Origin of the sequence: Aquimarina atlantica (genome assembly GCF_000626715.1) — a bacterium.
GTDB lineage: Bacteria > Bacteroidota > Bacteroidia > Flavobacteriales > Flavobacteriaceae > Aquimarina > Aquimarina atlantica.
Genome location: NZ_AQRA01000001.1, coordinates 115,344 through 173,014, shown reverse-complemented (window position 1 = coordinate 173,014; position 57,671 = coordinate 115,344). Strand labels below are relative to the sequence as shown.

Below are 57,671 nucleotides of genomic sequence, written 5' to 3'. Positions count from 1 at the left end.
TACCTTCCTGGCTAAGTACAAATTTTCGCATAGATTCTATAAAATACAGCTGCGTATTTAATCGTGCTATTTCTTGAGAGTTTTTTGTATCTAAATCTGAAAATTGCTGCGCTTGAACTGCCACATCGCTACTGGTCAATCCTCTACTGGATTGATAAGTTGCTGCCTGATCATCTACTTGGGTCAAATCTCCTGAAATAAGTTCTAAACGCTCATTTATAAAATCTGCTGTTCTTGCCGAAGCTTGTTTTTTATTTTCTATAGTTGCCTTGTTATATTCTTCTACAAGGTTATTAATAATATCTTTTGCCTTTTCCTTTACCGGATCGTTTAATGATAATCTAACGATTGATGAACCTTTACCTGGTATAATAGACAACCTGTTCCTATAAGATTCTGCAACAAGTTTTACTGGTGTTATCACAATTTTTATGATCTTACCACTATTAGCGTCCATAGAATCTACACTTGGTGTAATAATAATATCCCCAACGCTGGTACTAATTGTTTTCCCAAAAGAGTGATCGCTTAGTTTTTGGTCTTTTCCATCTAAAAAGGAAAACGAAGTACCCGAATTAATTCGTACATGAAAAACCTTTGATTTTTTATGTACAATAGAATCATCTGATAAAAAATTGATTTCGATAAGTGATTTTGGGTAGTTCTCTACTTCCAAAATTCTTCCTTCACTAAAATATCGGACATTAAGTTTTAAATTATTAACGACATTAGTCAATAATGTTCTTGATCTAATAATCTGAATCTCATTTTCAATTTTATTCTGCCCATCATCCAATATCCCTAGATCTTTAAATGCTGACAACTCAGATTCACTCATACTTTCATCCTGAGAAATCGCAATAGTAGAAGAAACATTATACTGAGGAATTGTATATCTTACTTTAACATATGCTAAACCAACAAAAATAAAGACACTTAATACGAACCAATACCAACGTTTAAGGTATTTTAAAATTTGATCCCTAAGATTAAAACTAAATCCAGAAGACGAATCAAAATTAGTATTCTTTGCAGGAGCATTATTGGTATTAGAAATCATATACTTATTATCTTACAACTAGAGTTACTACCGATATAATTACACCAACAATACTAATAATGACACCAAGGGTGTTATTACGTGTTTTGGATTCTTTTATTCTTGAGTCATTTGGTTCAACATAAATAACATCGTTTTGTGCCAGATAATATACAGGGGATTCGAAAATTGATTTAGAAGTAAGATCTACACGATGGTACGTATTTACTCCTTCATTTTCTCTAATAACCATTAGGTTTTCTCTTCTTCCTTTAATAGTCATATCTCCTGCCAAACCAAGGGCTTCAATAATAGTAATTCTTTCGTTGGGTATTGTATAAGAACCAGGTTTTGATACTTCTCCCATAACGGTAATCTTAAAATTCTTAAGCCGTACACTTACTATAGGATCATTTATATAAATTTTTAGTTTTTCTTTAATCATTTCCTTAACCTCAATTCGAGTTAAGCCAGCAATTTTTAACTCCCCTAAAACAGGAAAATCAATATTTCCTTCTTCATTTATTAGATAAGTAGGTTCACCTGATCCGGCAGAACTTGCTGTATTTCCTCCTCCACCTTCTCCCAGTGATATAGAAGAACTTTGCATCAAATTAAATGGTCTTGCTGCATCCATATCTGCTGCAGAAACCTGTATACCAACGATATCATCTACTTTAAAAACAGAGGTAAAAGAATTTGTAGAAGAAATCTTCTCCAAATTTGCAGAATTTTGAAAATAAACCACATTTTCAGGTACTTTACAGGAAAAAACTGATACTAATACCACAAATAATAACAAAAATCTACATCGCATATTTTAATACTTTATAAGTAAGCCTTTTAATGAGTTACAAAAATATAACTTTATTTAGTTTAGCAATAAGATTTTGCTTTATCTATACTATTTTCCTTTCATGCGTTCTAGTAGAGCGCCATAAAGCATATAGGCAAGTTTATTCCCCTAAACAAGCCTATCTCTTCTTACTAAAAATGTTTTTGAAGGTATTTTTTCCCTTACTATATAATACCTACTATTTTGTTATATCAAGCTCTACACAAGAACTTCTTGCTTACCTTGAATACTTTTTTTATTAATTTTATCGATACTCTCGAAAGTAGAATTATTAGAGATAAATTCTGGAACTATCTCTTTTAATTTCCCTACAATTTGATGATCCTGACTTAATAAATTCATAATACAAAGGTCATCAATTTTATCTTTTACCAATACACAATCATTATCATCAAATCTACTTATCATTATTTTCTTGTGATACGTTGGTAACGTATTTTCTGTATCAGCCAGGAGTTCTTCATATAATTTCTCTCCAGGTCTAAGACCAGTTATCTTTATATCTATATCTTCTGGATATCTAAGACCAGATAATCGTATCATTTTCTTTGCGAGGTCAAAAATCTTTACAGACTCTCCCATATCAAAGATAAATATTTCGCCTCCATTACCCATTGTTCCTGCTTCTATAACCAATTGAGAAGCTTCTGGTATAGTCATAAAAAAGCGAGTTACATCTTTATGGGTAACTGTTAATGGCCCTCCCTTTTGGATTTGTTTTTTAAATAATGGAATAACAGATCCATTCGATCCCAGTACATTTCCGAATCTAGTGGTAATAAACTTAGTATTACTGGTTCGGTTAATACATTTTATATACATTTCTGCAACTCTCTTGGTTGCTCCCATTACATTTGTAGGGTTAACTGCCTTATCTGTAGATACAAAAACAAACTTATCTACACCAAACTCAGATGACAAATCTGCCAGTTTTCTCGTTCCAAGCACATTAATTTTAATTGCCTCGCAAGGATTATTCTCCATAAGAGGTACATGCTTATATGCTGCTGCATGAAAAACCATATTAGGTCTATATTTTTCAAATATAGTTTCTATTCTTTGATGGTCTCTTATATCAGCTACAATAGGCGTAAAATTAGTTACTCCTTTACTTAAAAGTTCCTGTTGTAAATCATATAACGGAGATTCTGCCTGATCAACTAAAACAAGGTGTCTGTAGCTATAGTATGAAGCTTGTCTTACTATTTCACTTCCTATTGATCCAGCTGCTCCTGTTATCAAAATCACTTTATCATTAAGTTCTTGGGTGATATTCTGATTATCCATATTAATAGGAGCTCTTTCTAGCAAGTCTTCTATTTGAATTTCTTTAATCTGAGAAACTTTTAGTTTACCATCAATCCAATCATTTACTGCAGGTATTATTTTAACAGTAACCTTTAGCTTAAGCAAGTTATCAGAAATTTCCGAAAGTCTTTTCTTACTTATATGCGGAATGGATACAACAATCTCTTTAATATTATTTTTAGTGATAAAGCTTTGATCTATCATTTCTGAAGGATAAACCTTAATCCCATTAATAGTTTTACCAATTTTTTGAGAATTATCGTCGATAAAACCAACTACAGACAAAGATCTATTAGAATCATTAGTTACTGCAGCAAGGGTTATTAATCCAGAATCTCCAGCTCCATAAATCAATATTCTTGAAGTCTCTCCTATTTTTGATTTTACATAATAGTAGCAATATTTAAAGACCAAACGACTTGTTGTAAGCGTTATAATGTTTAATAAATAATGCACACAAATTATAGATACAGGAATATTTAATAATTCTGGCATTAGTGCTAATCTACTCGATGCCATAAAGAACCCCATTAAACTAATTAAGATCGTTACGGCAAGAAACAGGTTATAAGCATCTCTCATTCCTGTATGTCTAACTACTCCTTTATAGGATCCTATCATTAAAAAGCTTAAGGTAGATAAACCTGCTATAATTGGTAATTGGTATAGTAAATTAGTGGTATCAAAATTTAAAGTGATTCCAAATCTAATTACATATGCCAAAAAGAAATTAAAGATCGTAATTAACACATCAATTGATAAAACAAGCCATTTAGATGCGTGTTTATGCGAATTATTTATAAGGTAGCTCTTTATCATCTCAATACATTTTTAATTACTGATACAATTCTATATAAATCATCTTCTTCAAGATTAGACCCGCTGGGTAAGCAAAGGCCGCGATCAAATAGGTCATCAGAAATTCCATTGAGGTAAGCATCACAATCTGCAAATACAGCTTGTTGATGCATGGGCTTCCATAACGGTCTTGATTCTATGTTTTCTTCTGCTAATGATAACCGTATTCCTTCTCTTAGTTTATAAGAACTGGTTTCTATACAGGTTAACCATCTATTAGAATGATATCCCGAAGGTTCTTCTAAAAATTTTATTTCAGATGAATCTTCAAGATTCTTTTTGTAAAATTCATAATTACTACGTCTATTGGCTATATGGGCATCTAAAACTTCCATCTGGCCTCTTCCTATACCGGCAGTAATATTACTCATCCTGTAATTATATCCTATTTCAGAATGTTCATAATGAGGTGCATTGTCTCTGGCTTGAGTCGCCAGGAAAATAGCCTTATTTTTATAGTCTTGCTTTTTTGAAACAAGTGCTCCACCACCAGATGTCGTAATAATCTTATTCCCATTAAATGAAAGGATTGCAATATCCCCAAAAGTCCCACAGTTAATTCCCTGATAAGAACTCCCTAAGGCTTCTGCACTATCTTCTAATATTGGGATTTTGTATTCTGAAGCAATCTTGTGAATAGCTTCTACATTATATGGCATTCCATATAAATGTACAGCAATAATTGCTTTAGGTTTTTTACCTTTTGCAATTCTATCTTTTATTGCTATTTCTAGTTGATCTGGACATAAATTCCAGGTGTTTCTTTCACTATCTATAAATATAGGTTTAGCACCAAGATATACTATTGGATTGGCCGAAGCAGCAAATGTCATACTTTGGCATAACACTTCATCACCAACTGTAACACCAAGTAGTTTTAACCCAAGGTGCAACGCAGCTGTACCAGAACTTAGTGCTGCAGCATAAACATCTTCACCTAGATAACTTTCGATATCACTCTCAAATCCATTAACGTTTGGACCCAAGGGTGCTACCCAGTTTGTGTCAAATGCTTCTTTTACAAATTTTTGCTCTGATCCACCCATATGCGGTGAAGAAAGCCATATTTTTTTTGAATCAATTATATTCATAATTTTCCCATTAATAATGAACAATAATTTCCTATCGACATAATAACTACACAATAAGCATAGTAATTAGTCAAATCTTTACGATGACAATCTAAAAAACGCTGGAAGAAGGGGGGTAGAACTTCCTTTTTTGAACTTACTCTAAATTTGTTTTCCAAAGCTAAAATAGTCTAGTTAAATCAATTAACAACTCAAAATCTAATTTTTTAGACAGAATACTTAAAAAAAACGTTCAATGACTCACGTTTACCTAAATATTGTCTTACAATACGGAAATCCCGTAAGAAAAGTATTATAGATACTCCATAAAACTACTTGTAATAAAAAACGAATTTAAATCTAAAATCATAATTTACCGCAAAATTAAACATAATGCACCACCAAAATTCACTTTTCATATTACTTTTTTGTAAACTATTTTTGGTAGTACAAGTATAGTTTAATAATAAGTTAATTTCATGGGGATAACACCTATTTATAAACAGGGGGATTTCCCCCGGTCATCACCATTTTTTGATAACAAAACCTATTATTTATGTATGAAATAAAAAATAACTTCATAATTATTTGATTTATAAAATTAAATACACAAAATTTATGCCCTTCAAAAGCAATGAGATATTTTCGTAATATTTCTTTGTATACCCCTTCTCCGAATTTTATAATTATACACCATATAAATGTTATTTAATTCTTTAGATTTTTTTATATTCCTGCCAGTCGTTTTCGTTCTTTACTGGTTTATTTTCTATAAAAAAATTCAGGTCCAGAATTTATTTATACTTATTGCCAGTTATATCTTTTATGGCTTATGGGATTGGAGGTTTCTATTTCTTATACTTGCAAGTACAGTTGTTGACTTTTTTATTGGTCAGACTATTTACACCAATGACTCTACTTCAAAAAGAAAAGCCTGGTTATGGGTAAGTGTAATTTTTAACATAGGTCTTTTAGGCTTCTTTAAATACTACAATTTTTTTATAGGGTCCTGGGTAGATTTTCTTTCTGTTTTTGGATACGAACTTAAAAGCACCTGGACATTACAGATTATTTTACCTGTGGGAATATCTTTTTATACGTTTCAGACCATGTCGTATTCATTAGATATTTATTACAAAAGATTAACTCCTACCAAGAATTTTATTGCATTTGCAACATTTGTTAGTTTTTTCCCTCAATTAGTTGCTGGACCTATAGAAAGAGCTTCTAATCTCTTATCACAAATCACCGCCAAAAGATTTTTTAATTACGTACAATGCACAGAAGGTCTAAAACTTATACTTTGGGGATTATTTAAAAAAGTAGTTATTGCAGATTCTATCGCTCCAATTGTAGATGATATCTTTCTTAATTACAACGATTATTCTGCTTCTACTTTAATCCTTGGTGTATCACTTTTTAGTTTTCAGGTTTATGGAGATTTTAGTGGGTATTCTGATATTGCTATAGGAACTGCCAAACTATTTGGAATAGAATTAATGTCTAATTTTAAGTTTCCAACATTTTCTAGAAATGTTGCCGAATATTGGCAGCGATGGCACGTTTCTTTATCCACCTGGTTTAGACATTACGTATACATTCCTCTTGGCGGAAGCAGAGTAAGTAAACTAAAATCGGTTAGAAATATTATTATTATTTTCTTAGTAAGTGGTTTTTGGCATGGTGCAAACTGGACTTTTATTGTATGGGGAGCAATTCATGCTGCTTTATACATTCCTGTTTTTTTAATGGGTCGAAATCGTATTTATATGAATACTGTAGTAGCAGAAAATCGCTGGTTTCCTTCATTAACAGAAATTTCACAAATTTTACTCACTTTTATATTGGTCACATTCTCTAGAGTATTCTTTAGATCTGAGTCTATTACAGATGCTTTTGGTTTTTTAGAACAGATATATGCGAATTTTTCTTACGAAACCTATCAACACCCATTAGGGTATCGCATGATAGATTATTTTATCTTACTAGGACTTTTTGTTTTATATGAATTTAGAATCAGAAGAGACGAGCGTGCTCCTTTTAAATTTAAATCTAAAATCGTGAGATTCGTTGCATATACTTTAGTAATTTTAGGAATGTTATTGTTCTTTGATGACAATATAGACAGATCATTTATTTATTTCCAATTCTAATTAAAAATAGATAATGACAATAAAAAAAGCATTACGATATAATTTAAAAGTCACATGAAAAAACTTATAGTCAAAAGTATCTTATATGTTTTTTTAATACTTATCGTATTAGAAGGGTTAGTACGTGTTTTTCATTTAGGAAAAGACACTCCTACCCGATTTCTCGACGAATATAAAGTAGAAAAATGGAAACCAAACCAAAATGGTTTTTCGGTTACCGGAAACAGAAGACAAAATTTTTCGGAATATCATATTAATACAACAGGATATAATTCTTATAGAGAATTTACACCTACAAAAGATAAAATAGAAGTAGCATTGGTTGGAGATTCGTTTATAGAAGGGTTTCATCAAAACTACTACAACTCTATTGGTAAAAAGATTGAAAATGTTATTCCCGAAATTGAAGTATATGAATATGGCTATGCCGGCTATGATTTTGCAGATCAACTACATCTGGTACATTCGTATGCATCGCAATTCGACCTTATTGATCACGTTATTTTAGGTATAAAATTCTCTAACGACCTAACCCGTGCAGAATATCAGGTTGTTAATAGTCGATTAGCTTTAGAATCCCCTATAAACAAAATGCTTAAAAAAAGTAAGTTAATAGTGTATTGCAAAAGTATTGGGATTTTAGACCCTCCTCAGGAACTCATGTATCGACTAATTAATATTTTTAAACCTAAGAAAAAGACAGTTGCGATAGATGAAGCCGAAACGTTGAGAATTAAAAAGGAAAATGAAGAAAAATATCTGGCCAACTTCAAAAGTTTGGTTTCTAAATACGGATATGATAAAAAACGATTTACACTTCTTTTAGACTCCAGGATAACAAGCCCTCTATTTTTATCGTATTTAGAAAAAAATGGATTTAATTACATTGATTTCTCAGCCTCTTTTGAAACTTCTGATCGCTCTACTACGCTGATCTATGACAGGCATTGGAACAATCATGGTAGAGATATCATAGCAAAGAATATTACACAATATTTGAGAGATATTAACTTTATAAAAAACTAATATCATTCTAGTGCTTTTATCGATTTATCATAAAAGTGATGTTCATAATTTTTTGCTACAAAGTAATCAGAAGGCTTTTCTTTGGCAAAACACTGAAATTCATTAATAAAATGACTTTGATCGTAATAACCATGATCTAATGCAGTGGATAAATATTCTGAATTCCTGTTTAACAGTATCTTTTTTACCGTGGCTTCAAACCGTATAATTCGTTGAATTTTCTTTGGCGTAATGCCAAATTGAGATTTAAAATTTCTTTCAAATTGTCGATAACTCAAATTAGTATAGGCAGCTAATTCTTTTAAAGAAATTGAATTATACTGTTTATATAAAGAATGCATGATAGTATCCCATTTTTCGTCTTGCTTATCATGGTAATCATATAAACATTTAAGTAAAAAAGATTCTATACACTTAATTTTATCATTAATAGTACGATACTCATTTAGCTTTTCTAAAAAATCCTTTCCCTTAGTTCCCCAAATATCCTCGACAGAAGCAAACTGATTATTTAGCTCTGTATATGGTATTGAAGAAAAATGACGAAAAGCCCCGCTTTTAAATCGAACAGATATAAAAGAAACATCACTAAACTCATTTATGTGTACTATTGAATTTCTAGGGCAAATAATATGTCCATGATCACATTTATGATTATTTATTAGTAATGGTTTATGAGTATGAAATAGCAATTCTAAACCAGTGCCCGGCAAAATAGCGGGTAGTTTAAATGCCTCCGAATGTTTTAGCACATAAATCCGGTCAACATATTTTGCCAAGCTTTTATTAGGTTTATATGACGTTTTATGGATTAACAATTAGAAGACTTCTATTATTGGTTCTGATGTAAGCATTGAGGATACCTGTGAGATAAACTCTTTAAAATGATTCGAAGAATTATGTGTATCAACTGCCTTCATATCCGTATATTCTTCATAAAAAATAAATTCTGTATCGACATCTATTTCCTGATATAAACGATAGGTCATACAATCTTCCTCTAAATTACTTTCCCGAACCATCTTTTTTGCATGTATCAAAAATTGTTCACTACTTTCTTTCTGTACACTTAATCGTGCTATAACTGTTTTTTTCATATCACAAATATATACCGACTTACAATGCCAGGATTGTAAAAAAACGACATCATTTAGGCAATATGTGAACTGGTTTCAAAAACAATTTTTTGCATCTTCGATTTCCCAATAATCAAATATGTATTTTCTTCTTCTAATACTTTTAACACTCTAACATCTGATACTTTTTCTATACTAGTATACAGAAAGTCAAATACAATTTTTCTTAAAAAATTATACTCGGCACTATTATAATCTATTATAGGGTATTGCTTATCATACTGTGCCTCTACTATAGGTAATACCTGATATTTTGACTCCTGTATGGTAACAGTACTCTTTTTTCGCTTTGCTTTATATTTTTTATATCGAACATAAGCTATTTTAAAAATAAGCTCTTTAAAACTTACTTTCAAATATTCGATAGTAGCACTGGCAGTAGCAGAAATAGATTTTTTAGGATAGATTATTTGGTGTTCAAAATTATAAATATGATTGCACCATTCTCGTTTGTAAGTAAGATCTCCCATCCCCATCTCATAAGACTTATGATTATTAGCAATACACCAATCTAATTTCTTATAAATCTCTACGCTCCCTAAACTAAATTTTCGGTAATCAATGTCATATGATGATATTGCACTAAATAGTTGTCCATGAAAATGATTATTAAGTGATATAACTATTGGGGTGTCATTATCATAAACAACAAACAATGATGCTTTTTTTTGATTGATCAAAGAAAAATATATGCTTTTATAGTGATCCCAACGAATAAGGCTTTGACTCACATCATTGCGCTCTTTAAATCTTCTGATCAACATTTTTTCTAAACAGTCCATCAATAGATTATACTTCTCCTCTCCTATAGCACCATAATATGTTTTATATGAAATCTGAAAACACGATTCGAGTCGTTTTACTCTTCTTCTTATTCCTTTTGCATTGCTCCTGAAACGATATTTTACATAAGCATCTGCACTTGCAAAACCATCTAGAAAAATAGCATAACCTTTAAAAAACTGATGAACTCTTTTTAGATTAAATACCTTTCTATTAAGCTCAGGTTTCAAATAATCAGCTATGAAAAAAACCGAATAGACTCTATCTGGGTTGTTTATTAGCTTCTCATCATAATCTGGATTGATCAGTCCTTCTTCACTTTCTAAATTACTAATCTTAGGAAATATTTTTGGTATCAATCCTTTTTCAAAAAGCTCAAAAAAATAATCTATCTGGACCTTTTTCATATACTTAATCTATAAAAAGGAAAAAAATAATCTTTTACATTCTCTTTATGAACAGGAGAATATTCTGGATTAGCAGAGAGGCATAACTCATCATAAACCTTTTCGTTAATAATTTTTCTACCGGTATGAAAAATTACATCTTCATCTTTTGGAAAAAGTGATTTTTTATGCCTGTATAATCCGTCACCATCTTTCATACCTCCTCCTAAAACATAATATGTAATCTTATTTTTGATCGCCCATTCTATAATTTTTACTCTAAGAAAATCATTGGGTCTATAACTAAAATACTCTGCATTTGTTCCTCCAAGAAATGCAAAAATAGTATCCTTATAACCAATAATAAGTTCAATAGAAATTGGGATACCCTCGTAATAGGCAATGGCAATAGAAAAATTATCTAAATTAGATAATATCAGGTTTTCAAAATACGTATTGGAGAAAAAATAAATACGATCTGCATTATTGCGGTTCATCGTATTCACATAGATATCATTAAAAATTTTAATGATATCTTTTGTTATTTCATGCTTATGAAATATTTTAAACACTAAATTGTGATTTACGGCCTTTCTGTAGTTATTCCTAACTTTGGGTAAAAATCCTACCCATTGATCGTCAAAATTTTCTAAAAGATGTCCTCTAACATTGGATAATGTATTGGTTAAACATCCCGAATATTTTTTGTGGTTTCCATTTAAACTAAATCGAATAAACTCTGTTACTACATTATGATCCATATACCATTGATCAACATTGTCCCAAAATTGAGCAATATCTTCTTCTGTAACAGTATCATTAAACAAAGGTCCACTATAGCCATATGGGCTTGTAACATCGAAATACGGGTGTTTCTGATCTTTTATTTTTATTTCTCTAAAAACAAAAGGCATTAGAATAAGAGGTTTGTTATCTTTTTCAAACAAAAAGTATTTTAGCGTATCAGAATCCTTCTCAAAATGTAACAAATGCTCAGCCGAATAATATACATTATTGTTCCATTTTTCTTGAAGGAGCGCCTTATATTCTATGATGTTTGAATTTTCATCCAGGTTTTTAATTAACAGTTTGTAATTTTGCTCCAATTGTAAAAATATTAGTTAGGTATGGTTGTTTATTAGTACTATATAGGTTTTTCTTTTAATTCAGTTTTTTTAAAAAAGTAATCATTCATTTTTTCAGATAACACTTGTGATAACCATATAATTCTACCACAATGTTCTACATGCCACACAGCCTTCCCATCAAACACATTTCCTGCTAATAATGGTCCGACAATATGTAAATTATCAGAAGCTTCTAATTGCTCATTAACCTCGAATCCTATCTTAGAATCATTAGGTTTGCAATATCCTTTCTTTATTAATTTCTTTAACAATTCTGGGATATTTTGTTTGGTTAGATTTGTACTCCCCACACAATTAATCACTATACCCACAGAATCTTCATAGGTTTTGTTTTTCCCAGATTTTGTATCTAAATATTCTAAAGAATATTCTCCCGCAGCTTCAATATTAATATCTCTAAATCGTCCTGCTATATGATCAAAACGATTTTCCTGTTTCAATTCATCAATGGTTTTAGAGTAATGAAAACCTGCACATCGTTGTCTTCTCCCTATTTCATTACCATAATAGCATGCAAACTTTTTTAGTTCTTCTGGGTTTAACTTATTTAATAAACTACCAAAAGCTTTTGATATAATATCTACTGTAGATGCTGCTCCCAAATGAATCTGATCGGCATAATCCAAATCTTTAAATGTTGCTTCTGCAATAATTTCTGCGGTTATATTTTTTTCTTTGGTTAATGCCTGTAAATTAAAAGGTGTATATTCTTTTTTTCGTTCTTCATCAATAACAGCATCTGGTAATAACCCCTGAGTAGAAAGAATAATGAATTTATTGATTTCAGACTTTATTTTTTCGACATCATTTAATTTATACAGTAACTCTAATCCACTCGCATTGGCTCCAACTATAAGCACATTAGTTTTCTTTCCTGATTGCTTTTCGAGAAAGCTGTCTATTTTCTCTAAAGTTGTCTTTAACTCAGAACCATAGGGATCATTTATAAAAAGTAAATTATCCTCTTCTACTATATCTTCTTCTTTCCAAAGGTGATTAACTGGTAGAGAACCAACAGATAAGATAACTTTTTCAGAAAAAACAGTGTCTTTGTTATCCAGAGACAATTCATATGTATTTTCTGATTTTTCTATATCGATCACTTCTGCATTGATATAATTAACATCAATAGCGCCTTTAATTTTAAATTCTTCTAGTCTATTCTTTACTTTTTCATTGATATACCATCCAAAAAAACGACGAGGAATAAAAAGATCTTCCCACTCATTATTTTTAATTTTATCTTCATGCTTGGTAATCCATTCTGAAGATAAGGTACCTCCATCTTTTTTTAGTTCATCTAATAACCAATTCTTATTGTTATTAAGCCATTTAATAAATTTTCCTAATTCTGGTTCTGGCAAAAAGTTTTTTAAAGATGTTATAAGATGAACCGAAAAACCAGATCTTGATCCATAAGGTATCCCTGAGTGAAACTCTCGATATTTATCAATTATATTGATATTGATCTTTCTTTTTGTCTTATGGTGTTCGATAAGATCCAAGAAATGTAAAATAGTGAAGGATGATGAAATTCCTGAACCAATAAAAGTGATTTCTGACGATTTTGGTTTGTTATTAAGCTTCAAGTCTGTGAGTTTTGTTTTTATAATTTTACCAGGATTACCAACAACTGTAGAATAATCAGGAACGTCTTTTAAAACTACTGCTCCTGCTCCAATGGTACACCATTTTCCTATTTTCACCTTTGGTATTACAACGGCACCAACTCCAACATGTGAACCTTCTCCTACCTCAACATGGCCACATAAAGCAGCTTTTGGTGAGATATGCGCAAAATTTCCAATAACATTATCATGATCTATGCTTGCCGCAGTATTTATAATTACATGTTCTCCTATAACCGTATTGGGTTGAATGATCGCTCCTGCAAAAACAACGGTACCTTCTCCTATTTTTGCAGTTGGAGCTATAATTGCTGAATGGTGTATCGCCTTTTCAAAATCACTTTTTAGAAAACCAGCTATTTCTGCTCTTTCTGCATTGATACCTACTGCCACAATTACAGGATATCCTTTATGCGGAAATTCTTTTAGATTTCTTCTTGCCCCAGAAGTTACATTCTTAGACGCATAATGGCGTCCAGAAGGTTTATCGTCAAAAGTTTCGGTTACTTCATAACCGTTCTCTTCTAATACTTCTCGTATGACTTGAGAATGCCCGCCAGCTCCATAAATCCTTATTTTTTTGGGGTCTTCAGTTATTTTCATTTTACTCATTACTAAATTTAAGTTGATTTGTTGGTTGTGTGAATTATATCGTTCTACAGAACTTTTATAAAAGTTTTTTTGTTAGTTATTTCCTTTCCAAGCAGGCATAATGGTATTTTGGTCAATGTTTACACCTTCTTTTTTAATTACTTTCTTTATGGTTAAAAATAAAATTTTAATATCTAAGATGAAACTTAGGTTTTCTACATACCATACATCATATTCAAATTTCTGACTCCAGGATATTGTATTTCTACCTTTTACCTGTGCCCATCCTGTTATACCTGGTCTTACATCATGTCTTTTCTTTTGCGTCTCATTATACAAAGGTAAATATTCGACCAAAAGAGGTCTTGGACCTATTAAACTCATATCTCCTTTTAAAACATTAATAAGTTGTAAAATCTCATCTAAGGAGTATTTTCTAATAAATGCTCCAGCTTTTGTTATACGAGAAACATTATGTACATCATCTTTATCTTCTGATTTTAAATCAGACATTGTTTTAAATTTAATGATTTTAAAAAGTCGACCATTTTTTCCCGGTCTTAACTGAAAAAAAAATGGCTTACCATTATTAACTACAATTAATATTAGAACCAGCACTAGTATAATGGGAGATAACATTACTATACCCAAAAAGGAAAGTACAAAATCTAATAATCGTTTTACATATGGGTTGTACATATACTTTTTATCGCTTTTATAAATTTAATTAACAACGCTTTATATACTTAAGCCTACCAATATTTTAAAATTACAATCTCTGTTCTTAGGACTTAGACAAATAGTTTTCTCCTTTAACAACAGTTCTTATTTCTTTCCCGGGAACTCCATAAACCAGTTTAAAATCACCTACATCGTTTAGTAGTAAAGAACCTGCTCCAATAATACTATGTTTCCCAATAGTTATACCTTGAATAATATTTGCACCCAGCGATATTGCAGTACATGTACCTATACTAACATTTCCTCCAACAGTAACTCCCGGTGCTAAACTAGAAAAGTCTTGTATATCGCTATCATGATCAAAATTAGCATCGGTATTCATAATACAAAAATCTCCAATCCTTGCATGCGCATTTATAGTAACAGAAGCCAATATTATACTCCCTTTACCTATTATGGCACTTGGACTAATTATTGCTGACGGATGAATTACTGTAACAAATTCAAAATCTGGAGATATTTTTTTTATTCTCTCTTGCATTAAAAACCTGGTCCAGTTATCTCCTATTGCAATAATTCCTTTATTAATCCCTTTTTCTACAAGGTTTTGAATATAATCTTCTGTACCTAGGATTTCATAACCAAGTAACTTTTCGCCTTTTGGTTTAAACGTATCTATAAGACCATGAATTTGATAATTTGCATTCAACTCAATAGTTTCTATAATCACCTTAGCGTGACCCGAAGCGCCGATTATCAAAACTTTATCCATCTATGTTTTTTTACAAATTATTCCTTAGTATATCTACAAAAGTACTTTATATACTTATAATTCTGATTCTATGGTTCTTATTAAATCCCCAACATTATTCATATTCATTAAATCCATTAGTTTAAATTTAATACCAAAAGATTTTTCAACTTCAGAAATAATCATCATATGTGTTACAGATTCCCACCCATCAACATCATCTGCTGTAGTCTCATCAGCAAGCTGAAAATTATCATGTTCTAATACAGATATAAAAGCTTCTTTTACTTTTGATAAAATCTCTTCTTTACTCATTATTGATTATTTAATTTATGTCAAAATATGTTCTTAATTCTTTTCTATTAATTTTTCCGTTGATACTATGCGGAAATTCTTTTATAAATCGTACATGTCCCGGAATCATATAATCAGGCATTTTCGTCTTCATATAATTGAATATCTTTTCAGTATCAAATTCTTCGGATTCTATAGCTAAACCTAGTTCTGCATTACCTAAAGCATTGGTAATATCTAAAGCAACCATATTCACTTTTCTCTCTGATTTTGCTTTGGCATGAAACTCTACTTCTGCAAGCTCTACCCGATATCCTCTAATTTTTACCTGAAAATCTGCTCTGCCAACATATAAAAAATCCCCTTCTTCATCTTTAAAACAAAGATCTCCGGTTTTATAGTAACGTTGTTTTTTTCCATTTTCTTCTCTCACAAAAAAGCTTTGAGCATTTCGCTCTTCATTTTTCCAATATCCGGGAGTTATCTGTGGACCTCCCAGGCATAATTCTCCTGTTACATTTACAGGCACTTCTTCATTATCCTCATTTACGACAAGGTATAATGTATCTTCTTGTGGTGTCCCTATAGCTATTATTCCATTATGGGCTTTTTGGTGAGTTTCTTTATGATATGGATAAAAACCACTATAAACAGTAAATTCTGTAGGGCCATAATAATTAAATATTTTGCAATTAGGAAGACATTCGCTCCATTCTTTAGCAATATCACTATGCAATGCTCCTCCTCCAAAACTACAATATCGTACATCGGGGGCATTAATTTCGAGGAAATACGGCCTTAGATAATTTATAATCGAAGGCACCATAGTAAGAACCGTAAGTTTTTGTTCCTTAATAAGTTTAAAAATATAAAAGTACTTAATTGCTCCTTTTGGTATTGTATAAATACAAGAACCTGATAAAAAAGGAAATAAGTAAGTTACTACAGAAAAATCAAAAGTAAGTTCGAACATTTGTAAGCATCGATCTGAAGGAACCAAATTAAATTCTGGTTCGGCATCAATGGCATTTACTAATGCATTAACATTATCAAAGGTAATAGGAACTCCTTTAGGAAGCCCTGTAGTACCAGACGTAAATAATATATATGCTAATTGATCTCCAGAAACCTCCTTAGGCTTCAGATTAATATTTGCGGCATCTAATGCTCCCGAAGCAATAACTTTATAATTCTTATAAATTGAGGTTTCAGAAGAATCGATAACGTATCGTGTTTCTGTTAATTCAAAAACTTTACTATTACGCTCAATTGGTGTTGATGGGTTTACAGGAACGTATGCCTTTCCTTCGAGCCAAAGTGCAAGAATACTAGCATAGGTCTGAAGGTCATCATTAGTAACCAAACCAATTAGTTTTTCAGTATCTTCTACAGTATTAGCTATGGCATTTCTTATTTTAGATATTTCAATAGCAAAATCATGATATGTATAAAATGTATGATTTATACATAAAGCATTATGATCAGAATGATTTTCTATTGATTCTTGTAGTGTTTTTACAAATTTCATCTTTTTGATTTAATAAAAATGCCCATCTCTATTTAACATATTCGAATTTTCAAAATCGAGCTTAGTCTCATCGTGTGCTAATCCTTTTTTTGTTACTCTATGGGTAAAAATAGTTCTATATCGTTTTGTTATATTGTTAGATAATTTGGTATCGTCTGTAAAAATGAATTTCGTTTTCTTTTGGATAAAATTCTCTATTAAAGCATCGATACACAGATCATAATTCTCCTCTTCTTTTACCAAAAAGTATTTAACATTAAATTCATTATAATTTATTACATAAGATAAAAAACCAATAATTTCATTTTCTTTTATGATTTTAAGATTATGAATATAAATATTATTACTGGTTCCTGTTTGTAATGATGTATACGGATGTTTTGTTGCAATTGGTGTTTGCATATACTGCATCGCATTAATCTGCCAGTTTACATACTCCTTTGTTTTAAGGATCAGGTCATTTTTACAAAGCGGATCTATAAACTCCCAGGTTTCATCATCCAACTGGTTGATATAATCATAAGAAAGTATTTTAGTTCTTTTTCTAGCTTTGGGTCTATTTAGCAATCTAATACATGATGCTACCGTATTATCGATTCTATCCAGAATAAACTTTATTGATTTTAAAAACCTAAACCTTCCTATAAGTATAGATGCATCGAGGCTAAAAAAGATGGTATGCCTTAATCTTGATGCAATTACAGTAAAGGGTTGTTTTTCGTAAAACGTAGTTACATTTTCTGCATACGATTTTATGAGTATTTGTTTGCCTGTTAAATTAACAGCTTCGTTATATATATATGTTCCCAGAACTGTATCTTTATAATCCTTATGCACCCACCACGAGATCATCCAATATACTTTTGAGGGTTCTGTGTTTCCATTATTAAGCAGATCGGGAAACATAAAAACAAAAGAGATCATTTTTTCACCTTCATAACCAATAACTCCACAATAGTCTTCCTCATCTATTCTCGAATTCGAAACTAACCATAATGCTTTGCTTTTTGGTAATGGGGTAAGATTTCCTTTCCAATAGGTATTTTTTTCTATACCTTCTCTAAGCATTTTTTTGGTTAGGGTTACTATGTTTAAATTTTTATTCATCTATTCTTCCTAAGAAATATAACTAGTTTGTACCGTCAAAATATTCTGATGTCAGATCATTTGATAGGTTTACATCTTCTTTTTGTATTACTTTTTTTAATGTTAATCCTATTATTTTTAAATCTAACAAAAAACTATAGTTTTCTACATACCACACATCATATTCGAACTTTTTTTTCCAGGTAATAGAATTTCTTCCATTAACCTGGGCCCATCCTGTAATACCCGGTCTTACATTATGTCTTGTTTTTTGAACATCATTATACACAGGTAAATATTCTATTATCAAAGGACGAGGTCCTATCAGGGACATTTCTCCTAGTAATACATTAATCAATTGTGGAATTTCGTCTAAAGAAGTTTTTCTTACAAATGCTCCTACTTTGGTTATTCTATCCTTATCTGGTAATAAATTTCCTTGTGCATCTTTTCTATCGTTCATAGTCTTAAACTTTATGATGCTAAAAATTTTTTCATTTTTACCCGGCCTTCTTTGAACGAAAAAAGGTTTACCCCAATTTGCAGCAGCCAGAAAAAGAATCAATAGTATAAATACAGGTGAAATAAAGATCAGTAATAGTAGCGATACACTAAAATCAAGACTTCTTTTTATAAAAAATTTATACACCTTTTTAAAGTTTAAACGGCCATAAAAGGGACTCTATTATTTAATCCAACAAATGTATAAACCATTTGTTAAAAAGTGAAATAAAAGAATTACTATCTCCTTTACAATCATTAATATTAACAACCAAATGATATGATCCTAAAAATGCATCCAGGACGATCATACTCTACTAAAAATTGGGGGAATAAACAGACAAATATTATTTATACTACCAGGGAATGTAGCTAATAATTTGTCTATGATTCTATCTCTAAAAATCGAGAGTAAATATACAATCAATATTTCGGTTTTCACCTCATTAAATTAACTTTTTTTAACAAGGAATTGTTATTAAAAAATCATGCGTAAAAACAATTACAAACTCATATTTAAAAAGTATATCTGTTACCCTTAATTACAACGCACGATACTCTTCCAACAGTGCTTCCCAAACTACTTTTCGTTCATATCGACTAGTAATCGATTCTCTTGCATTGGCCGCTAAAGTGTCTCGTTGCGTCTTATCCTCTACCAGCATTTTTAGATTCTTAAATAACAGTTCTGCATCTTTTACCGGGATGATCTTACCATTTATACCATCTGTTATAATCTCGTTACAGCCATTAATATCGGTAACAACACTAGCTAACCCCATAGATGCTGCTTGCATTACTACGTTAGGAAATCCTTCGCGATAGCTGGGAAATGCCAATACATCAGAAATTGCAAAATAAGGTCGTACATCATTCTGCCACCCCACCGTAATGATATTTGGGTTGGTATTGATTTCTTCTTCGGCATCCGGAGATAACGGATCCAAATCTTTTTCATAGGTACCTACCAATAGTAATTTGGCAGTAGTAGATGTTGTATTCAATTTCTTAAACGCATCAATGAGCTCATGTATACCTTTATCTTTTACCAGCCGGCCAACATATATAATTACCGTATCTGTAGGTTTAATACCCAGGCTTTCAGATAATTTAAGGTTTTCTTCTTCAGTATAAAGCTCCGGATCAAAAAACGAAGTATCTATCCCGTTAGAACTCCCATTGGCAATAACTTTTAATTTTTTGGGTGACGTATATTTATTCGTTATAATAATATCATTTAGCCCTGATGAATTGGGATAAATTTTTGTAGCACAAGCATAGGTTGCTTTTTCTACTGTATCCAACAGTACTCTCTTTGCTCCAGTAGCTTCTAGTAATGGTAATCCTGCGATAGTATGTAAACGATGCGGAACTCCCGCCAGCTTTGCAGCCAACATAGATAATGTTCCTGCCTTAGGGGTATGGCTGTGTACTATTTGTGGTTTTTCTTTTTTAAAAACTTTATATAATTTGTATACTGCTTTTAAATCTTTGATCGGAGTAATCTTACGAGTCATCTCTACAGGGATCACACGTACTCCTTCATTCTGTGACACTACATCTAATTGCCCCTCTCCTTTTCCTGATACTCCAATCATATCATAATATTGAGACATAAACTTTAGTTGCCCTTGTAATAATTTCCCTAATGATATAGGTACAGTAGTAACCCTAATTATTTTTTGCATTTTTTCCCCAGACTTAATAACGTATAACCAGTAAACTCATTACCAATTTTTGATATTTAAAAATAGTAATGAGATGATTTTAAAATATTTTCGGATACAAATATAGTTATATGCGAGTGTTTGAAAACTTTAAATCATGGTTTCTTTTATTTTTTAATCACCAGAAAAAATAACTAGTAAAAATCTTACTATTTTCTACGGAAAATCAACAAAAAAAGTGAGGTTTGCCCCAGTAAAACCAAGTATTTTCGTTTTTTGAAGAAAATTTAACATTTACAAATAAAATTTACACAATTAATTTCCCAATCTTACGTTAGTGCACATAATAACTAACTCAAAAAATAACAACAAACTCAAAAAAAATGGTAAATAACTTAAATCAGAATAAATAATTAACCCAAATAAATATCCCCCCAAATGAAAAAGTTACCTTATTACCTACTTATTTTTATGAGCTGTATTGCTATTTCCTGTAGCAAAGAAAGTGTTGATGATGTTGCTCCTGTAGTTGGAGAAGAAACTCCTGATGAAACACCTCCTACACCAGATGCACCACCCAATGTAGTAACAACACCATGTGATTTTGATTTATCTACTGTTGCTGCTAATTCTACAATTATATTTAATTGTGTTTTAGATCTTAAAGGAGAAACGATTACATTACCTGCAAATGTTAAGTTTGAATTTGACGGTGGTGATGTTAAAAATGGAAAACTAATTTTTGCTGGTGGTACTATTGCTGGTGAACTTTTAAGTTCTAGTATAGAAATCGAAGGAGATGTAAAACTTAAAGAACCTACCTTTAAATTTTTCGCTTCACGATGGGAAGGTATTGTTGAAGGGCGTACTACTGCTGAAAAGGCCTTAAAAAATACTGGTGAATTAGAACGATTACTAAATTTTACCAAATCGCTAGGTGCTACCACTTTTGAGATTGGAAAATTTGATGCGTATTTTGATATTACTTCAGTAACCAGTACGACTACCAATCAAAATTTTTATCCTTCGCGAGAAGCTATAAATATTCCATCAGATTTTCATTTAAAGATGTTACCAAATACTGATGATCCAAATAGTCCAAAAACTATTTTAAGGGTTTTTCCTACAGATAGATTAAAAGGTGGTTTTATTTTAGCTTTTAGAGAAGTATCAAATGCTAAAGTAAGTGGAGGTATTTTAGATGGCAAACGTGATGAACAAATCTATAGCGATGGCTTTGACACAAAAGAAAGGGGAACACATTTATTTGCATGTCATTCTGCCAACAATTGTGTAATAGATGGAGTAAAATTTATTGACGGTTCTTTTGGAGCCGTAAACATTGCTTCGATAGGATTTACTTTTCAGCCACACTATGATCCTACACATGATATCACTATCAAGAATTGTACTTTTGATAATAACCGAAGAATGAGCATGTCTATTACTGACGGATATAACATTTTTGTTGAAAACAATACCTTCTTAAATACAGGTTTAGATTCGCAACACATAAATGGTGGTGTTGTTGGGTATGCAATTAATATTGAAGCAACCCGTACAAGAGACGCTAGTGGAAACCTTATTCTTTATGAAAAAGCGCATAAAATTTTTATCCGTAATAATAAAGAACGTGGAAGTAGAGTTGGTGGATTTACAATTTCTATTGGTGAAGAAGTTACCATAGAAGGTAACGACATGGAAAATAAGATTGTATATTCTGCAACTTCTAATTCTAAAATTAGAAATAATACCTTTGTAGCTACCGAAAAATCAAAAACTACCCCGGCAATACTTGCGGCAGGTACAGGAGAAACAGTGTTTAACAACGAGATTTCTGGAAATAATATATCTGGGTATGGCGTTGCTATTGCTGCATACTATGGCGAGGTTGATATATTTGGTAATCAAATTATAAATAACAGTAGTGGTATACAGCTTAAGGAAATTGAGAAAAAAACCAATATCTACGGAAACCTTATTAAAAGTTCATCGGCTTCTAGTAGAGGTATAAGTATACAATCTACATATGCAAATAATGTTTCTATACACTCACATAATACCGCTACCAGTTATATTGATGTAAAAGCAAACCACTTATATTTTGTTGCTGTTAATCAAGAAGCAGGTCAAGAAAACTACGGTATTAATGTACATGATAATACGTTTACATCTTCTGCCTCTGTAGTGTTTTCAAAAAGTAAAGGCGTTACTTATAACAACAATACAACCAATGGACCTGTATTGCTGGTAGATGCATCTAAGGTTGATTTGTCATCAAATGACATTTCTTCTGCCGATTATCATGGTATTGCATTAAGTGGAGTAAACACTGCGATAAAAACTAGTCTAAATAAAATTAGTTTTCCGGCAGGTACACGCTTTGAATGTATAAATATTGATGCTGCAACAAATCCAAGTGAAGTTACTTTAGATAGAAACGATTGTAACTAATATTCTGGATAAAATATAATATAAGAAAAGCCACCTATGAGGGTGGCTTTTTTATATTTAGTTTTTAAATATTGGTTTTAAAATCTCTGCCAATACCTTATTTCCTTTCTCACTCAAATGACCATTGGCCACAAAATAGTTACTTAATTCATCGGGGAATTCAACAACGTGAAAGTGTATTTTATCAGAGTCATTTCGATATTCCGTAATCCCATTAAGATGCATTCTCCCTAAGTTATTAATAACCACTATATCTATAACCTGATCAAATTTTTGATCTTCTATTTTCTTTATTATCCAATCCAATTTTTTTTCATCAAAATCCAGCTCTTTCTTTTTCCCTTTAGCAGCTCCGTAGTACTTAAACGTATTAAAAATTTTAAACATCAAAAGACTCTTACAAAACCTCTTAACTTTACTTGGCAGGGATAAATTATTTCCGAAACTATTATATTTTGCTTTATGAAATACAATTGAATCTCCTTCTCTATACGGGTAATTTCTGCCCGGATCGTTTTTGGGGTTTCTTTTTCCAATATTGACTACTTCTCCAGGGGTCATTACAAAAACAATCTTACTACAATCCAGTTTTTCGCTTTTTAATAAATGCTCTAACAGAACTATTCCCTGAATAGGAGTCCACACTCCTCCTGATCCAGCATTATTAATGGTTATATCGAGTTCTTGCTCTATGATTTCAGAAAATCGATCTTCTTTATTCATGCCAAAACCTTCTACAAAAGAATTACCAACAACAAGAACACCATCATCATTAAACTCATCATCTCTAAAACCATGTGAATTGATTTCGTTTACAATACCTCCCCAGGGATAATGCATCATTTGTTTAGCATTTTTTTGTCTGGTAACTCCATATAACGAATCCATATCATAATAAAGAGGAGGATCATTAAACCCAGTAAAAGATAAAAATGTATCCGTTCCATTATAAAATAATCCTATGACTAGATTAAAAGCTTCTAAGATTATAACATATACTACTATTTTCTTTATGTATTTCATCCTTAAAATTGAAAATAAATAAATTCTGCTTGTATCTCTCTATTTAATGATCCTATAATTGCCAGTACCATAAGAATCCACATGATAAAATGAATTTTCATTTGCTTATATCTCATAAAATCTAATACCAGTAGTATGATAATAAGTATGATATCAGAAAACATGATAAAACTCAATGCATCTATCTTAAACGAATCGATTCTCATGATGTAATTAACTGCATCCTGAATAGAATCTGCTCTAAAAAATATCCAGGCTAGCGTAACCACAGCAAAAGTGAACAGTACTTGTCCAAAATTTTTGGCGAATGATAACATTGTTATTTGCGCAGTACCATCTTCTAAATGTCTTCGATTTGTTCCCATTACAAATGAAGGTATAAATAATAACGCATGAATTCCTCCCCAAGCAATAAAAGTCCAGTTTGCTCCATGCCAAAATCCGCTTACCAAAAAGATGGCAAAAACATTTCTAATTCCTTTTAACTTACCAACCTTAGAGCCTCCAAGCGGGATATAGAGATAATCTCTAAACCAGGTAGATAATGAGATGTGCCATTTTCGCCAAAACTCGCCTATACTTCTTGAAAAATAGGGGAAATTAAAATTGGTCATTAAATCAAAACCAAACAATCTTGCCGTACCAATAGCAATATCAGAATACCCACTAAAATCACAATAGATCTGAAACGCAAAGAATATAGCTCCCATGATCAACGTACCACCAGAAAAATCTGTGTAATTAGAAAATATGTCATTTACTATAGGAGCAAAAGAATCGGCTATAACCACTTTTTTAAACATTCCCCATACGATAAGCTCTATCCCTTTTATACTTTGAAGTTTATCGAATTTTCGTTTTTTCAGCATCTGTGGTAGTAAATTAGATGCTCTTTCTATTGGTCCTGCCACCAATTGAGGAAAAAATGACACAAAAGCTGCAAAGGCAACAAAATCCTTTGTTGGCTTCAATTTTTGGCGATAGATATCGATAGAATATGACATCGTTTGAAATGTATAAAAAGAAATACCAACTGGTAAAATTACTTTTAACGTCCAGGTATTTTCAATTTGATATCCAACAGAAGCTAAAAGATCTACCCAGGATTCAATAAAAAAGTTATAGTACTTAAAGAAACCAAGGAGTCCTAAATTAAATAACATACTCACCAGCAACCATCTTTTTCTAGTTGATTTTATAGTAGAATTGTCAATAGTAAGTCCAATAAAATAATCTACTACTGTACTTAATGCAATCAACGATAAAAACCGATAATCCCACCATCCGTAAAATACATAACTGGCCACCAGTATCAGAAAATTCTGAAGTTTTAGTTTTTTATGTACTACAAACCAGTATAAAACAAATACAAGGGGTAAGAACAAGAAAAATTCTAAAGAGTTAAAAAGCATATCTTATATCTATCGATTCTTAGTTTTTTTTATACAGAGCATTGTTTAATATTTCTGAGAACACTTGCGCTCCTTTATCAGACAAGTGAACATCGTCTTTCCAATATTCTATTTGATTATTATCTCTAAACAGATCAGAAAAATCATGATATTCGATATTCATAGTTTTAAATATCTCTATCATCTTTTTATTATCATTTTTACACTCATCACTATAAAAAGGAGAGGTAATCAACACCAACCTTTTATTGTTGTTTTCACAAAACGTCTTTATTTGATTAAGGTAAGACTCATATAAAGGGTTTAATATATACGAATCCAGACATTCCTTTCTTTTTGGTTTTTTCAAAAAATTCTTAAAGATTTCTCTCTGAGTCTCATTTACATAAATCGGATCATACCCATGATATTTTGTGTGATCATATTTTGGCATAAAGAAATTCTTAAAAAGCCCTAATACTTTTCCATTATAAGCTTTGCTCCAATAGAAGTTTTGTATAGGATCATAACTAAACACCTTATCGACTTCTTGCTTTATAATATCACTTCTGTGATATCGTATTCGCAAAGGCCCTATATCATCTCCAGAATAGTTAGTTTTAAATATGTTTTTCGAATCTACATTAACAACAACAAGTTGTTTTTTATCCTTTGGTAACATCTTTATTAATGTTGCACAAAAAGCTATCGATCTCGCGTCAGATCCCATATTAAAACCGGGAAGAGATAGTTTTTCTGGGTTTATATGATGATTTGTTCTAGAGTTACCAAATGTTAAAATATCTACAGAATCTTTTACAATTAGAAAATGATTTAGTTTACCCACTGCTTGTCCTGATAAAATCTTATCACTCACCGTATTGAGAGCATAGTAGATAATTTTATCTGTTATATACGAAATCACTAATATATATACGATAAGTTTTAATGCAGATCCGAAATTAAGTTTATCCATATCGTTAGAATTGAAAGTATATAAAATTATTTGATGTTGAATAAAACAGATTAAGCAGCATTATAATTACAGTAGCAAAGGTTACCAATCTAAATATGCTTAATTTTCCTCCTAATATTTCTAAATCTACTTTTTTAAGTCGAATATAAAGATCAAAACCAATCCCCAGCAATAGCATTAAAACAGATATAGCTACATTATTAAAATCACCAATAAATGGCATCAAAAACTCAAAACTTAGTATCTTTTTGATAATTGTTAACGAAGAATCCAGATCTGGTGCTCTAAAAAACACCCATGATAATAAAACCACGATGAATGTGTATATGTATCCAAAAAATCCAAAATTCTGATTTTTTTTCAATGAGAAAACGAACTTCTCTAATCCTAATGCAAGTCCGTGAATACCTCCCCATATCACAAAATTCCAGGAGCTACCATGCCATAGTCCCCCTAACAACATGGTTAACATCAAATTTCTATACGTGATTTTAATGCCTTTTCTGTTTCCGCCTAGTGATATGTAGAGATAATCTCTTAACCAAAAGGATAATGACATATGCCATTTTCGCCAAAACTCGGTAATACTTTTAGAGAAATACGGTAGGTTAAAATTCTGATGAAATTTAAATCCTAATAATTTTGCGCTTCCGATAGCAATATCAGAATACCCCGAAAAATCATAATATATTTGGAAAGCATAGAAAAACGTAGCAAGCACCAGTGTACTTGAATTATGAATCTCTGGGTTATAATAAACTGCATCTACATAAGTCCCTAAATTATCTGCAATAACAATTTTTCTAAACAAACCAACCAGGATTTGAAAAATCCCTTCATTAAACCATTTATGCTTAAACTCTCTTTTAGTTTCTATCTGGGGAAGCAAATTTGAAGCTCTCTCGATTGGGCCTGCAACTAATTGAGGGAAAAAACTTATATAAGTTAAGAAAGAGATAATATCTTTTGTTGGTTTAAATTGATCACGATATATATCAATTGTATAACTTAATGTCTGAAAGGTATAAAAACTAATCCCCACCGGAAGAATAATATTTAACGTCAAATCATCTACTTCCCAACCAAAACCAAACATCAAATCAGAAAAAGAATCGGCAAAAAAGTTATAATATTTAAATACTCCCAAAAGCCCTAGATTAGAGCAAAGACTTACCAGAAGCCATTTTTTTCTTCCTGCATTAGTTTTTGACGCCTCAATATTTAATCCCGAAAAATAGTCTACAAATGAACTAAATAAAATTAGTGACAAAAACCTCCAGTCCCACCATGCATAAAATATATAGCTCGATACCAGTAGTAAGATATTTTGATACTTATAGTTATTCTTCATTATCCAATACAGGATGAATACAACTGGAAAAAACAGAAGAAATTCTAATGAGTTAAAAAGCATATATAGTAATTCTAATATTCATAAATAATCTATGTCTTTAAGTGTATTGTTTAGTCATACAACTTTTAATTATTATCCCATTTCATTCTCTTAATTTTATCGGCCAAAAGTTTTGTAAATAGTTCTGCTCCATCATTATTTAAATGTGAAGTATCATGAAATAATTCATATTGAGATACAAACTGTTTTGAATTAAAAAAATCAACAAAAGGAATATTTTCTTTTTTAGCAATTTCCTGTATCATAGTAAAGGAAATATTTTTCGAGTTGTCTACATATTGTAAAGTTGGTGAGGTAACAAAAATCAGATTCACTTTTTTATTTTTTGCAGTAGCTATCATATCTCTAAGTACTTTTACAAAATTTTGATCTATTTTTTTATCTTCTTCGTTATGTATTACTTGATCTATATTATTAGAAGGTTTTACTTTTCCAAATAATGGGCGATAGCCTTTATAATCAATTTGAGGTGACGCATAATACCTAATTGCATGAACGATCGTAGAGTTGGTTTGATATGACTTAAAAAACAATTTAAAGTCAATTAGCTTAGATTGTAATCCTAATATTGGTTTAAGCTCTCTTCTATGATTGGCATAATAAGGATGTAAATCGTTAAGCCTGTCATATGCTTCTTTTGATGTATACAAAAAGTCCTCATCGATATTTAGGATAATCAAATCTGGTGTGGTCCTTTTCAGGATCATTTTTTGTAGTGCTGCGTGATACAATAATTGTTGTCCTTCTGCACCTGCATTATAACTCGAGGTATTTAATTCTTTTTCAAAAACTTCAGGCACATAATGTCTATGTGCATGAGAACTTCCTAGTACCAGGACTTTGGCATTTGTCTCGTTTATTGCATGCATAGATCTGGCATATTTACCTGTTTCCTGGCTAAAAAACAATTGTTTTGAGATAGCTCCCAATACAAAATCTGTAACCAGTAATATGACAATAAACTTTACTAGTTTTATAAGTGCTAATTTATATTCTTTTTTAATCATTTCTTAAAATTGAAAATAAATAAATTGACTCTTACCAAATACTCCAAAATACAAGATCATAAATACTACAACTGCGTATCCTGTATGTCTTACTATTTCATATTTATTTTTAGAAATAGAGAAAAGCGTATTAAAATATTCTTTTTTGGTTTCTACAAAAAGAAGAATACCAATAGCCAGAATAGCATATAAAAGAGCGGCAATATCGTCTCCACTACCAATATATAATCTCCCCGGAGCAGTAAAAATTGTTTTTATAATATAAAAAGCGTTATCTATAGAATTAGCTCTGAAAAATATCCAGGAAAAATTGATCAAGACAAATGTTAGCAGCACATTAATGATTCCTTTTCTATTTTTTCTGTACACTAAAACTTCTGCTATTAAATACAAACCGTTTAATGCTCCCCAAGCAATAAAAGTCCAATTTGCACCATGCCATAAACCGCTAATTAAAAAAGTAACGAAGAGGTTATAAAGCCACCGCATCTTCCCTACTCTGTTTCCTCCCAGAGGTATATATAAATAATCTCTAAACCATGTAGATAACGATATATGCCACCTGGTCCAAAATTCGCTTACAGAAGCCGAAAAATAAGGGCGTCTAAAGTTTGTCATGAGGTCAAACCCAAAAAGTTTTGAGGTTCCTATTGCTATTAATGAATATCCTGCAAAATCACCATATATTTGAAATGCAAATAAGACAGTTGCAACAATAAAGCTTAAACCATCATGGTTTTCTATATTATTATATACTGCATCTACATAAATAGCTGCCCTATCTGCGACCACTAATTTTAAGAAAAATCCCCAAATCATAAGTTTAATTCCCGTAGAAAAATTCTGATAGGTAAACTTTCTTTTTTTCAAAAACTGCGGAACCAGATTGGTGGCTCTTTCTATTGGTCCAGCGACTAACTGAGGAAAAAATGATACAAAAGCCGCAAAAGCAATAAAATCATTAGTAGGCTTTAGCTTTTTTCTATAGATATCTATAGAATATGATAAGGTTTGAAAAGTATAAAATGAAATTCCAACAGGTAAAATTACTTTTAATGTCCAGGTGTTTTGAAATTCATATCCGACAGAAGTCAAAAGGTCTACCCATGATTCTACAAAGAAGTTATAGTATTTAAAAAAACCTAACAATCCCAAATTAAATAACACACTTACCCAGAGCCATCTCTTTTGCATTAATTTATCTTTAGATTGATAGATTCGAAACCCAACAAAATAATCTGTTAACGTACTTAGTGCTATTAAAGACAAGAATCTCCAATCCCACCACCCATAGAAGACATAGCTTGCTATTAACAATAGAATATTCTGAAACTTAAGATTTTTATACACTATAAACCAATAGAGTACAAACACAATACATAGAAAAAGAAAAAACGCTAAAGAGTTAAAAAGCATAGTTTCTACTGATTTTGAATTTTATCTTTAATATTATTTTTGATCAACCTAAACTTACCGCTCTTTTCTACAGGAATTGCGTCGACATATCTTAATTCTATTTCAATTTTGGCTCCGACTCGATCTCTTAAGTTTTTTAAAAATACTTCTTCATATTTTGTATCAAATACGGTTTCGTCCTTTTCTATCAGAACTAAAAGCCGTTCGATTGCATCTTGTTGGATTTGAAATTTTATAATCCCTTTTACTCCTTTAAGAGCATTTGATATATTTCCCAGATTTATTTTTCCTATTTCTTCAGAATAAATATAATCTGAAATACGACCAAGAACTTCTTTAACCAACGGGTTGTTATTTCCGCAAGTGCATGTTCCAGTACCAAGTTCTATCTGGTCTCCTATATCATATCGAATAAGAGGTGTGCCATGAGTATTAAAAGATGTTACTATTAACCGCCCTTTTTCACTTGGGTTATTTTCTTCATCTAGCACTTCAAAAACGCCACTCTGTAATTCTAAGTGTAATTTCTTATTCTTACACTCAAAAATAAATGGTGCTCCTTCTGAGGAAGCATATTGATTATATAAGTTTGTTTTAAAATATCCTTCTAAAACCTCTCGAATATCATCGGTTATAGTTTCTGCGGTAGGAAATATCGCTTTAATAGTATTCTCGGGAAAATCAATATTTTTAGCTAGTCCATATTTTGCAATTTCATACATTGTAGAAGGAAACCCAACCATGTATAAAGGCTTATATTGTATTAAATTCTTAAGATAGTATGCTAAATATTTACCGTGAATATGGAAAGTTGAATAATATCTTACATTATAAATATGATCTGTTTTCCAAAATCTCTTTTTATTAATATCCTTTTCACTTAAAAGATTTTTACCACTAAACCAAGCGGTCTTTTTTCCTAATTTATAACCAAAACTACCTCTAAAATTATCTAACAAAGCAAATCGTTCCTGAACATCATCATGGGTATAAAGTACTTCTAGGGATTTCCCTGTAGTCCCTCCTGTTTTAGATATAATCCCTTCGTTTTTTTGAATTGTATAAATACCAGAATAATTACTTCGTAATGTTTCTTTATTAATTATAGGAAGTTTAGCAATATTGGTAATATCCTCTGAAGCAGTAATGCCTCCTAATGTCTTGTTATAATATTCAGAATGCTTTTTTGCATATGCAACAAACTCACTATATCTATTTGCCTGTATGACATTAAGCTGATCAACAGATAGATTTCTATTTTTTAAATAGTGGTTTATAAAATGTTTGTATTTACCAGAATATCTTTTTCTGTATGCCAAAACATTATATAATGATACAATCCAATTTTGTATAAAATGAGGGGATTTTGCATAGATCTTTTCTTGTAAATTTCCCATATCACTTATGTGTTTGTTTCAGATAAAAATCCTGAAATATTTCAGTGTTTTTTTGAATATCGTACCCCTTATTTTTTACCATTTCATAGTTATTAGTCTTCTCTTCTGACACCTTTTCTAAAATTTTATCTGCCCAGACTTCTGGTGAGATCGTAATCGGTAAAAATTCTATATCCTTGGTTAGATGTACTTCTCTTGTAATTCGATCAGAAGCAAAAACTTTAAGCCCCGCTGCCTGCGCTTCTATCAAAGTAACAGGAAGGCCTTCATAAAAAGAAGGAAAGACAAATATATCTAACATTTGATATAACTGGGGTATATCTGTTCGTACGCCTAAAAAACGTATTTTATCATCAATAGATAAACTTTTAGCTTCTTCTTCAATCTTAGTACGTAAAGGTCCGTCGCCAATAAAAACCAATACACTATCTTCTTTCTTTTGAACCAATTGATTAAAAATCTTCAAAATGTAAGAATGATTTTTTTGACTTGTAAACCTTCCTACATGTCCTATGATCAATTTATTTTCCAGATCATGTTCCTTTTTATAGGTATCACTTACAATTGAATCATAGGCAAATGCTTTGGCATCAATTGCATTATTCATTATTGTAAAAGCTGTTTTTTCTTTGAACAGCCATTTCCCCGCTTTTTCTCCGCAAGAGAAACTATGAGTAGAATAGTTATGTATTTTTTTCTTTAATTGAAATTTGACCAGTTTTTTAAATGTCTCCTTAAGGCTTTCGCTATTTGATAATACATCTTTTAGTCTTATGGGTTCAATAGCAATATGTGCATGAGCAATTCTACAAGGTATATTGAACTCTTTTGCTACTTTAAGAGGAAAGCAACTAAATGTATTTAAATGCGAATGTACTATTGTATATTCTTTATGTTCTTTAAAAAAAATTCGTAGTTCTTTATAATATGCACCAGGAAAAAAAGGACTAATAGGATTCATTCTATATATTTTTCCTCCCAGGCTTTCTATTTCGTCATCAAAAGCAGCTCTTTCTTTTCTGTGAACCAAAAAATCAAATTGAACTTTGTTTCTATCGATACTACGATAATAGTTCATGATCATAGATTCTGCTCCTCCACGATTCATAACAGTAAAGACTTGTAAAACTCTGGTGGTAGCCATTAAAATTCGTTTTTGGTTTTATATCTAATATAAAGGTTAAGCAAAACCCCAAACGGAATCGCTAAAAATGTGATTAGTTTTTTTGGAGATTCTTTTAAAAAAGAGCCGTTTTTTATAAACATAGAACTCGAAACGTAGTGAATTGCATTTTTAAATTTGTCTTTAAAGTTTTTTGCCAATTGCATTCTACTTTTTCTTGAAAAAGCGAAACCTCTGGGATGTCTTCGATATTGCTTTAGCATATTCATACTAGAACCATCGGCCATATATTCTACAACACAAAAAACTTCATTTACCGGTAGTAGTTTATAATCTTGATCAATGAGTTGATACAGATACCCTAGTGGTACAAACCGTTCACCTTCAAAAATAGGATATGATGGGTATTTTTTTACGACTTCAGTTCTATACACTAATTTTTTATCTCCCTTTACTCCATGAACATTATATATATCATACAATGTAGTTTCTTTTATATTTTCGGGTATTTTGGTTCCTATGATAGCACCACTTTCATCTGCATCTAACCCTACCAGACCAGCATATTCTGGTTTATCCTTAATAGTTTCCCATGAGTTAAGGATTTTTTCAATAGCATTCTCTGCCATACAATCATCACTATCGATACAAAGGTTAAGAGTAGTTTCGATAAGTCGATATGCAGCATTATGTCCGCCATGCATTCCCAGGTTTTCCTGGTAATGATATATGATATCTATTTTATTTTCTTTAATCCAGGATGCTACCAGTTCTTCTGTAGTATCTGTAGAACCATCGTCTATAATAAGCCATACAAAATCTTGATTTGATTGTTTAATCAGGCTTTCGTAACATTTATGCAAACAATATGCTCGATTATATGTCGGTGTAAATACTGTAATAGTTTTCATGTGTGGTTAAAATTAGTTTTTGTTATCCCCAATATAAATAGTACATAAAATAAGTAAACGAAAAATACACCAACATTACTTTCCCCATCATAAAATGATGGTCTTTAAAAAATTTCTGTTTCAGGAAAGGATAAATAATGATGACCGCCATCATAAACCATGATAAATAGGCAAATCTATTCGAGTAATTAGCTTTAATAACCAAAACCCAAAATCCATTACAAATCAAATAGGTGTTTAAGAGTTGATAAAATAGTTTATCTTCAAATTGTTTTTTATAAATAAAATACCACCCGGCTGCTATCGGAAAAGAACTATGAAATAAGAAATCCCATCGAAAACCTGTGCTAGAAAAAGTACCTTCTGCGGCCTTAGATGTTAAATATCCTGATAACCTATCATCTGCAAATCCCATACTACTAAAAAGCGATATCCAAACTCCTCCCATAGCTAAGGATAATGGAATACACAAAAGCCATCCTTTGAGATACACTTTTGGGTTATTGTAAAAATATGTGGCAATAAATGCTAATACTGGTAAAAACAAAGTTTTATGAAAAGCAATAGCACAAAGAAAAAATACAGACATCACCACTTTGTTTCTATGATAACTTACTCCCCATAAAAAAAGAGAACAAGCCGCGCCATTTCTCATACCATTTACCCCATAGGTCCAAAATGAATAAGAAACGATAAACATCATAAAAGCATAGTACCAATATTCATTAAAGAGTTGTTTAGAAATTCTGTATAAAGGAAATATGTATATAAAAGCACAAATGGTAAAGAATGTATGAGCAGAAACCACATAAGCTAAGGTTTTCATGAAAATATGCCATGAATAATCTGCTCCAAACATAATCTCTCCCCCATTTTGATAATGCTGAAATGATCGCATATAATTAATCATATCACCAAACAAATAGGTAATAGGTCTTTGTCCAATATATAGGATGATATAAGTAAGCAGAAGATACCCTGTGATATTAATAAAAATCAAATTCTTTTTATCGTCCATTTTCAAAACCCTGGTATGGAGTAGTGTAAATAGCACTAAAAAGAGTGATAGATTAATATAAATCTTGTAATATATCCCTATTGGAATCCAATCAAACATTGTACATTACTTCTTTTTATTTAAGAATATTAACTTACATAAATTCTCTGTAAACTTTTTCCCTGCAAATTTATCTATATGGTGACCATCATAAGTCTCATACACCATATCCATTTTATTAAAATCAAAATATGGGACTTGATTACTTTTTGATATAGAGTCTATTGTAGTATCAAATTTTGGGTAATATTTTTCTTCATATCCCAAATATTCTTTACTTATAGGCATCCTTACCAAATATACATCTCCGTAATGGTCTAATTTTTTTATTAAAGTTACTAAGCTTTGTATTCGTACATCAGATACTTCAAAATCTTCCTGGTCTTTTAAGTATAAAGCGATCTGATTCTTTTTCCAATCTTCAAAAACTTGCTTATTCTTTGGTAGATTGGTTTCTTCTAACCAACCATCTTTATGTAAAGTAGAGCTTTTTCTAAACATTCCTTTGAAATGAAAAAAAGAAAAATTCTTTACCAAGTATTCATAATTTGGATTCATACTAACAAAGTTCATATTATGAGGAGGTTGATCAATCTCTCGAAATTCTCCTTCCTCATTATTATAATCCTTGTGTGAGGTTAACATATCCGGAGTAATAGAAATAATAAAAATACCATTAGTCGACGTGGTATCTAATTTTTTAAAGATGCTTTTGTTATATGGTGGTCCGATAAGAGCTTGAGCAATCGTAAAGCTATAGTTTAAAATCGGGAGATCATATCCTTTATCCTTAAAATATGCATTGATAACACTTGGTTGGATTCCTTGCAGGCTTCGAGAATCTCCTATAATCATCGATTTGGTCTTTGGCGTTGTAAATTTTTCATAAAAATAATCTACATTACCTCCAGAATTAACCAGAACAATACTAACTATCCCCAAACATATGATAAAGAAAAGACCTAACTTAAGTAAAAGTAATTTCATGATTATTTAAAATTGAAAATATATAAATGTATCCGAACTTCTCCCGAAAAACAAGATAAGTAAAAAGATGAATATGTATGATGACCATCGAAGGTAAACATTATAATTGCTTATTTCGAAATCATGTTTCTTCTCGCGGTTAACCCATTCTACCAGCATAAAAAAACCAATCAAAGCGACTATCATTAAAGTATTAGCATTAATATAACTCGCCGGGTACTCTATAATACTTGATGAAAAAACACCCTTGAAGTAATCCAATGCCATCGCAACGCTATCCACCCTAAAAATCACATCTGTCATCATTACCAAAACAAATAGTGCCATCATTTTATAGATTTCTTTAAAAGATGGAAACCATTTTCCCTTTGCCATGATATCGGATGTATTCATTGTACCAGAATATACCAAAGGAATGAAATAAATTCCATGAAGTAATCCAAAAACAATAAATGTCCAATTAGCTCCATGCCAGAACCCTACCAAAATAAAAGTAGCTACAATCGATATCACCAATCCTCTTTTCTGAAGTTTTCTAAGCGTAAATGATAATGGTGTAAAAACATAATCCATCATCCATGTAGTCAAAGAAATATGCCATTTTTTCCAAAAACCACTAATATTGGTTGAGAAAAACGGAGTTGCAAAATTACGTGTTAATTGTAACCCAAATAATTTAGATATTCCTATTGCCATATTTGAATACCCCGAAAAATCTGCATATATCTGTATTGCATAGAAAAATGCACCTAATACCAATACACTTCCTGGTTTATCCTGGTAATTATTAAAAATTGGATTTGCAATTGCAGCGCAATTTTCTGCTACCACTACTTTGGTAAATAATCCCCATAATATTTGTCTAAACCCGTCAACAGAGGTAGCATAGGAAAGCTCTCTTTTCTTTTTAATTTGTGGAATAAAGCTTCCTGCTCTTTCTATAGGTCCTGACAAAATTTTTGGAAAAAATGCTATAAAAACAGAAAAATCAAGCAAATCGTTACTAGGTTCGATCTCTTCATTATACACGTCTAATAGATATCCCAATGTTTGAAAGGTAAAAAAACTAATCCCCAAAGGTAATAGGATAGAAAGTGTATTATATTCTAAATCAGTACCAAAAACATTTATTATTTTATAAAATCCTTCGTAGAAAAAATTAAAATATTTAAAATATACCAGTAGACCGATATTAAACACTAACCCTATATTTAAAAGCATTTTTTGTTTACTTTCTTTTAGAGTATTATGAATTTTTAATCCCAAATAGTAATTAATAAGAATACTTGCTATTAACAAAAAGAGAAATCTCCAATCTGCCCAGGCATAAAAAAATATGCTGGCCATTAGCAAAAGTATATTTTGAGCTACTGCTGTTTTTTTAAAAAACAGCCAGTATAGCACTAATACAGGAATTAAAAAAACGACGAAATCAAATGAGTTAAAAATCACGTTTTCTAAATTAAATTTTACCTTGAATTACTGAGACAAGAGATCCCAAATTCTTTAATTTATTTAAATCCCTAAGTTTGAATTTAATATCAAATTGTTCTTCAATTTTTGTGATGATCATCATATGAGATAGTGAATCCCAACCATCAACATCTTGTGCAGTCAATTCATCATTGGTCTCAAAATTACTGTGTCCTAATACAGATACGAGTGCTTCACTTATTTTTTCTTTAATCTCTGTGGTTTCCATAAATATGGCTTTATGTATTTAGAATTATGTTTAATTAAAATATTGTTGTCAATTCTTTTCTGTCAATTTTTCCGTTAACATTAAGAGGAAAAGTTTCCATAAATTTTATCTGCGAAGGTATCATATATGCAGGCATTTTTGCTTTCATATATTCAGAAAGTTCTGTAAGGTCAAATTTTTCTGACTCTATTACCAACCCTATTTCGGTACTTCCTACTCCATTAGTGTATGCAACAGCTACTGCATTGATTTTATGTAATCCTTCTTTCGCATAGAGTTCGACTTCAGAAAGTTCTACACGATATCCACCTTGTACTTTTGCCTGAAAATCTATTCTTCCCAAAAACATGATATCTCCATCAGCGTCTATATATGATAAATCTCCTGTTTTATAAAATCTAGTTTTTTTACCGTTATATTCGGTATAGAAAAATGCTTCTTCATTTTTCTCGGGATTCATCCAGTATCCCGGTGTTAATAAAGAGCCTGCCAGGCATAGTTCTCCTTTTTTACCCGTTTCAAGAATCTCATTAGATTCATTTATGATTATGGTTTCAACGCCCTTCCATGGTTTTCCGATAGATACTACTCCATTATGTGTTTTCTTAGCGTCTTTATCATATGTATACCCTGTACAAAGCATTGTGCTTTCTGTTGGGCCATACACATTCATTATTTTAGTATTTGGTAAGCGTTGCGCCCATTCTTCTGTTACATCTACTGGTAAGCCTTCTCCGCAAAACAAGCTATATTTTAAATAAGGAGAATCTATCTCATCAAAATACGGTCTTAAATAGTGTAAGATTGAAGGAACCATTAAGGCATATGATAATCTTTCGTCTTGTATTAACTCGAAAATATAACTGAACTTAATCTCATCTTTTGGAATGGTATATACCCTTGCTCCTTTAAGTACCGGAAGCATAAACGACATTACAGATACATCAAATGTTAAACCGAACATCTGTAAACATCTATCATTTTCATCTATTTGAATACCAAAATCAAAAAATGCATCGCAAAATGCTATAAGATTAGAAAATGTAATGGGAACGCCTTTAGGAACCCCTGTAGTTCCCGAAGTAAATAAGATATAGGCTATTGATTCATCTAATACTTGTTTCGGCTCTAAATCATCAGTATTTCCTTTTGCCATGGTCGAGGAAATAGTATTATAGTCTGGATATACAACTACATCAGAAGAATCTACTATTGTTTTTATGTTAGTCTGTTTGATGATATTATCATTTCGTTCTTCTGGGCTCTCTGGATCAAGAGGAACATATGATTTTCCTTCAAACCATATTGCAAAAATTGCTGCATACGTTTGTATATCATCATTTGCAATTAATCCAATATTTACTTCATCATCAGAAATTTTTTCCTGTATTATTTTTCTTATACCTGAAATAGACTCAGCTAAATCCTTATACGTATATTCTTGCCCATTGATAACAAAAGCAATACGATCCAGGTTTCTAGTAATGGAATGGCTAAGTGCTTGCTGCAAATTCATTTTTTACTATTTGTTTAACTAAATAATTCTTTTAATTTTTTTCTATCTGTTTTTCCATTAGTGTTTAATGGAAAATTATCTATAAATCTAATCTGAGTTGGGATCATGTAATGGGGTAATTTCGTTTTTAACTCCTCTAATAACTGATCTGTTTCAAATTTTTGAGATTCAATTACCAATCCTATTTCTGTAGTATTCATAGCATTATCAAATGCTATAGCAACCACATTCATCTTATCTAAACTTGCTTTTGAATGAAATTCAATTTCAGATAATTCGACTCTAAATCCTTGGATTTTTGCTTGAAAATCTACTCTTCCTAAATATAAAATATCACCTTCTTCATCTACAGTACATAAATCTCCTGTTCGATAGAACCTTGTTTCTTTTCCTTTATAATCTTTAAAGAAAAAAGCTTCTTTATTTTTCTCTTCATTTTTCCAATATCCAGAAGTAAGTTGAACACCACTTAAACATAATTCTCCTTTTTCACCGGTCTTTACTTCATTATTATCATCATCTACAATAATTGTTGTAGTATTAAACATATCTTTTCCGATAGTCAAAACACCATTATGTGATTTATTCCCCTCTTTTCTTTTATAGGTATAATCTGTACAAAATATGGTGCACTCTGTTGGGCCATAAACATTTGCTATTGTTGCATTTGGCAAGCATTTACTCCATTCTTCTGTAACATCAAGAGGTAAAGCTTCTCCACAAAACAAACTGTATTTCATATCCGGACAATCTATTTCATCAAAATACGGCCTTAGGTAATGCAATATTGAAGGAACCATTAAGGCGAAGGTTAACTTATAGTCTTCCATAAGTTCAAAAATATAGCTATACTTAATCTCGTCTTTAGGAATAGTGTAGATACATGCTCCTTTAAGTATTGGTGCCAAATATGAAAACACTGATAAATCAAATGTCAATTCAAACATTTGCAAGCATCTGTCTTCGTTAGTTAATTCATAGCCAAGTTTCCAAAATGCTTCTGTAAAACCTGATAGGTTATTAAATGTTATAGGAACTCCTTTTGGAGTACCCGTAGTTCCTGATGTAAAGAATATATATGCAAGATTTTCTTCTGATATATGATCTACTGGACATAAGTTAATCTCTGAAGCAGGTATCTTTTTTGTGAGTATTGTATTATAATCATTAAAAATTTTGTCTGTTGAAGAATCTAAAATGGTTTTTATACCGGCCTGTTCAATTACAGTATGATTTCTATTAACCGGAAATTCTGGATTTAACGGGACATATGCTTTTCCTTCCATCCACAATGCAATTATAGATGCATACGTTTCAATATCATCATTGGTTACTAATCCGATAATAACGTCTGTTTTTTCTACCGAAGTCTGAATTGCCTGTCTGATATCAGAAACTACCTGAGCAAAATCCTTGTAGCTATAATATTTGTTTCTAATACAGAAAGCATTATGATCATAATTATCTTCAATAGATTTTTGTATGTTAGAAATTAGGTTCATTCGGTTTTGTGTTTAAATTCATCTACTATTTAGCACTACTATAGTTATACTCGTTTTCCGTCTTTTTTTATAATTCGTGCAGGGTTTCCTACAACAACGCAGTTTTCAGGAACATCTTTTACCACTACAGCCCCGGCTCCTATTACGCTATTATTTCCGATTGTAATATCCCCAATAATGATTGCTCCTGTATTTACAGAAACATTATCTCCTATAGTTGGTCTTTTTCCTTCTATTTCTCCTACCGTCACCAAATGGTTTACATAAAAATTTTCTCCAATAGAATCGGCATTTAAAATTGTACAATAAGGATGTCCTGTAAGTACACCACCACCTAATTTAGTAGTAATATCAATTGTGAAATTAGATTGCTTTCTACAATAGATATTAAGTACGTGAGAAAAAATACTTCGGTTTCTAAAGTAAAACAAGGTTCTAAAATCTGGAGAGTTTGTTAAAAACGTAAGTAGTAAAGAATATTTTCCTTTTTGTATTCCTTTTGCCTCGGCCCATCTTTTTATGTCTTGATCAATACTACTTTGGTTCTTACTAAATTTATACATTATTAAATGTGGTAAGAGTAGTATTTTATATAAAAAAGAAAATAAAGATCTCATCTTAGTTGTACTTAAGTTAAATAATTCTTCTTCTATTGATTTACTGATAAAATAGAATCTGCAAGTGCTTTGGTAAACAATTCTCCTCCTTTTTTATCAATATGGTGTCCATCATAATTGCTAAATTCTTTTAGTTTCGGATGTCTTGTGAAATTAAAATATCTAATATTATTTGATGTAGCGACCGAGTCTATGAAATTATCGAATTCTGGGTAAAACTTATTTTCTATTTCTAAAATATCCAAATCTATTGGACTTCTTACAAAAAAGACATCCCCATGTTTTTTTAAATCTTTTATTAAATCATAGAAACTTTGTTTCCTTACCTTAGATAATTTGTAATAATCCAGAAACTCTGTAATCATATCTTTTTGAACCTTTTTTCTTGCGTTAAAAGAAAATTCATCTTTGCTTAATTTCTTTCTTTCCATCCACCCATCTTTATGAAGTAGATAATTCGTTTTAAACACATGTCTAAAGCTAAAAAGGTTAAGGTTGCGAAGTATATACTCATAATTAGGGTTTACATCAACATAGATCATATTATGAGGAGGTTGATCTTGTTCTCTAAACTCACCTAAATCATCATTATAATCATCACCAGAGCAAAACATCCATGGTGTTAGACTTAGTATATATACTCCATTCTTAGTCTCTTTGTCTAATTTACGTAAAATACTCTTCCTATATGGAGGTCCCATAGGGGTTTGAGCGATAGTAAACGCATAATTATACATCGGTAATTCATAATCTTTATCACTTGATTTTATGGCTTCATTAAGGATTTCTGGTTGTATCCCTTGCATTGCCCTACTATCACCTAAAATCATAGATTTAGCTTTAGGTGTTGTAAACTTGTTATAAAAGTGATCTATATTTCCTCCATACTTTAGAAGTATCGCCGTTAGTATCACAAAACAAACAAACAAAAACAAACTTACTTTTTTTATATACTTTTTCATAGCGACTAAAATTGGAAGTAAATAAATGAAGTTGAAGACTTACCAAAGAACAAAATGATTAAAAACACAGCCATATATGATCCCCATCTCACATAAACTGGCCTATTACCAATAGCCAATCCATGTTGTTCTTTTCTATTGATCCATTCGACTACTAATAAAATAACAATAACGGCTATCGAAATTTTATCCAAATTACCCCATGTATTTCCTTGAAAACTAAAAATTCTTTTGATATATAAAAATGCATCTTCTATAGAATCGGCTCTAAAAAACACTCTAATAAAACAAGTCACAATAAAAGTTTCAAAAATGGCATATCCTTGCCTAAAAGAAGGTAAAAAACTATTTGCTGCTACAATCTCCAGATTGCGGCGGTTTCTCTTGGATAACATTAAAGGAACATAATACAATGCATTAAGAAACCCCCAAAATATAAATGTCCAATTTGCCCCATGCCAAAATCCACTAATAAGATAAATGATAAAAACATTACGGATCTTTTTATTGAGTCCTACTCTACTTCCTCCTAACGGAAAATATACATAGTCTTTAAACCAGTTGGTAAGAGACATATGCCATCTTCTGTAAAACTCTGCTATATCTCTCGCAAAATATGGGAAAGCAAAATTTTGTTTCAAATCAAAACCAAACAATCTTGCGCTTCCGATAGCAATATCCGAATACCCAGAAAAATCACCATATAACTGAAAAGCAAAGAAAATCATACCTACAAATAGTTCTCCGGAAGAACTCATAGAAGGATCTGCAAAAGCCTGATCTACAAAAACTGCACAGTTATCGGCAACAACAACCTTTTTAAAAAATCCCCATAGCATTTGTCGCATTCCATCTGCAGCTTTATCATACTCAAAAGTTCTTTTCTTTTGAAACTGCGGCAGCAAGTTAGTCGCTCTCTCTATTGGTCCGGCAACTAACTGAGGGAAGAAACTTACATATGCAAAAAATTGAACAATTGAATTTGATGGTTCAATTTTACCTCTATATACATCTATTGTGTAGCTAAGCGTTTGAAAGGTATAAAAACTAATACCAACCGGTAAAATAATATGTAACGTTGTGTAATCTGCATGAAATCCAACAAGATTAAAAAGATCAACCAGAGAATCTGCAAAAAAGTTGAAGTACTTAAAAAAGCCTAGTAACCCAATATTCATAACAAGACTAATCCCAACAAAAGCCTTTTTTGTATTTTTCTTCTCAGAAGCCTTTATTTTTTTTGCTACCCAAAAATCTATTAACGAACTGGCAGCAATTAAAAACAAAAAACGCCAATCCCAACAACCGTAAAAGAAATAACTTATTATTAACAAATAAGTATTCTGAATTTTTAATGACTTTTTTGAAAGAAGCCAGTATATCGAAAAAACGATCGGTAAGAAAATTAAAAATACAACCGAGTTAAATATCATTTTTAAAAATTAATTATATTGTTTTTTTAAATTTTTATTACGTTAATTGGGGTATAATTTTCTTTTTATTATTTATAAGTTTAATAATTCATTAAACATGTTATTCCATAATTTCATTACATTTTCTACACTATAATTTGAAGCATTTTGTCGTGCGCTTTTGCCCATCTCTTCTAACTTAACTCTATTTTTCATAAGCTCAATTAATTGATTCGCAAATTCTACATTATTATATATGGGGATCAATACTCCGTTCTCAGTATTTACTATATTTCTAGGTCCATTAGGACAATCAAAAGAAATGATAGGTAAACCACAAGCTTGAGCTTCTAATAATACCAAAGGAAAACATTCATTATGCGATGACATTGCAAAAATAGAAGATGCCAGCATTTTTCCTTTTACATCACTTGTTACTCCTTTCAGCATCAAATGATCTTGTAAATTTTTAGCATCTATTTTGTCTTGTAACATTTTTACATAACCCGGTTCTCCATCACCATAAATATGAAGCTCCCATTCTGGATACTTTTTGCTAACAATTTCCCATATATCAATTAGCATATCATATCCTTTTACTGATGCTATTCTACCAGCAGTAATCACAATATTATTAGATATGGTCGAAACTTTTTCTGGATAAAAAGTAAGAGGATTAGGAATAACAACCGTATTATCTGAGGCATAATAAGCAGCCTCATCCTGATTAAGAATAACCAATTTATCGTATTTAGTCTCTACATAGTCTGCAAACTTCAGGAAATATTTTTTTTGAAGGTTTCTGGGGTTTTTCCTGTTCTCGAGTTCAATAAATTTAGAATAATGAAACTCTTTTACCTTAGGAATGCCCTTATTAATAAAAGGTATAAAATAGGTATCTGTACTATGACTGCAGACTACGACAATATCTGGGTTTATTTTTTTAATTACAGATTTAGTCTTTTTGATATGCTTAGGAAGCTTTCTTAAATTAACCGGATGGAAATAGGATTTGTTTCTTTGATAATTAATTCCCAGATCTTTAAAAATAATTTTATCATTAAACTCATAACAAGGTTTTTTATCCTTTTGTTCTGTAGTAATGATATAAATTTTATTATGAGGCATTGAAGCAAGGTAGTTTGCTTTGATAGAAAGCACTCTCTCAATACCACCGTGTAAATACACCTGATCAATAATAAATACTATTTTCATTTAGATGTATTATTAGTTAAACTTGTAAATAACACATCCCATTCTGCTGTAATTTTTTCTGGTAAATACCGTTTTACAGCTTTTCGAGCATTTTTGCCCATCAAAGTCCTGGATTCTGGATTCTCTACTAGAGATAAGATGCTTCTTGATAAGCCATCAATATCTCCATTCTCTACCAATAATCCATTTTTTTTATCAGAAATAATATCGGATGGACCGTATGGGCAATCAAACGAAACACAAGGAACTCCATAAGCCATAGCTTCTGTTAATACCATTCCAAACCCTTCATATCTAGACGACATCACATATATAGAAGCCTCTTGGTATTTCTCTGCTATATTTCGTACCGGAGCATAAAAATTAACCGTTTCTAATATTCCTAAATTGCGTGCAAGCTCATCTAATCTTTCTTCTTTACTTATCGTCCCGTAAATATCAAGAGTCCAATCCGGATATTTTTCTACTACGGGTTTCCAGCTTTTTAGTAGCCTGTCATATCCTTTCTGAAAACTTTGTTTCCCTACGGCAATAGCTTTTTTGTTTTGTAAAGTACTTTGTTCATTTGGATAGAATGATAATGGATTAGGAATTACCTTAAGGTTTTTAAGATTCCATTCTTTCAGGTTGCCTTTTGTTAAAACAATAAAATGGTCATAGAATTTACCCCCAAAATTCATGAATCCAAACTTTATCGAAGCCTTTATTTTGTGTGATAAAGACGGGGTTCCTTTTTGTATCTCTACATTTTTAGAAACATGTCTTTCGTATATCATTGGGCAAGGTTTGCCAAGAAAAACAGGCACTAAAAATCCTTTAAGTCCATCATCACATACTGCAATAACATCTGGGTTTAATTTTTTAATTACACTCCTTAACTTAGTAATATACTTATATATATACACCAATGGATTACCGCTAACCGTTATATTATGATATGTTAGTTTTGAACTAAAATCATAGAACAGTTTATCTTCGTCCTGATTTAAAGTCACAATATGTATATCATAGTTATATCGATCAGCTAGCATACTGGCTTTTATAGAAAGTACTCTTTCTAATCCTCCAGGGCCATCTACTCGGTTAACAATATATATAAGTTTCATATACAGTTAAAAATTTATTTGTTTAACTGATTTCTTACCTTTTCTTTTAAGGCATTGGCTAAATCATGATGTTTTTCAAGATTCTTTACCAAAGTAGTATTATCTATTTTACCATCTAAAGGAAAGTTTGCAGTATACTCACCTGTTTTACTATCGATATCAATTCTATTAAATAGTTCTAAAATACCATCAAATCGACAAGAATCTACAAAACTGTCAAATCCATTAACGAAGATTACAGGAGTCCCCATAGCAAGACAAGGTAAAGCACAATGAATCCTTGAAGTGATCACTAGCTTTGCCTTAGCATATTTATGTAAGAGTTCTTCTGCCATACTAAATTTCTCTTCATCAGAATATGTATTAGACGGAGGTTCTTGATTAATAAATTCTGCAGAAGCCAGTACTTCTTCACTAATAAAATTCTTTAAGTGTTTATTCTTTTTCCCTAATTGAAATGCAGTACCGTTAAGGATATTTTTTACAGTAATTTTAGCATTATAGAATATTTTCTCGGGTCTTGGATAGCTATAAAGAGGATCTACAATATAAATGGTATCATCTCTTTCTGAATCATCAACTTTGTATGAGTCTAAAGTTAGCGTTAGACAACCTGTAAAATGAGCATCTATCCCTTTTGCTTTTAAAGTATCTGCAGTAAACTGATCTCTGCATCCAATAGGTTCATGTTTTTTTAAATACGCAATTCCTTTTTCGCTCAACATATGTGGAGCTGCAGTATTATTCATATGAAAAGACACAAATACTGGATCTATATTTTCTGATGGAACCCAATTATGAATATTATGAGTGAACCATCCATTCATTACCAGTTTAACAGGATCTCCTTTGTAGTCAGCTAATTTTTCTCTATTTAAAAAAACATCAACTTGCGGTAAAAACTGTTTCGCAGCAAGGCTCTGAATATTGTCTCCAACATTAAAAAACCGCTTATTTTCATCATATTTAAGTAGTCCGTATTTCATTAGTCAATATTTTTTAGTGCATTATTTTTTTATACAATCTTCTTAACCAGGGAAATTTATTTCGTATAATAAACTTGATCCTATGTTTTATTTTATTGGGATTATTAATTTTCTGTTCTAAGAGATCATCTATTTTGCCTTCTCTTATTTTATTGATTTGTATTGTTTCTTCTTCCTTATCATTAAAGACATAAAAGTCATCTACTTTTTTTGCTTTTTCCATCAGTTCCCACCAGAAATACTGAACTCCTTTACTGGCAGAACCTATTTTTAATACTGTATAAAATTTGTCATATACTTTTTCATCTACATTAAAACCATAATCATTAGGATTTCTCCCATTTAAAATCAAACCTAAGATTGTTCTAAAGCATTTCTCACAGTTACTGCAATTAAACTCTGTTCTTAACTCAGAATAGCATACTCTTAATTTAAACTTAGCATTGGTTTTAGTAGCGAACTCTGCTATCGAATCGACTTTGTCTTGCCTTTTAAGTTCGTATCCATCATGAAATACTTTTATACCACCTCCCCATGTAATTTTATGATCAATTTCTGGCGTAGACCCCCAATCAATATCAATATGATCTGTATATGAAGATGCAATATAAATGGCATTATATTTTTTTATAAAAGAAATGGGAGCTACAGATCCTACAAGTGCCAAACCATGCTGTACTTTTCCCCACCATCCTATATCTTTTAATAGTAATTCTACCTGGTATGTATAGAAGTCACGTAGATTTGTTTCTATAAATTCTTTATCGTTGTTATTTAATAAAGCTTCACTTTCTATAAAACTAGTAAAATCATTCCACTGTGTTTTGTCGTCAATAGTAATATCTGCACCATGAATAGTTACCAAATCTGGCTTTTTATCATAAATTCTTATATAGGTTGCATATGCATCTACTCCTCCACTAAATAACATTGCAGGTTGAGTTCCTTCGATACTATTTTTTACTAGTTTTCCTGCAATTAGTTTTCCATTAAGAGTATATGACGAATCTCTCTTTGCAAATTCTTCTTTTATTATTTCCTGGGCATGAAAAAAATCTTCATCTACTTCATCTACTTCAATAATAAATCCAGCAAACCATGCAATAGGGAGTATATTAGATAAAAACGGGATTACTGCAATACTATCGGGAATACCACTTACATCCATTTGATAGCTTACATATAATGATTGATCTTCTACAAAAAACTTCTGAACCTGAGCATCAGCAACATAATCGTAAACGATTTTCTTTCCTTCTTCTGAATAGGATATATTATGAAGTTTTACTTTTTCCATTGTAGTTTATTTTCGTTTTAATAGTGAAGCAATAGGTTTGGTAAATAATTGTTTCTCATATTTTAATAAGCCAAAAAAGTACATTATCACTACAAATACGATAGTATACGCACTTCCTTTTAGTATAAAATTTCCCCATCCATTACCCTGGATATAATTTATAAAATACCCTATTAGCATCACTACTAGTATCACTATGAGTGTTTTATGCAATAATTCTCTAAAAAATCGAAAAATATTTAACCCAATTTTTTTATGATAATAAAAATTCATCACATTTTGCACAACCAACCATCCTGCGACCAATCCAGAGATCATCCCTAACGCGCTATATTTTACTGCGAGAAATCCTCCTAGTATTGTACCCAGAATCATAAACACAAGATATAGGATTGCTTTAAAGGATAATTTATTCTTAGCTTCGAGAATAGAATTCCCAAATGCTTGCAGTAATGGTAATGTATATCCTATCATAATGATTAATGCAATACTGTATATTTCTCTGCATTCTTGGGTATTATATGTACCATCGGCTTCTAATTCTGCGCCTCCTACCCATAAATTGATAAATTGTTCTCCATACAATATAAAAGCTCCTAATACATACATTAATACAATAAAAGACAACCTACCCAATTTAATCATCATATCGGTTAACTCTTCTCCTGTTGCATTTCTTACTGTCATTTGCGTTGCTCTGGGTAAAAAAACACTGGATATTGCAGTAGAAAAAGCACCGTAATACGTTCCCAGGGCAATTCCGATTCCATAAACACCCAAAACCTTTGGTAAACTCATAGCCCCCAGCACCCAGCTACCAGATTTCCATTGTAGCATTCCTACAATAGAAAACACAAAAATCCAACTAGAATATTTTAATATTTGTTTAATAAATGCTTTAGAGAGCTTATGTAATTTAAATCTTACATTAAGTTTTTTAATCACGTAATAGGCAGATACCGAAATGGTAAGAATATTAAATATCGAATCGACTATGACCAACGATATAGCACGACCTCCTAAAAAAAGTACAGCTACTACGGTCACTGATCTTAGAAGATACCTTATTACACTAACAGATTCTGGAAATACAAATGCTTCGTATCCTTTACAGATTCCTGTAAAGATCATTCCCGGAAGTTGAATAGCCAGATTAAAAATCAAAATAACAAACATTAATTTTGCTATTTTAAGTTCTTCGACGCTAAACTTTGTAAAATATGAGTCTATAAAGAAATAGAAGATAATGCCGAAAATAATAACGAGCAGAGAAATAACAAAATATAATATTCCTATTGTTGCTAAAAAATTTTCTTCTCCTTTTCTATCTTTTTCTGCTCTATATTTAGCTATAAACCGAACAACGGTATTAGTAAGTCCAAAATCCAAAAGAGCAATGGTACCTATTAATGCTCCAATTGCATTAAATATACCATATTCATCTTTTCCCAAATAACTAACGATCAAAGGCGTAATCACAATACCTATAACATTAGTAAGGAAAATCTTTAGATAAGTTAGTAATGCCCCTTTTTTTAATTGGCTCAAAATGATTGGTCTTAAGTTGTTATTTTGTTATACTACCGTATGATTATTCTATTATAATCGTCCGTGAACCTTTTCTTTCAGTATTCCTTTAACATCATAAAGAACTCCATTTGGTGAAAGCATAGATTTTAAATCTATTTCTAAAAATTCTTTATGAGCCACTGTTAATACTACTGCATCGTATTTTTCTTTTGGTAAATCGATTGTTATTTCCAGGTTATATTCATGCATTACTTCTGCAGGATTTGCCCATGGATCATATACAGTAACCTCGGTTCCAAAATCGCTTAATTGTCTAATAACATCGACTGCTCTTGTGTTACGAACATCGGGGCAATTTTCTTTAAATGTCACACCAAGCACCAATACTTTAGCACCTTTTATATGAATATCATGTTTTACCATAAGCTTAATCACTTCTGATGACACATATTGCCCCATACTATCATTTAATCTACGTCCTGCTAAGATAATTTCTGGATGATATCCAAATTCTTGTGCACGCTGAGCCAGGTAATATGGATCAACACCAATACAATGACCACCTACCAGTCCCGGTTTAAAAGGTAGAAAATTCCATTTGGTTCCTGCAGCTTCTAATACGTCATTAGTATCTATATCCATTAGGTTAAAGATCTTAGCTAACTCATTAACAAAAGCGATGTTAATATCTCTCTGTGAATTTTCGATAACTTTTGCTGCTTCCGCCACTTTTATGGTTGGTGCAAGGTGAGTTCCTGCTGTAATAATAGAAGCATATAAATCATCTACTTTTTTCCCAACTTCTGGAGTAGATCCTGCAGTAACTTTCAGGATTTTCTCTACGGTGTGTTTTTTATCTCCAGGGTTGATTCGCTCTGGCGAGTATCCGGCAAAAAAGTCTTCATTAAATTTTAACCCACTTATTTGTTCTAGCACAGGAACACATTCTTCTTCGGTAACTCCCGGGTATACTGTAGATTCATAAATGACAATATCTCCTTTTTTTAAGACCTTGCCAACAGTTTCACTAGACTTATACAAAGGTGTAAGATCTGGCCTGTTATTTTTATCTACAGGAGTAGGAACTGTAATTACGTAATAATTGCAATCTTTTATATCTGCTATATCAGAAGAACAGTAGAGTCCGTTTTCATCCAAATCCCTATTATCTTTTAATACTGATTTTAATAAGTCGTCTTCTACTTCTAAAGTAGAATCGGTTCCCGAACGTAATTCTTTGATTCTTTTTTCATTGATATCAAAACCTATTACTGGATATTTAGTTGCAAATAATCTGGCTAGCGGTAACCCTACATATCCTAATCCAATGATGGCAATCTTAATATTTTGCATAATTATTCTTTATTTACTAGAATTTTTGAGTTTATTTTAGATGCTTCCAATACCATTTCACAGCTTCTTTTAGTCCTGATTTGATATCAAATTCTGGAGCATACCCCAAAAGTGTTTTTGCTTTATCTACAGAAGCTAAAGAATGTGGTATATCGCCTTTACGTTCTGGTCCATACGTAATATCTACATCTGCGATAGCATTATCGTATACAGATAGATATTCTTTTAACAAAACCGTTAGTTCGTTTAGCGTTGTTCTTTCTCCGTAAGCTGTATTATAAACATTATTTATAGCTTCTTCATTATCAGAAACTATTGCCAGTAGGTTCATTTGGATTACATTATCAATATAGGTAAAGTCTCTAGAAAATAGGCCATCACCGTTAATTACCGGGGATTCATATTTCATAAACTGCATTACAAATTTGGGAATAACGGCAGCATATGCCCCATTAGGGTCCTGTTTACGACCAAATACATTAAAATATCGTAACCCAACTGTATCTAAATCATATGTTCTTTTAAAGTTATCGGCATACAATTCATTAACATATTTGGTTATAGCATAGGGTGATAATGGTTTCCCTATTTTTTCTTCTACCTTGGGTAAAGCTTCAGAATCACCATATGTCGAAGAGCTTGCAGCATAGATAAAACGTTTTACCCCTGCATCCCTTGAGGCGACCAGCATATTAAGAAATCCTCCAACATTAACATCGTTAGTTGTAATAGGATCATTAATTGATCTTGGTACAGAACCTAATGCAGCCTGATGTAATACAAAATCAACCCCACTACATGCTTTATGGCAATCATCAAGATTTCTAATGTCTGCTTCTATAAAAGTAAAGTTAGAGTTCTTTAATAGCGGATCGATATTTTTTTGGTGTCCTGTTGCAAAATTATCAAATCCTATTACGGTACTTCCAATTTCTAAAAGCGCTTCGCAAAGATTAGACCCTATAAACCCTGCTGCACCAGTCACCAGTATTGTTGAAGAACGAAGATGTTCTAGTTGTTTCGCGTTCATGAATTATATTTTAACCCCCTGTATTTTAGTCCAAAAGACTATGCTTTTGTATATTCAGCGCGAAATTAAGATTTACTTATAGAACATACAACATATGTTAAAGGGGATTTTGCCCCTATTTAAAATTTATAATATTTTGTTAACCTTAAAATTCATTAACCAACAAAAAAACAACACATAAATCACTAACAAACAACACTTTACAAATAAAAACCATTATAAAATTTTAGTAACTAAAATTTTATAATGGTTTAAAAAAGTAAAATATTAAGATTCTATACCATATCTTTCTAATATCTATTGCCAAAATAGCTTATATAAAAACTAGAATTCTAATAGCAATAGCAATTCTTCTTCGAATCGGTTTTTTCCTAAATATTGAGCTTCAAGATTCGTATCAAATGGGATCGGAGTCTGTAAACTTGCTACTCGTTTTACGGGTGCATCAAGAAACGTAAAGCAATTTTCCATAATTAATGCCGAAATATCCGAAGCTATACCTCCAAAAAGTGAATCTTCCTGTAAAATAATAACTTTACCTGTTTTTTTCACAGATTGGTATATCGTATCTGTATCCAGGGGTTGCAATGATCTTAGGTCGACAAGATCCGCATTGATTTGTGGATGCTTTTCTAATACTTCTAATGCCCAATGCACACCTGCCCCATAACTTATAACAGTAATATCTTTTCCTTCCTGTAATACAGAAGCTTTACCTAATGGTAAATTATAATACCCTTCGGGAACCTCTTGGCGGATACTTCTATATAGTGCTTTATGTTCAAAAAACAACACTGGATTAGGGTCTTCTATTGCTGTAGCCAACAAACCTTTTGCATCGTACGGAAATGCAGGATAGACAACTTTAAGCCCTGGTGTTTTGGTAAACCACGCTTCATTAGTCTGACTATGAAACGGCCCCGCTGCAACACCTGCTCCACAAGGCATTCTAATCACAACATCTGCCGACTGACTCCATCTATAATTTGATTTTGCCAACAGATTAACGATTGGATTAAATCCAGAAGACACAAAATCAGCAAATTGCATTTCAACAACAGCCTTATAATCATTAATAGACAGCCCATACCCTGCAGAGACAATTCCTGATTCACAAATTGGAGTATTGCGTACTCGTTCTTTTCCGAATGTATCCAAAAAGCCTTCGGTAATTTTAAAAACTCCTCCATATTCTGCGATATCCTGCCCCATAATCACAAGCTTATCATAGCGATGCATGCTTTCTTTTAGACCATCAGAAATAGCATCAATCAACCTTTGTTCTTTTGTATCGGTACCAGGTTTTATTTCCTTATAATCAAATGGTGTATACACATCATTTAACTCTTTATCCAAATTAACATCAATCGCTTCTTCGGTATTTGCACGCTCCCAATTAGATTCTATTTCCTTTTTTATAGTGGATTTTTTTTCACGATCATCTTCATCAGAAATTATTCCCTCATCTATCAGGTAATTCTTATAGTTTTTTATAGGATCTTTAGCACTCCAGTGCTCCATTAACTCCTTAGGCACATACTTTGTTCCACTTGCTTCTTCATGCCCGCGCATTCTGAAAGTTTTAAATTCTAATAAAACCGGTCGCGGATTGATCCTAATGCTTTTGGCTAACTTGCTTACTTTATCGTATACTTCTAATATATTATTCCCATCAATAATATGGGACTCCATACCATATCCCAAGCCACGATCTGCAAGGTGTTCACAATTATATTGTTCACTGGTAGGGGTCGATAATCCATAACCATTATTTTCTATACAGAACATCACGGGCAAACTCCATACCGAAGCTACATTAAGTGCTTCATGAAAATCTCCTTCACTGGTTCCTCCTTCTCCTGTAAACACTGCAGTAACTTTGTTATTCTTTTTTAAAAGATTTCCCATAGCAATCCCACAAGCTATTCCCATTTGTGGTCCAAGGTGAGAAATCATACCTACAATATTATAATCTTGTGTTCCGAAATGAAAAGAACGATCACGCCCTTTGGTAAATCCATTTGCTTTTCCTTGCCATTGGCTAAACAGTCTATATAAAGGAATATCTCTTGTTGTAAATACTCCCAAATTACGATGCATCGGAAGTATATATTCTTCGTTTTCTAAAGCAGCCGTTATCCCCACAGATATTGCTTCTTGCCCTATACCACTAAACCATTTAGATATTTTTCCTTGCCGTAACAATACAAGCATTTTCTCTTCAATAAGCCTGGGTTTAAGCATTTTGAGATATAGTGAGATCAGCTGATCATCTTTGTATTCTTTTCGGTCAAAATGTAGTTCTATTTTTTCCTTTGAAATGTGCTCCATAGCAGTAAATTTGTTAGGTAAAAATACTTATTTTTACTTCACAACTCGCATCCCAATTACAATATTATTAAGTAGTTGTTAATTTACCCTAAACAATTCTATGAATTAGTTAAATTTACCATGAATTAAGGATTAAGCGTCCATAATTAACAAATTTGACCGATATTTTGCAGCTATAAATAAATTTGAAGTCCTATTAGGAATTTTCGGTCAAATACACCTATTTTAGTTCTTCAATACACAAATGAATAGACTAATGAATAATATACCAAGCGTAGATTTGGCAGATTTTTTATCAAATGATCCTTCACGAAAACAAAAATTTGTCAACGAAATAGGAAAAGCTTACGAAGAAATTGGCTTTGTTGCATTGAAAAATCATTTTTTAAGTGACCAACTTGTAGAAGATTTATATAAGGAAATTAAAAACTTTTTCGCATTACCCACAGCCACCAAAGAAAAATATGAAATCGAAGGATTAGGCGGACAAAGAGGCTATACTTCTTTTGGTAAAGAACATGCCAAAGGTAAAAAAGAAGGAGATCTAAAAGAGTTTTGGCATTTTGGACAAGAACCAGATGCAGATGCTAACTTAATTGAAGAATACCCGGATAATGTTATTGTTGAAGAATTAAAAGACTTTAACACCACAGGAATGGAAGCTTATAAAATGTTAGAAAAGACAGGAATCTATGTCCTTAGAGCATTAGCTATATATATAGGTCTTGATGAACATTACTTTGATCATTGGGCAAGTAATGGTAATAGTATCTTACGCCCTATTCACTACCCTCCTATTAAAGAAGAACCTAAAGGTGCAGTTAGAGCAGGAGCACATGGAGACATTAACCTGATTACATTGTTAATGGGAGCTTCTACAGGAGGACTACAAGTGCAACATAGAGATGGGCAATGGATTGATGCGCTCCCAGAAGAGGATGAACTCGTTATTAATGTTGGAGATATGTTAGAACGACATACTAATAATAAACTTCGATCTACAATACATCGCGTAGTAAACCCTCCCAAGGATCAGTGGGGAAAACCAAGATATTCTATTCCTTTCTTTATGCATCCAAGAAGTGACATGAAGCTAAATTGTTTAGAAAAATGTATTACAGAAGATAATCCTAAGCACTATGAAGATATTACTGCTGGAGAATTCTTACACCAAAGACTTGTAGAAATTGGATTAATAAAAAAATAAACTCCGTATGGATTTACAAGATCAATTAAAAAAATTATTTCCTGATCATCAACCAGAAGAGACAGAAGAAAATGTACAAGATGATCAAGATCAAATATGGATGCAGGATGATCCTATAGTTTGCAAATACGAAAAACGAAAAGGAAAACCCATCACTATACTTGAGGGGTATACTGGTGCTGACGAAGATTTTAAAAAACTCGCCAAAGAGTTAAAAACTCGCTTAAGTGTTGGTGGGAGTTTTAAAAATGATGCTATAATCATACAAGGTGATTACAGAGATCAAATTATGGATATTCTTAAGGAAAAAGGATTTAAAGTAAAACGTGTAGGAGGATAATAAATCAATAACTATTTTGGGGAAAAACACATTACATATTACTAATGGGGATAGTCTAACCAATAGAATGAAAGAGTTAGATCTTGCTACCGGAGAATTTATGACCTGGCGTGAAATGCTTTGCGAAGGGCCTACCAAAATTGAAGTAGAAACAGAAGATGCTATCAAAACTCGGGAATCTTTTCTGAAAAAATACTACAGAATCGGTTCTTCTGATTATGAAGAAAAATTTGTTTCGCAACTCAAAAAAATAGATAACCTTACAAACTATACCGAAATCATACTATGGTTTGAATATGATTTATTCTGCCATGTTAATATGATTGCCGCTATTAGCTTATTACTTCGTAAAGGAATTAAAGATATTCCTGTTTACCTGGTTTGTAGTGGTAGAATTGAGCATGAGAAAAAACTATTTGGACTTTGTGAGTTATCTGAAAAACAACTAAAAGAACATTACAAAAACAAAATCTTATTAACTATAGATGATCTTGAATTTGCTTCTCATATCTGGACATTATACTGCGAATCAAAACCACAGAAAATGGCAGGGCAGATTAAAAGAGATTCTTCTTTCGAATATATGTCGATATGCCTAAGAGCACATTTGCAGCGTTTTCCTAACATGCTAACCGGACTTAATATTTTAGAACATAATATCCTGGAAATGGTCGATAATTACCATATTAAAAATATTAAGCAACTTATGGGATATGCTCTGGAGTATCAAGGATATTATGGATATGGTGACATGCAAATGACACGTGTGCTTGCAAGGCTCTTTCAGTTTTTAGATCAAACAAAAGATAGACTTTTATTATCCGAAAGAGGAAAACTAGCGTTACAACACAAAAAAAACTTTTATAACACACAAGTATTAGATTGGTATTATGGAGGGGTAAAAAAATACGATTACCTGTATAACAATGAAACTCACGCACTATTAAAATTATAATATGGCTATAGCCGAATCCGAACTTATTCTTAATAAAGATGGTAGTATTTATCATCTAAATCTTAAACCAGAACACCTTGCCCAGACGATAATAACTGTTGGGGATCCAGATCGGGTTGATCTGGTAACACAACATTTTGAAACTATCGAATGTAACATTCGTAAACGAGAATTTCATACGCAAACAGGAATTTATAAAGGGCACAGAATTACTGTAATTTCTACAGGTATTGGTACAGATAATATAGATATTGTATGTAATGAACTAGATGCCTTAGTAAATATTGACCTTACTACTCGTAAAAACAAAACAGAGCGCACCACATTACATATTATTCGTATAGGAACCTCTGGATCTATACAACCAGATATTCCTATAGATAGTTTTGTGGTTTCAGAAATTGCCACTGGTTTTGATAGTCTTCTACATTTCTATAAAAGTAATCATGTACAATTACCCGAAATTTCAGAAGCTTTGGCAAAACATATAGATTTGGATCAAAATAAATCAAAGCCATATACAGTTGCATACGATAAACAATTAGGAGAGCATATGTTAAGTAGTATTGTTCAAAAAGGACATACAGTGACCAATGTAGGTTTTTATGGCCCTCAGGGAAGAGTATTAAGGTTACCATTACAGGATCAAGAACTTAATACAAAAATAGCCTCTTTTGTACATGAGGATAAAAAAATAACTAATTTGGAAATGGAAACTGCCGGCATATACGGATTGGCAAAATTACTTGGACATAAAGCCGTATCTATGAATGCTATTGTAGCTAATCGTACTACAGGAGAATTTAGTCAAAACCCAAAAGAAACTGTAAAGAAACTTATCAAATACACTTTAGACAAAATAGTAGATTATCACCTATAAATAGTTATATAAAATAAAAAAGAATGAGTAGTAGGTCCTCATTCTTTTTTCATTATTTGGTTAATAACTAATTATCTCTAAGTA

49 protein-coding genes (1 of these 49 only partly in view) are annotated in these 57,671 nt (G+C 31.5%); 7 read left to right on the top strand and 42 right to left on the bottom strand.

The features are described 5' to 3' along the window. From ATO12_RS00765 to ATO12_RS00750, 4 genes are all read right to left on the bottom strand, one after another. A protein-coding gene (locus ATO12_RS00765) for a GumC family protein (RefSeq protein ID WP_081801933.1) crosses the window boundary here: on the bottom strand, nt 1-1,060 show its 5' portion. 1,301 nt of this gene lie to the left of the window's left edge; only the first 1,060 of its 2,361 coding nucleotides appear in the window; it begins with the start codon at nt 1,058-1,060; its stop codon lies beyond the left edge, outside the window. A gap of 7 nt (nt 1,061-1,067) precedes the next feature. Then, complete coding sequence (locus tag ATO12_RS00760; protein WP_240486085.1) at nt 1,068-1,760, bottom strand: polysaccharide biosynthesis/export family protein; 693 nt, start codon at nt 1,758-1,760, stop codon at nt 1,068-1,070. A 333-nt stretch (nt 1,761-2,093) separates the two neighbouring features. After that, on the bottom strand, nt 2,094-4,022 hold the full coding sequence (locus ATO12_RS00755; protein WP_034237739.1) for a polysaccharide biosynthesis protein: 1,929 nt from the start codon (nt 4,020-4,022) through the stop codon (nt 2,094-2,096). Continuing rightward, nucleotides 4,019-5,152, bottom strand: a complete 1,134-nt coding sequence (locus tag ATO12_RS00750) for a DegT/DnrJ/EryC1/StrS family aminotransferase (RefSeq protein WP_034237737.1) — start codon at nt 5,150-5,152, stop codon at nt 4,019-4,021. The genes ATO12_RS00755 and ATO12_RS00750 overlap by 4 nt, the downstream gene beginning before the upstream one ends. Nucleotides 5,153-5,832: 680 nt before the next feature. Between ATO12_RS00750 and ATO12_RS00745 the strand changes: the two genes are divergently transcribed. Beyond that, nucleotides 5,833-7,284 (top strand): MBOAT family O-acyltransferase, encoded by a 1,452-nt coding sequence (locus ATO12_RS00745; protein WP_034237736.1) that lies wholly within the window; start codon nt 5,833-5,835, stop codon nt 7,282-7,284. A 54-nt stretch (nt 7,285-7,338) separates the two neighbouring features. Next, nucleotides 7,339-8,310: a hypothetical protein gene (locus ATO12_RS00740; RefSeq protein WP_034237735.1), complete on the top strand. Its 972-nt coding sequence runs from the start codon at nt 7,339-7,341 to the stop codon at nt 8,308-8,310. 2 nt (nt 8,311-8,312) lie between these two features. Here ATO12_RS00740 and ATO12_RS00735 read toward each other — a convergent pair whose 3' ends face one another. From ATO12_RS00735 to ATO12_RS00680, 12 genes are all read right to left on the bottom strand, one after another. Then, a complete protein-coding gene (locus tag ATO12_RS00735) occupies nt 8,313-9,128 on the bottom strand; it encodes an AraC family transcriptional regulator (RefSeq protein ID WP_316932911.1) in 816 nt (271 codons plus the stop codon). Beyond that, nucleotides 9,129-9,407 (bottom strand): putative quinol monooxygenase, encoded by a 279-nt coding sequence (locus ATO12_RS00730; protein ID WP_034237731.1) that lies wholly within the window; start codon nt 9,405-9,407, stop codon nt 9,129-9,131. Between the two features lie 53 nt (nt 9,408-9,460). Beyond that, nucleotides 9,461-10,636 (bottom strand): GNAT family N-acetyltransferase, encoded by a 1,176-nt coding sequence (locus tag ATO12_RS00725; protein ID WP_034237728.1) that lies wholly within the window; start codon nt 10,634-10,636, stop codon nt 9,461-9,463. Beyond that, on the bottom strand, nt 10,633-11,721 hold the full coding sequence (locus tag ATO12_RS00720) for a GNAT family N-acetyltransferase (protein ID WP_034237727.1): 1,089 nt from the start codon (nt 11,719-11,721) through the stop codon (nt 10,633-10,635). Before ATO12_RS00720 ends, ATO12_RS00725 begins: the two co-directional genes overlap by 4 nt. Before the next feature lie 38 nt (nt 11,722-11,759). Continuing rightward, nucleotides 11,760-13,994 carry a NeuD/PglB/VioB family sugar acetyltransferase gene (locus tag ATO12_RS25835; RefSeq protein WP_165583303.1) on the bottom strand — a complete coding sequence of 745 codons (2,235 nt, stop codon included), beginning with the start codon at nt 13,992-13,994 and terminating at the stop codon, nt 11,760-11,762. An 81-nt stretch (nt 13,995-14,075) separates the two neighbouring features. Then, nucleotides 14,076-14,681, bottom strand: a complete 606-nt coding sequence (locus ATO12_RS00710; protein ID WP_034237725.1) for a sugar transferase — start codon at nt 14,679-14,681, stop codon at nt 14,076-14,078. An 85-nt stretch (nt 14,682-14,766) separates the two neighbouring features. Beyond that, a complete protein-coding gene (locus ATO12_RS00705) occupies nt 14,767-15,435 on the bottom strand; it encodes an acetyltransferase (protein WP_034237724.1) in 669 nt (222 codons plus the stop codon). Nucleotides 15,436-15,489: 54 nt separating this feature from the next. Further along, nucleotides 15,490-15,729 carry an acyl carrier protein gene (locus ATO12_RS00700; protein ID WP_025663562.1) on the bottom strand — a complete coding sequence of 80 codons (240 nt, stop codon included), beginning with the start codon at nt 15,727-15,729 and terminating at the stop codon, nt 15,490-15,492. A gap of 10 nt (nt 15,730-15,739) precedes the next feature. Beyond that, nucleotides 15,740-17,236 (bottom strand): AMP-binding protein, encoded by a 1,497-nt coding sequence (locus ATO12_RS00695; RefSeq protein WP_034237721.1) that lies wholly within the window; start codon nt 17,234-17,236, stop codon nt 15,740-15,742. A gap of 9 nt (nt 17,237-17,245) precedes the next feature. Further along, complete coding sequence (locus ATO12_RS00690) at nt 17,246-18,343, bottom strand: hypothetical protein (RefSeq protein WP_034237719.1); 1,098 nt, start codon at nt 18,341-18,343, stop codon at nt 17,246-17,248. 22 nt (nt 18,344-18,365) lie between these two features. Continuing rightward, nucleotides 18,366-18,971, bottom strand: a complete 606-nt coding sequence (locus ATO12_RS00685; protein ID WP_034237717.1) for a sugar transferase — start codon at nt 18,969-18,971, stop codon at nt 18,366-18,368. Nucleotides 18,972-19,365: 394 nt separating this feature from the next. Beyond that, nucleotides 19,366-20,511, bottom strand: coding sequence for a glycosyltransferase family 4 protein (locus ATO12_RS00680; protein WP_034237713.1), 1,146 nt, complete (start codon nt 20,509-20,511; stop codon nt 19,366-19,368). Nucleotides 20,512-20,928: 417 nt separating this feature from the next. Between ATO12_RS00680 and ATO12_RS00675 the strand changes: the two genes are divergently transcribed. Then, nucleotides 20,929-22,944, top strand: a complete 2,016-nt coding sequence (locus ATO12_RS00675) for a NosD domain-containing protein (protein WP_034237711.1) — start codon at nt 20,929-20,931, stop codon at nt 22,942-22,944. Nucleotides 22,945-23,001: 57 nt separating this feature from the next. Here the strand turns inward: ATO12_RS00675 and ATO12_RS00670 are convergent, their stop codons facing one another. The 26 genes from ATO12_RS00670 to ATO12_RS00545 form a co-directional block, all read right to left on the bottom strand. Further along, nucleotides 23,002-23,967: a hypothetical protein gene (locus ATO12_RS00670; protein ID WP_034237709.1), complete on the bottom strand. Its 966-nt coding sequence runs from the start codon at nt 23,965-23,967 to the stop codon at nt 23,002-23,004. Nucleotides 23,968-23,969: 2 nt separating this feature from the next. Then, entirely contained in the window at nt 23,970-25,379 is a 1,410-nt protein-coding gene (locus tag ATO12_RS00665; RefSeq protein ID WP_034237708.1) for an MBOAT family O-acyltransferase, read from the bottom strand. A 19-nt stretch (nt 25,380-25,398) separates the two neighbouring features. After that, nucleotides 25,399-26,334 (bottom strand): SGNH/GDSL hydrolase family protein, encoded by a 936-nt coding sequence (locus tag ATO12_RS00660; RefSeq protein WP_034237705.1) that lies wholly within the window; start codon nt 26,332-26,334, stop codon nt 25,399-25,401. Nucleotides 26,335-26,338: 4 nt separating this feature from the next. After that, on the bottom strand, nt 26,339-27,685 hold the full coding sequence (locus ATO12_RS00655) for an MBOAT family O-acyltransferase (protein ID WP_240486084.1): 1,347 nt from the start codon (nt 27,683-27,685) through the stop codon (nt 26,339-26,341). A gap of 128 nt (nt 27,686-27,813) precedes the next feature. Beyond that, complete coding sequence (locus ATO12_RS00650) at nt 27,814-28,755, bottom strand: SGNH/GDSL hydrolase family protein (RefSeq protein ID WP_034237702.1); 942 nt, start codon at nt 28,753-28,755, stop codon at nt 27,814-27,816. A 3-nt stretch (nt 28,756-28,758) separates the two neighbouring features. Next, a complete protein-coding gene (locus ATO12_RS00645) occupies nt 28,759-30,171 on the bottom strand; it encodes an MBOAT family O-acyltransferase (RefSeq protein ID WP_034237700.1) in 1,413 nt (470 codons plus the stop codon). Between the two features lie 5 nt (nt 30,172-30,176). Next, a complete protein-coding gene (locus ATO12_RS00640) occupies nt 30,177-31,568 on the bottom strand; it encodes a phenylacetate--CoA ligase family protein (protein WP_034237697.1) in 1,392 nt (463 codons plus the stop codon). Between the two features lies 1 nt (nt 31,569). Then, the gene (locus ATO12_RS00635) at nt 31,570-32,712 is read right to left on the bottom strand and encodes a glycosyltransferase family 1 protein (RefSeq protein ID WP_034237696.1); all 1,143 of its coding nucleotides are present in this window, start codon (nt 32,710-32,712) and stop codon (nt 31,570-31,572) included. Continuing rightward, on the bottom strand, nt 32,712-33,602 hold the full coding sequence (locus ATO12_RS00630; protein WP_034237694.1) for a glycosyltransferase family 2 protein: 891 nt from the start codon (nt 33,600-33,602) through the stop codon (nt 32,712-32,714). The genes ATO12_RS00635 and ATO12_RS00630 overlap by 1 nt, the downstream gene beginning before the upstream one ends. A gap of 22 nt (nt 33,603-33,624) precedes the next feature. Then, nucleotides 33,625-34,719, bottom strand: a complete 1,095-nt coding sequence (locus ATO12_RS00625; protein WP_034237693.1) for an EpsG family protein — start codon at nt 34,717-34,719, stop codon at nt 33,625-33,627. Nucleotides 34,720-34,725: 6 nt separating this feature from the next. After that, nucleotides 34,726-35,646, bottom strand: a complete 921-nt coding sequence (locus tag ATO12_RS00620; RefSeq protein ID WP_034237691.1) for a hypothetical protein — start codon at nt 35,644-35,646, stop codon at nt 34,726-34,728. A gap of 6 nt (nt 35,647-35,652) precedes the next feature. After that, nucleotides 35,653-36,993, bottom strand: coding sequence for an MBOAT family O-acyltransferase (locus tag ATO12_RS00615; protein ID WP_131248743.1), 1,341 nt, complete (start codon nt 36,991-36,993; stop codon nt 35,653-35,655). 115 nt (nt 36,994-37,108) lie between these two features. After that, nucleotides 37,109-37,348 (bottom strand): acyl carrier protein, encoded by a 240-nt coding sequence (locus tag ATO12_RS00610; RefSeq protein ID WP_034237688.1) that lies wholly within the window; start codon nt 37,346-37,348, stop codon nt 37,109-37,111. 34 nt (nt 37,349-37,382) lie between these two features. Beyond that, the gene (locus ATO12_RS00605) at nt 37,383-38,864 is read right to left on the bottom strand and encodes an AMP-binding protein (RefSeq protein WP_034237686.1); all 1,482 of its coding nucleotides are present in this window, start codon (nt 38,862-38,864) and stop codon (nt 37,383-37,385) included. Nucleotides 38,865-38,878: 14 nt separating this feature from the next. Next, nucleotides 38,879-40,366 (bottom strand): amino acid adenylation domain-containing protein, encoded by a 1,488-nt coding sequence (locus tag ATO12_RS00600; protein ID WP_034237684.1) that lies wholly within the window; start codon nt 40,364-40,366, stop codon nt 38,879-38,881. Between the two features lie 44 nt (nt 40,367-40,410). After that, the gene (locus tag ATO12_RS26625; protein ID WP_316932910.1) at nt 40,411-40,929 is read right to left on the bottom strand and encodes a serine O-acetyltransferase; all 519 of its coding nucleotides are present in this window, start codon (nt 40,927-40,929) and stop codon (nt 40,411-40,413) included. Between the two features lie 86 nt (nt 40,930-41,015). Beyond that, nucleotides 41,016-41,945: a hypothetical protein gene (locus tag ATO12_RS00590; protein ID WP_034237681.1), complete on the bottom strand. Its 930-nt coding sequence runs from the start codon at nt 41,943-41,945 to the stop codon at nt 41,016-41,018. A gap of 5 nt (nt 41,946-41,950) precedes the next feature. Beyond that, nucleotides 41,951-43,279 (bottom strand): MBOAT family O-acyltransferase, encoded by a 1,329-nt coding sequence (locus tag ATO12_RS00585; RefSeq protein WP_316932909.1) that lies wholly within the window; start codon nt 43,277-43,279, stop codon nt 41,951-41,953. A 171-nt stretch (nt 43,280-43,450) separates the two neighbouring features. Beyond that, nucleotides 43,451-44,572 carry a glycosyltransferase family 4 protein gene (locus ATO12_RS00580; protein ID WP_034237679.1) on the bottom strand — a complete coding sequence of 374 codons (1,122 nt, stop codon included), beginning with the start codon at nt 44,570-44,572 and terminating at the stop codon, nt 43,451-43,453. After that, nucleotides 44,569-45,678 (bottom strand): glycosyltransferase family 4 protein, encoded by a 1,110-nt coding sequence (locus ATO12_RS00575; RefSeq protein WP_034237678.1) that lies wholly within the window; start codon nt 45,676-45,678, stop codon nt 44,569-44,571. Before ATO12_RS00575 ends, ATO12_RS00580 begins: the two co-directional genes overlap by 4 nt. A gap of 14 nt (nt 45,679-45,692) precedes the next feature. Then, nucleotides 45,693-46,664 carry a polysaccharide pyruvyl transferase family protein gene (locus ATO12_RS00570; protein WP_034237676.1) on the bottom strand — a complete coding sequence of 324 codons (972 nt, stop codon included), beginning with the start codon at nt 46,662-46,664 and terminating at the stop codon, nt 45,693-45,695. A 13-nt stretch (nt 46,665-46,677) separates the two neighbouring features. Beyond that, entirely contained in the window at nt 46,678-47,961 is a 1,284-nt protein-coding gene (locus ATO12_RS00565; protein ID WP_034237675.1) for a hypothetical protein, read from the bottom strand. A gap of 6 nt (nt 47,962-47,967) precedes the next feature. Further along, on the bottom strand, nt 47,968-49,509 hold the full coding sequence (locus tag ATO12_RS00560) for an oligosaccharide flippase family protein (protein ID WP_034237673.1): 1,542 nt from the start codon (nt 49,507-49,509) through the stop codon (nt 47,968-47,970). Nucleotides 49,510-49,560: 51 nt separating this feature from the next. Then, the gene (locus ATO12_RS00555; RefSeq protein ID WP_034237671.1) at nt 49,561-50,844 is read right to left on the bottom strand and encodes a nucleotide sugar dehydrogenase; all 1,284 of its coding nucleotides are present in this window, start codon (nt 50,842-50,844) and stop codon (nt 49,561-49,563) included. Nucleotides 50,845-50,875: 31 nt separating this feature from the next. Continuing rightward, nucleotides 50,876-51,874: an SDR family oxidoreductase gene (locus ATO12_RS00550; protein ID WP_034237668.1), complete on the bottom strand. Its 999-nt coding sequence runs from the start codon at nt 51,872-51,874 to the stop codon at nt 50,876-50,878. Nucleotides 51,875-52,198: 324 nt separating this feature from the next. Beyond that, nucleotides 52,199-54,205, bottom strand: coding sequence for an alpha-ketoacid dehydrogenase subunit alpha/beta (locus ATO12_RS00545; RefSeq protein ID WP_034237665.1), 2,007 nt, complete (start codon nt 54,203-54,205; stop codon nt 52,199-52,201). Nucleotides 54,206-54,461: 256 nt separating this feature from the next. Here ATO12_RS00545 and ATO12_RS00540 point away from each other — a divergent pair, with 256 nt between their 5' ends. Genes ATO12_RS00540 through ATO12_RS00525 form a run of 4 tightly spaced genes read left to right on the top strand, consistent with a single transcriptional unit; the run spans nt 54,462 to nt 57,587 of the window. After that, nucleotides 54,462-55,412, top strand: a complete 951-nt coding sequence (locus tag ATO12_RS00540; protein WP_034237662.1) for an isopenicillin N synthase family dioxygenase — start codon at nt 54,462-54,464, stop codon at nt 55,410-55,412. Nucleotides 55,413-55,419: 7 nt separating this feature from the next. Then, complete coding sequence (locus ATO12_RS00535) at nt 55,420-55,752, top strand: translation initiation factor (RefSeq protein ID WP_034237661.1); 333 nt, start codon at nt 55,420-55,422, stop codon at nt 55,750-55,752. Between the two features lie 16 nt (nt 55,753-55,768). Beyond that, nucleotides 55,769-56,707 carry a DUF1835 domain-containing protein gene (locus ATO12_RS00530; protein WP_034237659.1) on the top strand — a complete coding sequence of 313 codons (939 nt, stop codon included), beginning with the start codon at nt 55,769-55,771 and terminating at the stop codon, nt 56,705-56,707. Between the two features lies 1 nt (nt 56,708). Next, nucleotides 56,709-57,587 (top strand): nucleoside phosphorylase, encoded by an 879-nt coding sequence (locus ATO12_RS00525; protein WP_034237656.1) that lies wholly within the window; start codon nt 56,709-56,711, stop codon nt 57,585-57,587. Nucleotides 57,588-57,671 lie beyond the last annotated feature (84 nt).

What these genes read in the sequence shown, in the direction of transcription:
- ATO12_RS00755 (WP_034237739.1), bottom strand. Translation starts at nt 4,022, where the DNA reads ATGATAAAGAGCTACCTTATAAATAATTCGCATAAACACGCATCTAAA.
- ATO12_RS00750 (WP_034237737.1), bottom strand. Translation starts at nt 5,152, where the DNA reads ATGAATATAATTGATTCAAAAAAAATATGGCTTTCTTCACCGCATATG.
- ATO12_RS00745 (WP_034237736.1), top strand. Translation starts at nt 5,833, where the DNA reads ATGTTATTTAATTCTTTAGATTTTTTTATATTCCTGCCAGTCGTTTTC.
- ATO12_RS00740 (WP_034237735.1), top strand. Translation starts at nt 7,339, where the DNA reads ATGAAAAAACTTATAGTCAAAAGTATCTTATATGTTTTTTTAATACTT.
- ATO12_RS00730 (WP_034237731.1), bottom strand. Translation starts at nt 9,407, where the DNA reads ATGAAAAAAACAGTTATAGCACGATTAAGTGTACAGAAAGAAAGTAGT.
- ATO12_RS00725 (WP_034237728.1), bottom strand. Translation starts at nt 10,636, where the DNA reads ATGAAAAAGGTCCAGATAGATTATTTTTTTGAGCTTTTTGAAAAAGGA.
- ATO12_RS25835 (WP_165583303.1), bottom strand. Translation starts at nt 13,994, where the DNA reads ATGAAAATAACTGAAGACCCCAAAAAAATAAGGATTTATGGAGCTGGC.
- ATO12_RS00710 (WP_034237725.1), bottom strand. Translation starts at nt 14,681, where the DNA reads ATGTACAACCCATATGTAAAACGATTATTAGATTTTGTACTTTCCTTT.
- ATO12_RS00705 (WP_034237724.1), bottom strand. Translation starts at nt 15,435, where the DNA reads ATGGATAAAGTTTTGATAATCGGCGCTTCGGGTCACGCTAAGGTGATT.
- ATO12_RS00700 (WP_025663562.1), bottom strand. Translation starts at nt 15,729, where the DNA reads ATGAGTAAAGAAGAGATTTTATCAAAAGTAAAAGAAGCTTTTATATCT.
- ATO12_RS00695 (WP_034237721.1), bottom strand. Translation starts at nt 17,236, where the DNA reads ATGAAATTTGTAAAAACACTACAAGAATCAATAGAAAATCATTCTGAT.
- ATO12_RS00690 (WP_034237719.1), bottom strand. Translation starts at nt 18,343, where the DNA reads ATGAATAAAAATTTAAACATAGTAACCCTAACCAAAAAAATGCTTAGA.
- ATO12_RS00680 (WP_034237713.1), bottom strand. Translation starts at nt 20,511, where the DNA reads ATGCAAAAAATAATTAGGGTTACTACTGTACCTATATCATTAGGGAAA.
- ATO12_RS00675 (WP_034237711.1), top strand. Translation starts at nt 20,929, where the DNA reads ATGAAAAAGTTACCTTATTACCTACTTATTTTTATGAGCTGTATTGCT.
- ATO12_RS00670 (WP_034237709.1), bottom strand. Translation starts at nt 23,967, where the DNA reads ATGAAATACATAAAGAAAATAGTAGTATATGTTATAATCTTAGAAGCT.
- ATO12_RS00665 (WP_034237708.1), bottom strand. Translation starts at nt 25,379, where the DNA reads ATGCTTTTTAACTCTTTAGAATTTTTCTTGTTCTTACCCCTTGTATTT.
- ATO12_RS00660 (WP_034237705.1), bottom strand. Translation starts at nt 26,334, where the DNA reads ATGGATAAACTTAATTTCGGATCTGCATTAAAACTTATCGTATATATA.
- ATO12_RS00655 (WP_240486084.1), bottom strand. Translation starts at nt 27,685, where the DNA reads ATGAAGAATAACTATAAGTATCAAAATATCTTACTACTGGTATCGAGC.
- ATO12_RS00650 (WP_034237702.1), bottom strand. Translation starts at nt 28,755, where the DNA reads ATGATTAAAAAAGAATATAAATTAGCACTTATAAAACTAGTAAAGTTT.
- ATO12_RS00645 (WP_034237700.1), bottom strand. Translation starts at nt 30,171, where the DNA reads ATGCTTTTTAACTCTTTAGCGTTTTTTCTTTTTCTATGTATTGTGTTT.
- ATO12_RS00640 (WP_034237697.1), bottom strand. Translation starts at nt 31,568, where the DNA reads ATGGGAAATTTACAAGAAAAGATCTATGCAAAATCCCCTCATTTTATA.
- ATO12_RS00635 (WP_034237696.1), bottom strand. Translation starts at nt 32,712, where the DNA reads ATGGCTACCACCAGAGTTTTACAAGTCTTTACTGTTATGAATCGTGGA.
- ATO12_RS00630 (WP_034237694.1), bottom strand. Translation starts at nt 33,602, where the DNA reads ATGAAAACTATTACAGTATTTACACCGACATATAATCGAGCATATTGT.
- ATO12_RS00625 (WP_034237693.1), bottom strand. Translation starts at nt 34,719, where the DNA reads ATGTTTGATTGGATTCCAATAGGGATATATTACAAGATTTATATTAAT.
- ATO12_RS00620 (WP_034237691.1), bottom strand. Translation starts at nt 35,646, where the DNA reads ATGAAATTACTTTTACTTAAGTTAGGTCTTTTCTTTATCATATGTTTG.
- ATO12_RS00615 (WP_131248743.1), bottom strand. Translation starts at nt 36,993, where the DNA reads ATGGCCAGCATATTTTTTTATGCCTGGGCAGATTGGAGATTTCTCTTT.
- ATO12_RS00610 (WP_034237688.1), bottom strand. Translation starts at nt 37,348, where the DNA reads ATGGAAACCACAGAGATTAAAGAAAAAATAAGTGAAGCACTCGTATCT.
- ATO12_RS00605 (WP_034237686.1), bottom strand. Translation starts at nt 38,864, where the DNA reads ATGAATTTGCAGCAAGCACTTAGCCATTCCATTACTAGAAACCTGGAT.
- ATO12_RS00600 (WP_034237684.1), bottom strand. Translation starts at nt 40,366, where the DNA reads ATGAACCTAATTTCTAACATACAAAAATCTATTGAAGATAATTATGAT.
- ATO12_RS26625 (WP_316932910.1), bottom strand. Translation starts at nt 40,929, where the DNA reads ATGTATAAATTTAGTAAGAACCAAAGTAGTATTGATCAAGACATAAAA.
- ATO12_RS00590 (WP_034237681.1), bottom strand. Translation starts at nt 41,945, where the DNA reads ATGAAAAAGTATATAAAAAAAGTAAGTTTGTTTTTGTTTGTTTGTTTT.
- ATO12_RS00580 (WP_034237679.1), bottom strand. Translation starts at nt 44,572, where the DNA reads ATGAAAATAGTATTTATTATTGATCAGGTGTATTTACACGGTGGTATT.
- ATO12_RS00575 (WP_034237678.1), bottom strand. Translation starts at nt 45,678, where the DNA reads ATGAAACTTATATATATTGTTAACCGAGTAGATGGCCCTGGAGGATTA.
- ATO12_RS00570 (WP_034237676.1), bottom strand. Translation starts at nt 46,664, where the DNA reads ATGAAATACGGACTACTTAAATATGATGAAAATAAGCGGTTTTTTAAT.
- ATO12_RS00565 (WP_034237675.1), bottom strand. Translation starts at nt 47,961, where the DNA reads ATGGAAAAAGTAAAACTTCATAATATATCCTATTCAGAAGAAGGAAAG.
- ATO12_RS00555 (WP_034237671.1), bottom strand. Translation starts at nt 50,844, where the DNA reads ATGCAAAATATTAAGATTGCCATCATTGGATTAGGATATGTAGGGTTA.
- ATO12_RS00550 (WP_034237668.1), bottom strand. Translation starts at nt 51,874, where the DNA reads ATGAACGCGAAACAACTAGAACATCTTCGTTCTTCAACAATACTGGTG.
- ATO12_RS00545 (WP_034237665.1), bottom strand. Translation starts at nt 54,205, where the DNA reads ATGGAGCACATTTCAAAGGAAAAAATAGAACTACATTTTGACCGAAAA.
- ATO12_RS00540 (WP_034237662.1), top strand. Translation starts at nt 54,462, where the DNA reads ATGAATAATATACCAAGCGTAGATTTGGCAGATTTTTTATCAAATGAT.
- ATO12_RS00535 (WP_034237661.1), top strand. Translation starts at nt 55,420, where the DNA reads ATGGATTTACAAGATCAATTAAAAAAATTATTTCCTGATCATCAACCA.
- ATO12_RS00525 (WP_034237656.1), top strand. Translation starts at nt 56,709, where the DNA reads ATGGCTATAGCCGAATCCGAACTTATTCTTAATAAAGATGGTAGTATT.